At 58.4% G+C, this 57,671-nt stretch carries 47 protein-coding genes (1 of these 47 running past the window's edge); 15 read left to right on the top strand and 32 right to left on the bottom strand.

Features of this window, described 5'->3' with window-relative positions:
* From DXY16_RS05285 to DXY16_RS05270, 4 genes are all read left to right on the top strand, one after another.
* Positions 1 to 1,204, top strand: the 3' portion of a protein-coding gene (locus tag DXY16_RS05285; protein ID WP_115120181.1) for a methionine gamma-lyase family protein. It extends 101 nt beyond the left edge of the window; 1,204 of the gene's 1,305 nt are visible here — the last part of the coding sequence; its start codon lies beyond the left edge, outside the window; its stop codon occupies positions 1,202 to 1,204.
* A gap of 23 nt (positions 1,205 to 1,227) precedes the next feature.
* Complete coding sequence (gene gcvH, locus DXY16_RS05280; RefSeq protein WP_115120179.1) at positions 1,228 to 1,617, top strand: glycine cleavage system protein GcvH; 390 nt, start codon at positions 1,228 to 1,230, stop codon at positions 1,615 to 1,617.
* A 46-nt stretch (positions 1,618 to 1,663) separates the two neighbouring features.
* Positions 1,664 to 4,627, top strand: coding sequence for an aminomethyl-transferring glycine dehydrogenase (gcvP, locus tag DXY16_RS05275; RefSeq protein WP_115120231.1), 2,964 nt, complete (start codon positions 1,664 to 1,666; stop codon positions 4,625 to 4,627).
* 95 nt (positions 4,628 to 4,722) lie between these two features.
* Positions 4,723 to 4,941, top strand: coding sequence for a hypothetical protein (locus tag DXY16_RS05270; RefSeq protein ID WP_115019798.1), 219 nt, complete (start codon positions 4,723 to 4,725; stop codon positions 4,939 to 4,941).
* A gap of 27 nt (positions 4,942 to 4,968) precedes the next feature.
* Here the strand turns inward: DXY16_RS05270 and DXY16_RS05265 are convergent, their stop codons facing one another.
* The 15 genes from DXY16_RS05265 to DXY16_RS05195 form a co-directional block, all read right to left on the bottom strand.
* Positions 4,969 to 5,172, bottom strand: a complete 204-nt coding sequence (locus DXY16_RS05265) for a hypothetical protein (RefSeq protein ID WP_115120177.1) — start codon at positions 5,170 to 5,172, stop codon at positions 4,969 to 4,971.
* Between the two features lie 247 nt (positions 5,173 to 5,419).
* Positions 5,420 to 6,169 (bottom strand): pirin family protein, encoded by a 750-nt coding sequence (locus DXY16_RS05260; RefSeq protein ID WP_115120175.1) that lies wholly within the window; start codon positions 6,167 to 6,169, stop codon positions 5,420 to 5,422.
* A 37-nt stretch (positions 6,170 to 6,206) separates the two neighbouring features.
* Positions 6,207 to 6,731, bottom strand: coding sequence for an NADPH-dependent FMN reductase (locus DXY16_RS05255; RefSeq protein WP_115120173.1), 525 nt, complete (start codon positions 6,729 to 6,731; stop codon positions 6,207 to 6,209).
* A 51-nt stretch (positions 6,732 to 6,782) separates the two neighbouring features.
* A complete protein-coding gene (locus DXY16_RS15315; protein ID WP_115120171.1) occupies positions 6,783 to 7,496 on the bottom strand; it encodes a rubrerythrin family protein in 714 nt (237 codons plus the stop codon).
* 92 nt (positions 7,497 to 7,588) lie between these two features.
* Complete coding sequence (locus DXY16_RS05245; protein ID WP_244281564.1) at positions 7,589 to 9,430, bottom strand: diflavin flavoprotein; 1,842 nt, start codon at positions 9,428 to 9,430, stop codon at positions 7,589 to 7,591.
* Between the two features lie 3 nt (positions 9,431 to 9,433).
* A complete protein-coding gene (locus tag DXY16_RS05240) occupies positions 9,434 to 9,871 on the bottom strand; it encodes a hypothetical protein (protein ID WP_115120169.1) in 438 nt (145 codons plus the stop codon).
* A gap of 66 nt (positions 9,872 to 9,937) precedes the next feature.
* Positions 9,938 to 11,710, bottom strand: a complete 1,773-nt coding sequence (locus tag DXY16_RS05235; RefSeq protein WP_115120167.1) for a diflavin flavoprotein — start codon at positions 11,708 to 11,710, stop codon at positions 9,938 to 9,940.
* Positions 11,711 to 11,747: 37 nt separating this feature from the next.
* Complete coding sequence (locus DXY16_RS05230; RefSeq protein WP_115120165.1) at positions 11,748 to 13,139, bottom strand: TRAP transporter large permease subunit; 1,392 nt, start codon at positions 13,137 to 13,139, stop codon at positions 11,748 to 11,750.
* Positions 13,136 to 13,708, bottom strand: a complete 573-nt coding sequence (locus DXY16_RS05225) for a TRAP transporter small permease subunit (protein WP_115120163.1) — start codon at positions 13,706 to 13,708, stop codon at positions 13,136 to 13,138. Before DXY16_RS05225 ends, DXY16_RS05230 begins: the two co-directional genes overlap by 4 nt.
* Positions 13,705 to 14,829, bottom strand: a complete 1,125-nt coding sequence (locus tag DXY16_RS05220) for a TRAP transporter substrate-binding protein (protein WP_115120161.1) — start codon at positions 14,827 to 14,829, stop codon at positions 13,705 to 13,707. Before DXY16_RS05220 ends, DXY16_RS05225 begins: the two co-directional genes overlap by 4 nt.
* A 174-nt stretch (positions 14,830 to 15,003) precedes the next feature.
* A complete protein-coding gene (locus DXY16_RS05215) occupies positions 15,004 to 15,405 on the bottom strand; it encodes an Hsp20/alpha crystallin family protein (RefSeq protein ID WP_115120159.1) in 402 nt (133 codons plus the stop codon).
* 232 nt (positions 15,406 to 15,637) lie between these two features.
* Positions 15,638 to 16,123, bottom strand: coding sequence for an MEKHLA domain-containing protein (locus tag DXY16_RS05210; protein WP_115120157.1), 486 nt, complete (start codon positions 16,121 to 16,123; stop codon positions 15,638 to 15,640).
* Positions 16,116 to 17,030, bottom strand: a complete 915-nt coding sequence (locus tag DXY16_RS05205) for an SWIM zinc finger family protein (protein ID WP_115120155.1) — start codon at positions 17,028 to 17,030, stop codon at positions 16,116 to 16,118. Before DXY16_RS05205 ends, DXY16_RS05210 begins: the two co-directional genes overlap by 8 nt.
* Before the next feature lie 3 nt (positions 17,031 to 17,033).
* Positions 17,034 to 20,219: a DEAD/DEAH box helicase gene (locus DXY16_RS05200; RefSeq protein ID WP_115120153.1), complete on the bottom strand. Its 3,186-nt coding sequence runs from the start codon at positions 20,217 to 20,219 to the stop codon at positions 17,034 to 17,036.
* Positions 20,216 to 20,659, bottom strand: a complete 444-nt coding sequence (locus tag DXY16_RS05195; protein WP_115120151.1) for a hypothetical protein — start codon at positions 20,657 to 20,659, stop codon at positions 20,216 to 20,218. Before DXY16_RS05195 ends, DXY16_RS05200 begins: the two co-directional genes overlap by 4 nt.
* Before the next feature lie 35 nt (positions 20,660 to 20,694).
* Between DXY16_RS05195 and alaS the strand changes: the two genes are divergently transcribed.
* The gene (alaS, locus tag DXY16_RS05190; RefSeq protein ID WP_115120148.1) at positions 20,695 to 23,373 is read left to right on the top strand and encodes an alanine--tRNA ligase; all 2,679 of its coding nucleotides are present in this window, start codon (positions 20,695 to 20,697) and stop codon (positions 23,371 to 23,373) included.
* A 68-nt stretch (positions 23,374 to 23,441) separates the two neighbouring features.
* Here alaS and DXY16_RS05185 read toward each other — a convergent pair whose 3' ends face one another.
* Positions 23,442 to 24,020 carry a cyclic nucleotide-binding domain-containing protein gene (locus DXY16_RS05185; protein ID WP_115120146.1) on the bottom strand — a complete coding sequence of 193 codons (579 nt, stop codon included), beginning with the start codon at positions 24,018 to 24,020 and terminating at the stop codon, positions 23,442 to 23,444.
* 100 nt (positions 24,021 to 24,120) lie between these two features.
* Between DXY16_RS05185 and DXY16_RS05180 the strand changes: the two genes are divergently transcribed.
* Together DXY16_RS05180 and DXY16_RS05175 are read left to right on the top strand one after the other, a co-directional pair.
* Positions 24,121 to 24,450, top strand: a complete 330-nt coding sequence (locus tag DXY16_RS05180; RefSeq protein ID WP_115120144.1) for a DUF3307 domain-containing protein — start codon at positions 24,121 to 24,123, stop codon at positions 24,448 to 24,450.
* 5 nt (positions 24,451 to 24,455) lie between these two features.
* Positions 24,456 to 25,136, top strand: coding sequence for a Crp/Fnr family transcriptional regulator (locus DXY16_RS05175; protein WP_115120228.1), 681 nt, complete (start codon positions 24,456 to 24,458; stop codon positions 25,134 to 25,136).
* A 7-nt stretch (positions 25,137 to 25,143) separates the two neighbouring features.
* Here the strand turns inward: DXY16_RS05175 and DXY16_RS05170 are convergent, their stop codons facing one another.
* Positions 25,144 to 26,844, bottom strand: a complete 1,701-nt coding sequence (locus tag DXY16_RS05170) for a ShlB/FhaC/HecB family hemolysin secretion/activation protein (RefSeq protein ID WP_115120142.1) — start codon at positions 26,842 to 26,844, stop codon at positions 25,144 to 25,146.
* A 110-nt stretch (positions 26,845 to 26,954) separates the two neighbouring features.
* On the opposite strand from DXY16_RS05170, the gene DXY16_RS05165 reads away from it, so the two are divergent.
* Positions 26,955 to 30,944, top strand: a complete 3,990-nt coding sequence (locus DXY16_RS05165; protein ID WP_115120140.1) for a CHAT domain-containing protein — start codon at positions 26,955 to 26,957, stop codon at positions 30,942 to 30,944.
* Between the two features lie 126 nt (positions 30,945 to 31,070).
* Positions 31,071 to 31,715 carry a hypothetical protein gene (locus DXY16_RS05160; RefSeq protein WP_115120138.1) on the top strand — a complete coding sequence of 215 codons (645 nt, stop codon included), beginning with the start codon at positions 31,071 to 31,073 and terminating at the stop codon, positions 31,713 to 31,715.
* Here the strand turns inward: DXY16_RS05160 and DXY16_RS05155 are convergent.
* From DXY16_RS05155 to speA, 3 genes are read right to left on the bottom strand one after another with little or no spacing between them, the layout of a single operon-like run.
* Positions 31,696 to 33,504 carry a CHASE2 domain-containing protein gene (locus DXY16_RS05155; RefSeq protein WP_244281562.1) on the bottom strand — a complete coding sequence of 603 codons (1,809 nt, stop codon included), beginning with the start codon at positions 33,502 to 33,504 and terminating at the stop codon, positions 31,696 to 31,698. The genes DXY16_RS05160 and DXY16_RS05155 overlap by 20 nt on opposite strands.
* A gap of 38 nt (positions 33,505 to 33,542) precedes the next feature.
* A complete protein-coding gene (locus DXY16_RS05150) occupies positions 33,543 to 35,036 on the bottom strand; it encodes a mechanosensitive ion channel family protein (protein WP_115120134.1) in 1,494 nt (497 codons plus the stop codon).
* A gap of 6 nt (positions 35,037 to 35,042) precedes the next feature.
* Positions 35,043 to 36,965 (bottom strand): biosynthetic arginine decarboxylase, encoded by a 1,923-nt coding sequence (speA, locus tag DXY16_RS05145; protein ID WP_115120226.1) that lies wholly within the window; start codon positions 36,963 to 36,965, stop codon positions 35,043 to 35,045.
* Between the two features lie 197 nt (positions 36,966 to 37,162).
* Here speA and ndk point away from each other — a divergent pair, with 197 nt between their 5' ends.
* The 4 genes from ndk to DXY16_RS14330 all read left to right on the top strand — a co-directional run bounded on the left by ndk (position 37,163) and on the right by DXY16_RS14330 (position 39,409).
* Entirely contained in the window at positions 37,163 to 37,621 is a 459-nt protein-coding gene (gene ndk, locus DXY16_RS05140; RefSeq protein WP_115120224.1) for a nucleoside-diphosphate kinase, read from the top strand.
* Positions 37,622 to 37,680: 59 nt separating this feature from the next.
* Positions 37,681 to 38,529 carry a cyclic nucleotide-binding domain-containing protein gene (locus tag DXY16_RS15115; protein ID WP_244281561.1) on the top strand — a complete coding sequence of 283 codons (849 nt, stop codon included), beginning with the start codon at positions 37,681 to 37,683 and terminating at the stop codon, positions 38,527 to 38,529.
* A 4-nt stretch (positions 38,530 to 38,533) separates the two neighbouring features.
* On the top strand, positions 38,534 to 39,067 hold the full coding sequence (locus DXY16_RS15110) for a class I SAM-dependent methyltransferase (protein ID WP_244281560.1): 534 nt from the start codon (positions 38,534 to 38,536) through the stop codon (positions 39,065 to 39,067).
* Between the two features lie 126 nt (positions 39,068 to 39,193).
* Entirely contained in the window at positions 39,194 to 39,409 is a 216-nt protein-coding gene (locus DXY16_RS14330) for a hypothetical protein (RefSeq protein WP_137007027.1), read from the top strand.
* Between the two features lie 207 nt (positions 39,410 to 39,616).
* On the opposite strand, the gene DXY16_RS05125 is transcribed toward DXY16_RS14330, so the two are convergent.
* Positions 39,617 to 40,003 (bottom strand): hypothetical protein, encoded by a 387-nt coding sequence (locus tag DXY16_RS05125; RefSeq protein WP_115120132.1) that lies wholly within the window; start codon positions 40,001 to 40,003, stop codon positions 39,617 to 39,619.
* Positions 40,004 to 40,024: 21 nt separating this feature from the next.
* Positions 40,025 to 41,197, bottom strand: coding sequence for a radical SAM/SPASM domain-containing protein (locus tag DXY16_RS05120; protein ID WP_115120130.1), 1,173 nt, complete (start codon positions 41,195 to 41,197; stop codon positions 40,025 to 40,027).
* A gap of 81 nt (positions 41,198 to 41,278) precedes the next feature.
* On the opposite strand from DXY16_RS05120, the gene DXY16_RS14325 reads away from it, so the two are divergent.
* Complete coding sequence (locus tag DXY16_RS14325) at positions 41,279 to 41,527, top strand: hypothetical protein (RefSeq protein WP_137007026.1); 249 nt, start codon at positions 41,279 to 41,281, stop codon at positions 41,525 to 41,527.
* Here DXY16_RS14325 and DXY16_RS05115 read toward each other — a convergent pair.
* From DXY16_RS05115 to DXY16_RS05075, 9 genes are all read right to left on the bottom strand, one after another.
* Positions 41,507 to 42,940: a radical SAM/SPASM domain-containing protein gene (locus DXY16_RS05115; protein WP_115120128.1), complete on the bottom strand. Its 1,434-nt coding sequence runs from the start codon at positions 42,938 to 42,940 to the stop codon at positions 41,507 to 41,509. The two genes, DXY16_RS14325 and DXY16_RS05115, sit on opposite strands and share 21 nt — an antisense overlap.
* A gap of 66 nt (positions 42,941 to 43,006) precedes the next feature.
* Positions 43,007 to 44,350: a radical SAM family RiPP maturation amino acid epimerase gene (locus tag DXY16_RS05110; RefSeq protein ID WP_115120126.1), complete on the bottom strand. Its 1,344-nt coding sequence runs from the start codon at positions 44,348 to 44,350 to the stop codon at positions 43,007 to 43,009.
* Positions 44,351 to 44,413: 63 nt separating this feature from the next.
* Entirely contained in the window at positions 44,414 to 44,794 is a 381-nt protein-coding gene (locus tag DXY16_RS05105; protein WP_137007025.1) for a hypothetical protein, read from the bottom strand.
* Positions 44,795 to 45,023: 229 nt separating this feature from the next.
* Complete coding sequence (locus DXY16_RS05100; protein WP_115120121.1) at positions 45,024 to 47,171, bottom strand: NHLP family bacteriocin export ABC transporter peptidase/permease/ATPase subunit; 2,148 nt, start codon at positions 47,169 to 47,171, stop codon at positions 45,024 to 45,026.
* A complete protein-coding gene (locus DXY16_RS05095) occupies positions 47,171 to 48,292 on the bottom strand; it encodes an HlyD family efflux transporter periplasmic adaptor subunit (protein ID WP_115120119.1) in 1,122 nt (373 codons plus the stop codon). The genes DXY16_RS05100 and DXY16_RS05095 overlap by 1 nt, the downstream gene beginning before the upstream one ends.
* Complete coding sequence (locus DXY16_RS05090) at positions 48,289 to 51,033, bottom strand: ATP-binding cassette domain-containing protein (RefSeq protein WP_115120117.1); 2,745 nt, start codon at positions 51,031 to 51,033, stop codon at positions 48,289 to 48,291. The genes DXY16_RS05095 and DXY16_RS05090 overlap by 4 nt, the downstream gene beginning before the upstream one ends.
* Positions 51,030 to 52,037, bottom strand: coding sequence for a cyclic nucleotide-binding domain-containing protein (locus tag DXY16_RS05085; protein WP_170953850.1), 1,008 nt, complete (start codon positions 52,035 to 52,037; stop codon positions 51,030 to 51,032). Before DXY16_RS05085 ends, DXY16_RS05090 begins: the two co-directional genes overlap by 4 nt.
* Positions 52,038 to 52,150: 113 nt before the next feature.
* Entirely contained in the window at positions 52,151 to 53,242 is a 1,092-nt protein-coding gene (gene thiO, locus DXY16_RS05080) for a glycine oxidase ThiO (RefSeq protein ID WP_115120222.1), read from the bottom strand.
* Between the two features lie 44 nt (positions 53,243 to 53,286).
* Entirely contained in the window at positions 53,287 to 55,077 is a 1,791-nt protein-coding gene (locus DXY16_RS05075) for an ABC transporter substrate-binding protein (RefSeq protein WP_137007024.1), read from the bottom strand.
* 11 nt (positions 55,078 to 55,088) lie between these two features.
* On the opposite strand from DXY16_RS05075, the gene gatB reads away from it, so the two are divergent.
* Positions 55,089 to 56,561, top strand: coding sequence for an Asp-tRNA(Asn)/Glu-tRNA(Gln) amidotransferase subunit GatB (gene gatB / locus DXY16_RS05070; protein ID WP_115120111.1), 1,473 nt, complete (start codon positions 55,089 to 55,091; stop codon positions 56,559 to 56,561).
* Between the two features lie 27 nt (positions 56,562 to 56,588).
* On the opposite strand, the gene DXY16_RS14950 is transcribed toward gatB, so the two are convergent.
* Entirely contained in the window at positions 56,589 to 57,344 is a 756-nt protein-coding gene (locus DXY16_RS14950; protein WP_179949732.1) for a hypothetical protein, read from the bottom strand.
* Between the last annotated feature and the right edge of the window lie 327 nt (positions 57,345 to 57,671).

Below are 57,671 nucleotides of genomic sequence, written 5' to 3'. Positions count from 1 at the left end.
AGCCGCGGTGATGCCCCGATTGGAGCGGGTGCTTGCGGCCTTTGCTGCCGAACGCGTCGGCACCCAGCATTTCGCTTCGCTCACGGGCTATGGCCATGGTGATCAGGGCCGGCAGGTGCTGGATCGGGTGTTCGCCCGGGTGCTCGGTGCAGAGACCGCGGCTGTGCGACTGCAGTTTGTGAGCGGCACCCATGCCATCGCCGCTGCTCTGTTCGGTGTGCTTCGCCCCGGTGACCGGATGCTGGCAATTACCGGTCGGCCTTACGACACGCTGGAAGAGGTGATTGGCCTGCGTGGGTCTGGCCAGGGGTCACTGGCGGAATTTGGGGTGGCTTATGACCAGCTTGAGCTCACCTCTTCAGCAGAGGCCGCTGGAGAGGTGGATGAACAGGCTCTGGATCGAGCGCTTGAGATCCCCCGGCGCTTGATCCTGATCCAACGCAGCTGCGGCTACAGCTGGCGCCCTTCGCTGTCGGTGGAGACGATCGGCCGCCTGTGCGAACGGATTCATCGCCGTCAGCCCGATTGCGTTTGTTTCGTCGACAACTGTTATGGCGAGCTGGTTGAAGATCAGGAGCCCCCAGCCGTGGGAGCGGATCTGGTGGCCGGTTCGCTGATTAAGAATCTGGGCGGCACCATCGCCCCAGGCGGTGGCTATGTAGCCGGCCGGGCCGATCTGGTGGAGCAGGCTTGTTGCCGTCTGACCGCTCCCGGGATCGGCAGCGAGGGTGGCACGGGCTTTGATCTACATCGTTTGCTTCTGCAGGGACTGTTTCTTGCTCCGCAGATGGTGGCAGAGGCGCTCATCGGTGCCGATCTGGTGGCCGAGACCTTTTCTGCGCTTGGCTATGCGGTGCAACCCCAGGCCGGTGCTGCTCGCAGCGATCTCATCCAGGCGGTGCAGCTGGGTGATCCCGAGGCCCTGAAGGTGGTGTGCCGGGCCTTTCAAGCCTGTTCGCCGATCGGTTCGTATCTCGACCCTGTGCCGGCGGCGATGCCTGGCTACGCCAGTGATTTGGTGATGGCCGGTGGAACGTTCATCGATGGCAGTACCAGTGAGTTCTCCGCTGATGCTCCGCTGCGCGAGCCTTTCAACCTTTACGTGCAAGGCGGTACCCATCGCACCCATGTGGAACTGGCCCTGGTGCGGGCGCTCACGGCCCTGCATACGGCAGGACTCGTCGATCTGTTCCACACTGGGTGAGGTTTTTGCCCGCTCCCGGCCCCATGGCCTTTGATTTTCCTGAGCAGTTTCGCTACGCCGATAGCCACGAATACGCCCATGCCGATGGCGATCTGGTGCGTATCGGGCTGAGTGCTTTCGCTGTGGATCAGTTGGGGGACATCGTCTTTGTGGATTTGCCCGAGGTGGGGTCCAGTCTCAGCCGCGGTAGCAGTTTTGGCACCGTGGAATCGGTGAAGGCGGTGGAGGAGATGTATGCCCCTGTCAGTGGTGAGGTTGTGGAGCGCAACGAATCAGTGCTCGCTAGCCCAGAAGAACTGCAGAACAACCCTCATGGCCAGGGCTGGTTGCTGGCGGTGCGTCCCTCTGATCTGGCTCAGCTGCAGGAGCTGATGGATTCGGTCACATATGCGTCCAAAGTGGCCGCTGCCTGAGCCGCTTTTTTTTACAGTCGATCGTTCACGAATCGGCGAGAGCGATTTGACGCAGCTTGAACAGCGCCCGTCTTCTGCCGCAGAAACGGTTTCCTCGCTTTCGCCATTTGTGCAACGGCATGTCGGCCCGAGTGAGGCGGACCAGCAAACGATGCTGGAGTCGCTTGGCTTTGCCGATCTCGACGCCTTTGTTAGCGCAGTCGTTCCTGGGGCGATTCTTGATGCCGCTCCGCCTGTGGAGAGCATGCCGCTGGGCTGTGGTGAGGCCGAAGCCTTGGCTGAATTGCGGGTGATTGGATCCCGCAATCGGGTGCGGCGCTCATTGATTGGTCTTGGCTATCACGACACAGCCACGCCATCACTGATCAAGCGCCATGTGCTGGAGAACCCCGCTTGGTACACCGCTTACACCCCTTATCAGGCGGAGATTGCTCAGGGACGGTTGGAGGCCCTGCTCAATTTTCAGACGCTGATCAGCGAACTGACCGGACTTCCGATCGCCAATGCTTCGCTGTTAGACGAGGCCACCGCATGCGCTGAGGCGATGGGCCTCAGCCTCGCTGTGTGCACAAGGCCTGAGGCCAAGCGATTCCTGGTGGATGCTGCCGTGCTTCCCCAAACCTTGGCGGTGTTGCAGACCCGGGCAGAACCGCTTGGGGTGGTGATCGACGTGGCGGAGCCCGAGGCCTTCCGCTGGGATCAAGATGTGTTCGGCATGTTGCTGCAGCTTCCCGGTCGTTGCGGCCGGCTGTGGGATCCAACCGCAGTCATCGCCCAGGCCCATGCCCATCAGGCTCTGGCGACGGTTGCGGTCGATCCCTTTGCCCAGGTGCTGCTGGCCCCGGTGGGTCAGCTGGGGGCCGACATCGCCGTGGGCAGTGCCCAGCGTTTCGGTGTTCCCATGGGGGGCGGTGGTCCCCATGCTGCTTTTTTCGCAACCCGTGAAGCCTTCAAGCGTCAGGTGCCGGGACGGATCGTCGGTCAGTCCCGCGATGCGGAAGGGCGGCCAGCGTTGCGGCTCGCCCTTCAGACCCGTGAGCAGCACATCCGACGGGACAAGGCCACGAGCAACATTTGCACCGCCCAGGTGTTGTTGGCGGTGATGGCGTCCTTCTATGCGGTTCACCATGGACCGGATGGCTTGGAGGCGATCGCTCGACAGCTTGTCGATCTCCGCCTTCGATTGGAAGCAGGGCTGCGCCAATTGGGTTATCCCTTGGCCGCGGGCTGTCGTTTTGACGGTGTGGATGTGCGGTGTGTGCAGGCTCCTGCCGTGCATCGTCTGGCGACGGAACAGGGATACAACCTGCGGGTCCTCCCCGATGGTGCTGCTCCAGATCAAGCCGAGGGCTTCGGGATCAGCCTGGATGAATGCAGCGATGCTGCGGAGGTTGATGCCCTGCTGGCGATTCTGGCCCAGGCGGCCGGCGCTGCCCCGCTGCCGCCGGCTGGCGATGCGCTGCCGGTGTTGCTTGGAGATGCGGCGCTACAAGCGGCTCTCCCCGGTGTTCCCCTACGCGAGGACACCTGGCTTCAGCAACCGGTCTTTCATCACCATCGCAGCGAAACGGAGCTGCTTCGCTACATCCAGAAGCTGGTGAGTAGGGATCTGTCGCTGGTGCACAGCATGATTCCCCTGGGCAGCTGCACGATGAAGCTCAATGCTGCTGCTGAGCTCGCTCCAGTCAGTTGGCATGGATTCGCTGCCCTGCATCCATTTGCTCCGCCGGAACAGCTGGCTGGTCTGAGCCAGATGGTGGCCGATCTGGAAACTTGGTTGGCTGCTCTTACTGGCTTTGCAGGCGTGTCGCTGCAGCCCAATGCCGGTTCTCAGGGGGAATACGCCGGCTTGTTGGTGATCCGAGCCTGGCATCTCTCCCGCGGTGACGTGGGCAGGGATGTTTGTTTGATTCCTACCAGCGCCCACGGCACCAACCCGGCCAGTGCAGTGATGGCAGGTTTGCGGGTGGTACCGGTCGCTTGCGACCAGCACGGCAATATTGATCTCGTCGATCTGCAGGCCAAGGCCGAGCAGCACGGCGAGCGTCTGGCGGCCTTGATGGTCACCTACCCCTCCACCCACGGTGTCTTCGAACCGGGGATCCGCGAGATCTGTGCCTGTGTGCATGCCCACGGTGGTCAGGTGTATCTCGACGGCGCCAATCTCAATGCCCAGGTGGGCTTGTGCCGGCCCGGAGCCTATGGAGCCGATGTCTGTCATCTGAACTTGCATAAGACCTTCTGCATTCCCCACGGCGGCGGCGGGCCCGGTGTTGGACCGATTGGTGTGGCGGAGCATCTGCTCCCCTTCCTGCCTGGGCACCCCCTGGCTGCATGTGGTGGCAACGAGGCAATCAGTGCGGTGTCGGCCGCGCCCTGGGGCAGTGCCGGCATCCTGCCGATTAGTTGGATGTACCTGCGTCTGATGGGTCCGCATGGCCTGCGCAAGGCCACCGCGATCGCTCTTCTTGCCGCGAATTACATGGCCCGGCGGCTTGATCCGCATTTCCCGGTGCTCTTCCGTGGTGAAGGCGGCTTAGTGGCCCATGAATGCATCCTTGATCTGCGCGAGCTCAAGCGCACAGCAGGCCTTGAGGTGGATGACATCGCCAAGCGCCTGATGGACTACGGCTTCCATGCCCCAACCGTGAGCTGGCCTGTGGCCGGCACCGTGATGGTGGAGCCGACTGAAAGTGAAAGCCTGCCTGAACTGGATCGGTTCTGTGAAGCAATGATCGCGATCCGGGCCGAAGCGGCGGCGATCGAAACCGGCGCCAGTGATCCAACCGATAACCCGCTGAAGCGGGCTCCCCATACTCTTGCGGCCGTGACTGCTGAGAGCTGGGATCGGCCATACAGCCGAGCCCAGGCCGCCTTTCCCTTGGCGGATCAGCGTGAGTACAAATTCTGGCCCCATGTTGCCCGCATCGATAACGCTTACGGCGATCGCAACCTTGTCTGCACCTGTCCTTCAGTGGCAGATCTGGCGGATCAGCAGCTGTCAGGTTAAATTTTCATCGAAATCGAAAAAATACCTTTCGGTTTTCTCTGTAGAACGAAAAGTGTTTGCACACTGTTCGGCATCTGCTTCATCGCAGGGGGACCATGACCATCAAATCCACCACACCGGCGTTGCCTGATTGTTTGGAGTCGGCTCTTGAGCGGGGTCACACCCTGCAAATGGAAGGCACCAACGTCGTGCGCGTTCCTTTCGGCGTGCGTCAAGCGCGTCGTCAGCGTCCTGAACGGCCTGAGCGCTGGGCCACCCTGGTGCTTCCATTCCAGCTGCAGGATTCGCCAACCCCGCCTCCTCAGGCTGCCTGAACTGTTTGAAGGAGGAGCTGCAGGGTGTCAGGCGACCCTGATCAGCTGCTCCTCCTGAGACAGTTTCCAGTCGATGAGTGCTTTCACATCCTCCAGCGAGCAGGTGGGTGTCCGAAAAGGAAGAACAGTCATCGGGCTGCGTTCCGGCCTCACTTGCCATGAGTGGTTGGCCTGCTCCACCAGCACGAAGCCGCTGTACCGAATCGTTTTGAGAGCGATGTCAGATCTCATCGAGGTCCGCGGGGCTTGAGCACCTTGCTATTTCAGGGCACAAGATGTGGTGTGCAAGAGAATTTTTCAATCTCTTTGGGATCAACTGATTGATTGCAATCAGGCTGCCACGAAAAGTCTGCTTTCCTTTTCTGGAGAGGGTATCTGGCTAGGAAATGTTGTTACTTACGCTACCTATGTCATCAACGTTGATGCTGGTCGGCTTGTTGCTGGGCGCTAGGGATGGTGTGTGCCCCTGTCGGACCCATCAGCTCAGGAGAAACAGCAGGGCATCGCAACGATCACTGCTGCTGCCACTGCTGCTGCGCAGGCTGCAGTGGGTGGTGCTTTTGAGCAGGCCGATGCCGTCGCCCCGCCCCAGCTGGATGGGTGCGTTTGCTGCTTCGCCTGTGAGCTCGGCGTTGCCGTCGATCATTTGGATCCAGGCGTTCTCGTCACCAAACGCAGGCAGGGGCAGCTCTGCGCCGACTGGGGGCTGGGCACGCCAGATCTGCACGGGTCTGGCGATCGCCATCACCTCTGGCTGGTTCGGAGCGATCAGCGGTGTCCAGTCGGTGCCGATGGCGATTTGGCGTTGTTCGTAGCTCGGCGAGAGGCCAAGTTCGTCTGGTTCGATCCAAACCTGCAGCAGCCTGCAGGGCACGTCTCCTTCGTTCACTTCGCTGTGCACGATGCCCGTGCCGGCGCTCATGCGCTGCACATCGCCAGCGTGAATCACCCCGCTGTGACCCATCGAGTCGCGATGGTTGAGTTGGCCTTCCACCATCACGGTGATGATTTCCATGTCGCGGTGGGGATGCATGCCAAAGCCCTGGCCTGCCGCGATCACGTCGTCGTTGATCACCTGCAGCGGTCCGAAGCCCATCCAATCGGGATGGTGATGACCTGCAAAGGAAAAGCTGTGCCAAGAGTTGAGCCAGCCTCGCTCGCTGTGGAAGCGTTCTCCGGCAGGGCGGAGCACCAGGTCGGAATCACTGATCGATGCTGGTTCGGTCATGGCTTCGCCGTTGGGGAGGTGATGCCGCGTGATCGGCTCAGAGTTGGAGAGGTGTCATTTGCAGAAGACGCTGCAGCAGGTCGGCGATGCTGTCGTCTTTCGGGGGTTTGGCATGGTTGCTGAGCAACTGGCGGCCCACCACTTGGGCGCCGAGGTGGGTGAGCTGGATGCGCAGCGACAGCAGCAGTTCCATGCCGCCACCGCCTGAGAAGGTCGCCATCGCGATTGGCCGGCCATTGAATAGGGCCCTGAAGTCGTCCCCTTGCACCGATAACCAGGCGATCGCGTTGGTTAGGCAGGGCGGAATCGAGCCGTTGTATTCCGGAGCGCAGATCACCCATCGTGGTGCTGCTAACAGTTGTGCCTGGAGAGCTGCGATGGCGGCCGGTGTTTCTCCTTGTTGGGCCCGGGGGGTGAAGAGGGGAAGGTCGATCGTGGTGAGATCAAGCAGGTCTGCGGTGGTGTCGAGCTTTTGGGTGGCTTCAACGAATCGCTGTGCCAGCTTGAGGTTCTCACCGTTGCTGGCAGCGATCACCAGTAGGCCTGGGGCAGAAGAGAGCATCACTTCAAGGCAGGGCGCGCAGGTCTGAAGTCTGAACGCCCTAGCCCTTGTTCAGTTTGTTTTCAGCTCTGCTTCCCGGTAGGGCACAAAGCTGGCTTTGCGGGCGCCGCAGATCGGACACTGCCAGTCGTCAGGAATGGCTTCGAAGGGAGTACCAGCTGCGATGCCGGAATCTGGGTCGCCTACGGCGGGGTCGTAAATCATCGAGCACAGCTTGCAGATCCATTGGCCTGGCACGGGCTCGGAGGCTTCGCCTGCAGTTCCTTTGCCCTGAAATGCCTGTAGGGCCACCCCATAGCGCTCGGCGTGGTGCTGCTCGATCGGAGCCAGTAGGCCGAAATTTTTGGCGGCGGTGTGGAAGATGCCGGCGTGCTCCTTGGATTCATCGATCTGGTCGTTGAATTCCGCTGCGGCGCCACCATCCCGATCGCTGCGCGCTTGGGCGGCGAACTCTGGATACATGGTGGTGAATTCATAGGTTTCACCTTCGATCGCCAACTCCAGGCAGCGGCTGAGTAGGGCCTGCTTGTCGGCGTCGCTGAGCGTGGCGGGATCATTCACCACCAGCTCGGGGTGGAGCAGGCGGAAGTGGGCGAAGGCGTGTTCGGTTTCCTGGGCGGCGGTGTCGCGAAAGAGTTTGGCCAGTTCGCTGTGCCCCAGCTTCTTGGCCACATCGGCAAAGAAGAGGTATTTGCGGTTGGCCATGCTCTCGCCCCCGAAGGCGGCTTCGAGGTTGGCGTGGGTCGTGGGTTTGGAGAGGTCCATGGAGAGAGGGTGGGAGTCGATGCCCTCATCGTAGCCCTAAGTCATAACGACTATGAGTTAGCTCCTCTCGGGGTGCTCCGCGTCTTGATGTCTCAGTAGTTGGCACCGCTGCGTCGTTGGTGCACCGCCGTCGTCGCCTCGCTGTCGAGCAGGCTGCCGTGGCTCACCTCGGCGTAGATCAGCCAATGGTCACCACATTCCATCCGCTGTTTCACTTCGCCGTCAAGCCAGGCAAGGGCTTCGGGGAGCAGTGGTTGGTCATAAGGACTGCTGGAGAGTTCCAGGCCTGCGAAGCGATCGGCCCCTGGGGAAAAGGGCTGCAGGAACTGTTTCATCGTGCTGGTTTCGCGACCCTCTGCCAGCACGTTCAGGGCAAAGCGATCCCCCTTGTGCAGCAGGGCTTCCACAGCACGGTCCTTGGCGACAGCCACGGTGATTCCAGGTGGTGTGAAGCTGGCCTGACTCACCCAGCTGGCCACCATGGCTCCCGTTAGGGCTGTGTTTTCCTGACCTTTTCTGGCGGTGAGCACGCAGAGTGAGCCGACCACCCGGCCCAGGGCAAGCACGGCGGGATCACTGCGGCTTTCGCTCAGGCCACCGGCGCTGCGGCGCTGTTGTTTGCGTTGCTCCTGCTGCAGGCCACGGGCGAAACGGGTGCCGGTTTCTTCCAGGGTGTGCACCGTGGCGGCATCGGGGCTGAATTTGATTCGGATCGGTTCGAAGCCGAAACTGAAGCCGCCATCGCGCAGCTTGCTCTCCAGCAGATCGAGGGCTTCACCGCTCCAGCCGAAGCTGCCGAACACCCCCACGGGTTTGTTGCGATCCCCCTCTGCCAGCACCGTCCCCAGCGCCGAAACGATGGGCGTAGGGGCGTGTCCCCCCAGCGTCGGCGAGCCGATCAGAATTGCATCGGCGGAACGGATGGTGGCCACTAGCTCATCAGCAGGAGTGAATTCGCAGTTGAGGCTGGTCACACGAACACCGGTGCGGCTGACGCCACGGGCCAGAGCATCGGCGATCGCAGCGGTGTTGCCGTAAGCGCTGGCGAACAGCAGGGCCACATTCAGGGCAGCTTTTTGCTGGCTTTCACCCCAACGTCGGTAGTCGCTGAGCAAACTGCGCCAGCTGTCTTCAATGGCGGGGCCATGGCCTGGCGCGATCGTGCGGATGTCGAGCTCCTCAAGCCGTTCGATCACCGCGTCCACTTGGGTGGCCATCGGTGCCATCAGAGAGTCGTAGAAGTGCCGTCGCTCTTCTTCGGTGGCGTTGCGGCTGCTCTCTGCCCACTCCGATGTGCACACATGGGCTGACAAGAGCTTGTCGCTCATCAGCAGGCCTTCGCTCTCTTCAAAGGCGAGCAGGCCACCTGGCCAGCGAGGGGTGGGGGCTGGCAGCAGTTGCAGGCTGTGGCCGTGGCTGAGCGGAATGCGCTGCTCCTGACGGACGACCTGCAGCGTCGGCAGAGACGGCAGAGGCGGCCGGTTGTCTGGTTCTCCTGGCGAGAGCGGTTTCCGTTGCTGCCAAAGCTCTTGCAGCAATTTGGCCCCCGGGTTGGAGCAGATCAGGCTCAGCTGGGCATAGGTGTCGGCCAGGGCACGCAGCAGGGCAACCCGGTTGGGGTTGACGTGACCAACCACCACCTGCAGCGTGTCGCAATCCTCAGGCAGTGCTTCGGCCAGGGCAGGTAGGAACACATCGGCATAGGCCCCACCTGGTGGGTGGACCAGCACCGCGGGCTGTTCCGTGCCGTGGCTGTCGACACCAGCGTCGAACAGGAAACTATTGGCGGTGCTCCCCCGCTCCAGGGCGTATTCCAGCTCGAAACGTAGACGCTGGGGGCTCAGCGCACGCAGGCTGATCAGTCCATTCGTGATCGGTAGGTTCAGCACCTGACACTGGTCTGAGGCCCGGTTCTCCATCGTTGCTGCCGTCATCGTTCACGATCCTCGTTCATGTTCTGGCAGTGGTCTGAGCCCCAGAGCTAATTCCATCTGTTTGATGTCCTTGTCGTGGTGCTGGGAGAGGCAGACATTGATCAGTCCGAGCTTGCGGAGGGTGCTGATCCGTGACTCGACCGCCTGGTTGATGGCTCTGTCTTTTTTGCGTCTGCTGAGCAGCAACAGGATGACGATCAGGAACAGGCTGAGATAGACGAGCGCCATGCTTTTGCCCGAGAGGGCACCGAGCGTGAGCCCGATGCAATACACGGCCAGTGCCCTGATCTTGTTGCTGCGAATGATGCGCTGATTGGCTTTCAGCAGCAGGCCAAACCGTTTGGATTCGCGCCCATCAATGGCGCGAGCGAGCGCGTGTGGGCTCTCACAGCTGTCGAGAAACAGCTCGGCTTCAGGTGAAAACTTGTCTGGTGTGCTCAAAGCTGTTTCAGATCCTGTCGGATGGTCTGAGGACCGGAGCTGGTCGAGGCCAATGCTGCATGGCTCTCAGTAGTGATTGCCAACTTTGCGGTGGTGCACTGCCGTGCTGGCGTCACTGTCGGACACATTGCCCTGCTCCACGACGGCATAGATGATCCAGTGGTCGGGACCTTCCATGCGCTGTTCCACACGGCAACCCAGGTAGGCCAGGGCCTCACTGAGTACTGGACCGCCATCGGCCGCGTTGTCCAGCACATTCACCCCGGAGAAGCGATCGGCGCCGGGAGGAAAACGCTTGAGGAAATGACGCAGCAGTTGTTGGTGGTTGTCCTGACGCAGCACGTTGAGAACAAAGCGATCTCCCACTTGCATCAGGGCTTCGATGGCTCGGTCCTTGGCGACGGCGACCGTGAGGCCCGGTGGCTTGAAGCTGGCCTGGCTCACCCAACTGGCGACCATGGCGCTTCGGCGGCTTGATTCACCCTCTCCTTGGCTGGCAGTGACGACATACAGCCCACCACTGATGCGGCCGAGGGCCTTGTCCAGCTCGCCGTCCAGGCTTTTCATCGCTGCGATCGTTTTGGCCTTGGTCAAGAGTTGGCCGAGGTCGGTTCCCGATTCCTCGCAGCGCTGGTAGTCATTGCCTTGGGGCAGCTGGCGAATCCGTAGCGGTGCAAACGCTTGCTTCTGGCCCTGACTGCGCAGCTGGTCGGCGACCGCATCGATCGGTTCGTCGTTACCGCCGAAGGCGTCATAGACCCCTACCAGCTGCTTGGGATGAAGGGCGGCCAGAAGAGTGCCGATCGATGCTTGCAGCTCGCTATCCGGTTGCGCCGGCCAGGTGGGTGCCACGACGGCTTTGGCATCGCCGATCAGTGCTGTTAATTCCTGTGGATCAGTGGCCCTTAGATCCACGAGCTGAACCTGGGCGTCTGCCTTGCCGATGCCATGCGCAATCGCCTGACTGATCCGGTCTGAAAAGCCGTATTGGCTGAGATAACAAACCGCCGCGTAGCTCTCCCCCTTGCTGCGCTGGCCGCTCCACTCGCGGTAGTCGCTCACCCAGTGGCTGAGGTGATGACGCAGCAGCGGTCCGTGACCGACGGCAATGGTGTTGATCTCAGGTAGACCATCCATCCGCTTCAGTGCCTGCAGCACGCTGCGGGCATTCGGCCCCATCAGGCAGTCGTAATAGAAGCGAAAGTCTGGGGCGATGGCGCCGGGATCACGATCGAAGACGTCGTCGGAGCAGTAATGCAGGCCGAAGGCGTCACAGGTGTAGAGGATTCCAGTGCCGTGGTCGAACGAGAAGATCGTGTCTGGCCAGTGCAGATTCGGGGCACTGAGGAACTCGATGCAGTGGTGCATGCCACTGTCGGCATTCGTGCCGAGATCAAGCGTCTCGCCACTCTTGACTGCGCGGGAGCTGAAGGGCCTGTGCACCTGATCTTTGAGGAACTGGAGCGCCACCTTTGAACCGACAATCTCGATGTCGGGATTGAGATCGATCAGATCACCGATCAGACCGGAGTGGTCCGGTTCGGTGTGGCTCACGATCAGGACATCAATGGCCTTGGGATCGATCTGCTCTTGAAGGAGGGGAATCCAGGTGTCGCGAAATTTGGCGTGGCTGGTGTCGATCAGGGCGGTGCGTTCACCTCGCACCAGAAAGCTGTTGTACGTGGTGCCGTTGCGCAGCCCGAATTCGATGTCGAAGCGACTGCGCTCCCAGTCGAGCGAGCGGATCGTGCTGGTGTCGGTTGCGATCGCTTCGCATTGCAGAGACAGTCGCGGAGCCACAGCAGAAGGGTCTGGACTGCTGAGACTTGCCGTCACCATGGTCGAATCCTGTTCTGATCGAACTCTACGGAGCTCCTTAGGTGAGCGGCGTTGGGGTCAGAGCAGCGGCAAGGCGGGGTAGCCAGTCGACCAGGCCCGGCACGGCGATGATGAACGCCAGTACGGCCACCTGCAGGCCAACGAAGGGAAGCGCCCCCCGATAAATGTCGCGTGTGCTCACTCCCTCGGGTGCCACGCCGCGCAGGTAGAACAAGGCGAAGCCGAATGGAGGTGTGAGGAAGGAGGTTTGCAGGTTGGCGCCGATCATGACGCCAAACCACACCAGGGCCTCCGGCCCCAGCAGCTGCCGGGCTGCTGGTAGCAGGAGCGGTACGGCGATGAAGGCGATCTCGAAGAAATCGATAAAGAAGCCGAGCAGAAAGATGATCAGCATGCTGAACACCAGAAAGCCCACCCTGCCGCCAGGGAGGTTGAGCAGCAGATCGGAAATGAGTTGATCACCGCCGACGCCACGGAAGACCAGGCTGAAGGCGGTGGAGCCCATCAGGATCGCCATCACCATGGCGGTGGTGCGCATGGTGCTCTCACACACATTGGAGAGTTGCTGTCGGCTGAAGCCGCCATTGAGGGCGGCCAGCAGCATGGCGCCAACGGCGCCGATCACCCCTGCTTCGGTGGGGGTGGCGATACCAAAGAAGATGCTGCCCAGGACGGCGAAGATCAGGGCAATGGGAGGAAACACCGACTGAATCAGTTGAAGCGGATGGCTAGGCCCGGCGGTGTTGGGGGGCAGTTGGGGTGCCAGTTCCGGTTTCAGGGCACTGATGACCAAGACATAGATGGCAAAGACAGCCGCCATCAGCAGACCGGGCAGCAGAGCGCCGATGAACAGATCGCCAACGGAGATTCCCAGTTGGTCTCCGAGCACCACCAACACGATGCTGGGCGGGATGATCTGACCGAGGGTGCCGGAGGCCACGATCACACCGGTAGCGAGGCTTTTGTCGTAACCAGCTCGCAGCATGGCCGGAAGGGAGATCAGGCCCATGGTTGTGACGGTGGCCGCCACAACGCCCGTGGTTGCTGCCAATAACGAGCCCACCAGCACCACGGCTAGGGCGAGGCCACCGCGCAGCCGTCCCAGCAGACGACCCATGGTTTCCAGCAGCCGTTCGGCGATGCCCGAACTTTCGAGCATGGAGCCCATGAACACGAACGCAGGGATGGCGAGCAGCGTGAAGTTCGCCATGATCCCCAGGATTCGCTGAGGCAGGGCGGTGACGAACTGAGGTTCGATTTCGCCGCTCAGCACCCCCAGCAAGGCGAAGATCACCCCGATGCCCCCAAGGCAGAAGGCCACCGGGAAGCCACTCAGCAGGGCCACGATCAACGCCAGGAACATGCCGGGGGCGAGCACGGCGGAAGGGTCGAAGCTGATGACCCAGCCGAGAGCTTCGATCTCAATCACAGTGTTGCGCCTCCGTTTTGGTTCGTCTCGTCCACTTGGGTGGTGGCGTTGGGGTTCCGCAGAGCCCAACGCAGGCGCAACGCTTCGGCAATGCCTTGAAGTCCCAGCAGCAGAAAGCCAATGGGCACAAGGGATTTCACCCAGGTGCGCGGCAGACCTCCTGGGTCAGGCGACATCTCGCCGATGCTCCAGGAACGGAGGGCCGGATCGATGGAGATCGCCATCACCCCAAAGGCGAAGGGCAGGAGCAACAGCAGGATTCCATTCAGTTCCTGGCGGTTACGGCGCCGTGTTGACCAGCGGCTTTGCAGCACATCCACGCGCACATGGCCCCCCTTCTGAAGGGTCCAGCCAAGGCCCAGCAGAAAGATCAGGTCGAAGAGATACCACTGGGCCTCGATCAGACCATTCGAGCTGAGATTGAGGCCGATGGCGGATCCCACATAGCGGCCAATCACATTCCAGATGCCAATGGCGAGCATCAGCAGAACGGCCCAGCGCGCCAGCCAAGCGGCCGCGGCATTGAGGCGATCGAAGCACCGCACCAAACCTGCTGAGAGGCCGCTCATGGGCTCACCTCGTCGGTGTTGGTGTTGAACTGCGCCAGCGGCAGTTCATTGATCCGGTTCCAGTTCAGAGTTTCGCGTCGGAAGAGACGCCAGCGTTCGAGCAGATCCCGGAAGCCAGGATCGTCTGAAGCCAGTTCCGCGAACATTTCACCAGTGGCTTCATGGGCCGCCTTGAGGATGTCATCGCTATAAACCTCGAGCTTGATGCCCTGACGGCGGAGCCGCAGCAGCGCTTCGCTATTGCGCTGCTCATATTTGCTCAGCATGCCCAGATTCGCCTCGTAGCAGGCGGTGCTGAACATCGCTTTGTATTCCTCGGGAAGATCAGCCCAGGCTTTGCGGTTCACCAGAGCTGTGAGGCTGGGCCCCGGTTCCCACCAACCCGGGTAGTAGTAGTACTTCGCTGCTTTGGGCAGGCCCAGCTTCTCGTCGTCGTAGGGGCCGGTGAATTCGGCGGCATCAATGGCTCCCCGTTCCAGGGCCAGGTAAATCTCACCTCCTGGCAGCACCTGCACGTTCACCCCCAGGCGGGCCATCACTTTGCCCCCCAGGCCAGGGATGCGCATTTTCAACCCTTTGAGGGAGGTGAGGCCTTCAACCGGTCGTTTGAACCATCCGCCTAGCTGGCCGCCGGTGTTGCCGGCCGGAAAGCTCTTGGCCCCGAAATCGGCGAAGAGGGCGTCCATCGCTTCGTTGCCGCCCCCTTGATAAAGCCAGGCATTTTGTTGCTGGGCTGAGAGGCCGAAGGGCACCGCTGTGCCGAAGGCGAAGGCAGGGTTCTTGCCTATGAAGTAGTAACTGGCGGTGTGGCCGCATTCCACTGAGCCGGCCTGCACCGCATCCAACACCTCCAGTCCTGGAACGATCTCGCCGGCTGCAAAGGGTTCAATCTGGAAGCCACCGCCACTCATCACCTCCACCCGTTTGCAGATGGTTTCGGCGCCTCCATAAATCGTGTCGAGGGACACGGGCCAGCTGGTGGCCATGCGCCAGCGCACCTGTGGCAGGCCGCTGCTGCGGTTGTGTTCGGCACGACGGATCGTGCAGGCACTCAAGGCTCCGGCTCCAGCTGCAGCGGCAAGCGCTTTCCCACTGGTCCGGAGCAGCTGCCGACGTTGCATGGCGTGCTCCTGCGTTGGTCGCCAGTGGCGGCGACGGTTGCTTGCTCAGAAGCTTATCGATCACCAACGAATCGGTTTTCTTTGTATCAAACAAAAACCCTCCGCCGAAGCGGAGGGCCGGATCGTTCTCCTGTCACCTGGGTGAGATCTCTTGGTGTTCTCATGCCTTGGCGTTCAGCTCTCCACCGTCACCGACACGGTGGTGCGGTTGTCGGCTTTGGCGGCCTGAATCTCGAGAATGCCATCGCGGTAGCTGGCCCGTAGTTGGTCTCGATCCAGTGGCTGGCTGAACCGGAAGCTGCGGCTCCAGTTGCCAGGGCGGAACTCGCTCAAGAGTTGTTGAGGGTTGTTTTCGAGGGCGGGATCCAGGCTGGCGTGGCGCTCGGCGCTAATCACAAGGCTGCGATCGGTGGCTTTCACGTCGATGGAGTCGCGATCGACACCGGGCAATTCGAGTCGCACGGTGTAACCGTCGGCATGCTCCAGCACTTCAGCTGCAGGCACACGTTCGGCCTGGGCCACCTGTTGCTCAAGACGCTCAAGTAGATCGAAAGGTGATTGACGAAGGGTGATCATGGATAGTCTCCAATGGTTGAAACAAACGGGGTGGTTCGTGTCACCCGCAACGTCAATCTGCGCAATTTGAATGAACCTGAGGAGTCGGAGAACCGTCCATTTCGGTTCGGCCTCGACGACAGAGTTCGGTTGGTACGACAAGGTTGGTGTGAAAACCGAAACTCATTTTGAGCAGGGCATTGGCCAATCACGCTGCAATCACGAATGCAGTCAGGCTTGTTGTTGTTATTGCTTAAAGCCAATGCCAGCTGGCAAAGGTTGCGGCTTGACCGCAGCGTTGTCCATTCAGATCCCAAAGGGTCCAGATACGGGCGTTGTTGATCACAAAGCGGTGCCCCTGGCTGTCGATGCGGATGCCGCTATAGCCCTGGTAGGCATCCTGCTGGCGAGCATTGCCCAGGGCTTGGGCCCGTTCGCGGCGTTCCTTCTCGGGTGCGGTGAGCCGCGAGGGCATCCCCACCATCTGCGCCCAGCGCCTCTGCCACAGCTTGAGGGCCGCAGCATTGGCATACACGAGTGCAGGGTCGCTGCTGTCGTTATGGGCTAGCACCGGCCACGGTGCAGCAAACAGCTCTTGGCAGCTCACCCTCGCGTTAGGGCTGCAGTTGTGCCGATTCGCCAGTAGCGGCCGCCTGAAGGCATGGCTGTGGGAGCGCCGAATGCGCGCAGCCCAGGCCCGACTGTCTGGGCTAAGCCAGGGTGCGTGCTGTTCAGCCACCGCCTGCAGTCATGGCGGCGATCAGTGCCTGTTGGCCGAGGGCCTGGCCCTGTGAGCGCAGATGGTTGAGGAACTGCTGTTTGGAGTTTGGGAAACGGGGTTCCTCTGCCAGCGGCAGCTCACCGGCGGCATCGAGACCGGTGTCGCCTTCCATCGCCGGAGTGATCACCACCAAATCGGCATCGAGGCTGGCGTCGTATCGCCACCAGAGGGTGGGATCGAGCACCGCGGGGTGGGGTGGTGTCGGCTGCTCGTTGTCTGTGCTGACGGTGCTTTCGCTGGGATCAGAGGGGGCGTCTGCATGCTTTGCCGCTTCTGCAGCCAGGGTTTCCAGGGCCTTGCGGCGGTATTCAGCCAGGTCTTCCAGCAGTTTCGTGCGGGTACGACCTCGCAGTTGGAAGAGCACAAATGGGTCTTCGCTGAAGCGTTCCCCCATCAGGAAATAGACCGCACTGATGTGTTTGCAGGGATTGGCCTTGTCTGGACAGCTGCATTCGCTTCGCACTTCTTGCAACTTGAAGGGGAAGAGACGCCGGCCGCTGGCGGCGAAGGCTCGCTCAATGTCGGCTGGCATGATCCCCGCCAGCAGCTGGGCAGACCACCGCGCTTTTTGGGTGAGCGCTTCGAGCACATAGCGCCAGTCCTCATCGTTGAGAACATCCAGCCAGAGTTTCACCTTGTAGGGATCTTCACCAGTGCCTTGCACCCGGGCATGCACGCGTCTGCCTTCGAATCGGATCGAGGTGACGTTGCCTTCGCGTGCATAGGTCCAGGCACGTTCCAACCGTTTCTTGTAGCGGTAGGAGTTGATCAGCTCCATCCACTGCTCCACCCACCAGGGCTGTTGCCCCAGCCCCTCATCGCCAAGGGAGGTGTTGATGCCGTGATTCGACGGTGTGATGGTCATGGGTCAGGAGTCCTCCAGGCTTACGAGTTCCTTCAGCTGGCCCATGTCCAGGCCGCCGAGCCAGTCTTCGCCGGAGCCAATGATGTCTTCGGCGAGCCGTGATTTCTCGCGGATCATGCGATCTATCTTCTCCTCCACTGAGCCGCTGGTGATGAATTTGTGCACCATCACCCGGTTGGTTTGGCCGATGCGGTAGGCCCTATCGGTGGCCTGATTTTCAACGGCTGGGTTCCACCAGCGGTCGATATGAAACACGTGACTAGCCCGGGTGAGGTTGAGGCCCACGCCTCCGGCCTTGAGCGAGAGCAGGAACAGTTGCGGTCCTCGGGGGTCTTCTTGGAAGCGATCCACCATGGCCTGCCGTTCGCTTTTGCTTGTACTGCCGCTCAGGAAGGGAACATCACTGCGCCAGCGCCGTTGCAGGTAGCCCTGGAGCAGATGGCCCCATTCGGCGAACTGGGTAAATAACAGGGCCCGATCCCCTGCTTCGATCACCTCTTCCAGGATCTCTTCCAGCCGTTGCAGCTTGGCTGAACGCTTGAGGAAATCCTCGTCGGGCTGCTTTTCCTTTAAAGCCAGGGCCGGGTGATTGCAGACCTGCTTCAGTTTGGTGAGCAGCCCCAGCACCTGGCCATGACGTTGGCCGCGTGGTGCTCGTGCGATCGCGTCGAGCGTGTCTTCAACGGTTTTGGCATAGAGCGATTTCTGCTCCTTGCTGAGCCCCACCCATTCGCTCAGTTCCACTTTTTCGGGCAGGTCGGAAATGATCGCTTTGTCGGTCTTGAGTCGACGCAGGATGAAGGGTCCCACCCGGGATTTGAGATCGCGCAGTGATGACATGTCGCCATAGCGCTCGATCGGCATGCGATAGCGCTGGCGGAAGAAGTCTTCCTCCCCCAACACCCGTGGGTTGAGGAAATCCATCAGGGCCCAGAGTTCACTTACTCGGTTTTCCACTGGTGTGCCGGTGAGGGCGATGCGGAAACGGCTGCTGCGGCCGGGGCGGCCTAGATCCCTGGCAGCCATGCTCTGCTTCGCACTGGGATTCTTGATGGCCTGGGCTTCATCGATCACGACTCCTTGCCAGTCGATGCTTTCCAGCAGCTCGCTATCGCGTTGGAGCAGGCCGTAGCTGGTGAGCACCATGTCAATGTCCTTCAAGGATTTCTTGAGGGCCGCCGGGGTGGAAGGCCGGCGTGGCCCGTAGTGCTCCTTCACCATCAGTTCTGGTGTGAACGCGGCCGCTTCCCGTTTCCAGTTGGTTAGCACTGAGGTGGGGGCGACAAGCAGCACCGGCCGTTTCAGTTCCTGTTCGGCTTTGAGGTGTTGCAGAAACGCCAGCAGCTGGATCGTTTTGCCGAGGCCCATGTCGTCGGCCAGGCAGGCCCCTTGATCAAAGCGGTGTAGGAAGGCCAGCCAGCCCAGCCCGCGCTCTTGATAGGGCCTTAGCTGGCCACAGAACCCTTCCGGAGCCGGGAGCGGGTCTGGCGCTTTTTGCTGGTGGTATTGCTCGAGAACTGCCTGCAGACGAGGGCCGGCTTCAAGGCGATGCACCGGCAGCCGCATCAGAGTGTCGCCTTCTGTCGCCGTTAGGCGCAGGGCGTCATCGAGGCTGAGTTCTGGGTTGGCTGCACAGAACCGCTCGGCATTTTTGAGGTCGTTGGGACGCAGCTCGATCCAGGCGCCTTTGTGCCGCACCAAGGGGCTGCGTTTACCCGCTAACCGCTCGAGTTCCCGCAGCGTCAGGGTGACGCCACCGATCATCAGCTCCCACTGCCAGTCGAGGGTTTCTCCGAGCGTGAAGCCTCGGGATCGTTCGGGAAGTTCGGCTTTGATCGCCAAGCCGAGGCGGCTTGCTAGGCCACCGGAGAGGCTTGGAGGCAGCTCCACTCCCACACCCACATCGCGCAATTGGCGGGCAGCGGTGCGCACCAGCACAAAGGCTTCCGCTGGCGTGAGTTGCATGGCCTCGGGGGTGGCACTGTCGAGCCCTCGCTCGATCGGCGCGAACACGGTGAGGGCACGGCCCATGCCCTCCAGCAGCAACTCGCCGGGATGTTCCACCGCAATTTCACCCAGTTGCAGGCCCTGGGGTCCTGCCGCCCAGGCCACCCCTGCCGGCAGCTTCAGGGTTGGATCAGCTTCGGCCTGCAGAGCGAAGCGCAGTGTCCAAAGGTCCTCCCCGTCTTCAGGGGTTTCGAGTTCAAGACATGCCCTGGCGGCTGCCACATTGCCGGCCACGCCTTCGCGCCAATGGTTGCTGGCGGTGGCGAGTCGTTCAGCTTCTTCATCGTCCAGATGAATCACGCCCGTGTCAGAACCCAGGGCGTCCTGCCAGGCGCTCAGTAGAGGATCCAGTCCTTCTGTGTCAGGAGTGAATCCTGTACGCAGTTGGGCATCCACCAGGTCTTCCAGCAGGGTGGCGACCCGTAGGCGACCACTGCGGGGCCGGCAGCTGGCAACCGGGTTGGCGGCGCGCATGGCCTCCGGTCTTAAGCGTGTGGTGCGGTTGCTGCGCCGACCTGTCGGTTCTCGCCAGGGCAGGGCACAGGTGGCGACCAGAGGTAGACGGGCGGCAAGATCCTCCAGCCGGCGGCGGTCGTCTTCGCGGTTGAGCAGGGGCACCCAACGCGCCCTGTGGGGGTAGCCCTCACCTCTGCTTAATTCGACCTGGGGAATCCAGCGTCCCCTAGCGATCAGGCTGAGGGCCCAGCGCTGCATGTGGCTCCACCAGCGCAGTTCGTCGGCGAGGTCGGGGTGTCGACCCGAGAGGGGTAGGCGCGCGAGCCAGGCCGTGGCTGCTCCGGGTTCAATCGCCAGACCCTGCACCTGCCAGGGCCACCATTCGGTTTGCTTGGGGATTGGCTCACCAGCCTGAAGAGGAAGTCCGGTCCAACCGCTGTCGTCTGTAGCCGCTGCTTCGCCGCGTTTTCTGCGCGGCTTCACCGTGCGGCTCGGCAGGGTGAGGCAGGCCGTGGCATCAATGATGCCGTCGGGTAGGAGGTCGCGTTCGCTCAGCCAGGCCCGTAGGTCGTCGGGGCTGAGGCTGAAGGGATGGATTGCCGGCGTCGCCCCTGGGCCTGCTGGCTCGGCCACGCGCCAGGTATCCGCCCACACGAGTAGGGCAGGCCTCCCAGAGCTGGAGGGGGTTCGAATGGCGGGAAGCCAGGTGGCGTGCAGCAGGCTCATGGCCGCGACGCGGACAGCATGCGTTGGGTTCCGTGAAGCAGGAGTGCGCTACCGATCAACGGCAACCACGCCAATAGGAGTTCCACCACTAATGATGCCAGGGCATCTGCCCCGGCGAAAGGAGAAGGCAAGGTCATCCCCAGACTTCGGACGCCGCAGATCGCTCCCACAAGCCCTGCCTGGAGATGGGAGTCCTCGGGATCGACCCGTTCAAGATGAAAGGCCAACAACCCATAAAAGAGGCCGCAGCCGCTGGATCGCACAGCCATCTCGACACCAAAGGGCAGACCGATCAGTCCTGCTGCTAGGCCTGCGGTCAGGGCCCAACTGATCGACCGCCAGCGCAGGGCGGCACGGTTCAGACCCGGCGCGTCGGTGGGGCTCTGAGTGGTGTCAGGAAGCGGGGCGGCCAACGTCTGCGGCGGCTCAGGGGTGATCATGGCTGCTGGACCCGACTTTCCTGCCTGAATTCGCCATGGCTGTTGCACGATCGTCGCGCTCTGGTGCAGCGCGTCCCCGCAGCGGTGCCGAGATTCGAGCGGCGTTTCTCGATTTCTTTGAGCAGCGGGGTCACAAGCGGATGCCCAGTGCCTCTTTGGTGCCTGAGGACCCAACGGTGCTGCTCACCATTGCGGGCATGCTGCCGTTCAAGCCGATTTTTCTCGGCCAGCAGGAGCGACCTGCCCCTTGTGCCACGAGCAGTCAGAAGTGCATCCGCACCAATGACATTGAAAACGTGGGGCGAACCGCACGCCATCACACGTTTTTCGAGATGCTCGGGAACTTCTCCTTTGGCGATTATTTCAAGGAGCAGGCGATCCAGTGGGCGTGGGAGCTGAGTACCGGTGTCTTCGGTCTTGATCCGAGCAATCTGGTGGTCAGTGTCTTCCGTGAAGACGATGAGGCAGAGGTGATCTGGCGGGATGTGGTCGGTGTCAGTCCGAAGCGGATCATCCGCATGGATGAAGCCGACAACTTCTGGGCTTCCGGTCCAACCGGGCCCTGTGGACCATGTTCGGAGATGTATTACGACTTCAATCCCGAATTGGGTGATGACGGCATCGACCTGGAGGACGACGACCGTTTCATCGAGTTCTACAACCTCGTGTTTATGCAATACAACCGCGACGCTGAGGGAACGCTCACGCCGCTGGCGAATCGCAACATCGACACTGGCATGGGCCTGGAGCGCATGGCCCAGATCCTTCAGGGCGTGCCGAACAACTACGAAACGGATCTGATCTATCCCCTGATTGAAACGGCTGCAGATTTAGCCGGGGTTGATTACACGGCGCTTGATGGGAAGGGGCAAACCTCTTTGAAGGTGATCGGTGACCACAGCCGTTCTGTGGTGCAGTTGATCTGTGATGGAGTCACCGCCAGTAATCTCGGTCGCGGCTACATCCTGCGGCGGCTGCTCCGTCGGGTGGTGCGCCATGGCCGCTTGGTCGGCATTGGCAAGCCTTTCCTGACCACGATGGGGGAAGCCTCGATCGCCTTGATGCAGGAGGCCTATCCCCAGCTCGTGGAGCGTCGGGATGTGATCCTTGCCGAGTTGCAGAGAGAAGAGGCCCGTTTCCTTGAAACCTTGGAGCGAGGGGAGAAGCTGCTGGCGGAGCTGATCGCTGCTCATCCCAGCCAGATCAAAGGGGCACAGGCCTTTGAGCTCTACGACACCTACGGCTTTCCGCTCGAGCTCACGCAGGAGATCGCCGAGGAGCATGGGCTGGAGGTTGATCTGGCCGGATTTGAAACGGCGATGGAGGAGCAGCGCCAGCGTGCAAAATCCGCCGCGGTGAGTATCGACCTCACCTTGCAGGACGCCATTGATCAGGTGGCCGCCGAGCTGGAGGCCACGACGTTCCAGGGCTATGAGCTACTGGAGCAGAGCAGCAGCGTGCAGGCGCTGGTGGTGAACGGAGCTCCGGCTCAGAAGGCCGCTGCTGGTGATGCTGTGCAGCTGGTGCTTGATACCACCCCCTTTTATGGCGAGGGCGGCGGTCAAGTTGGTGATCGCGGTGTGCTGGTGGGCGATGGCCCAGATGGCAATGGCCTGATCGTTGAGATCGATGGCGTCAGTCGCAATCGCAGTGTGTTTGTCCACAGCGGACGGGTGGCCAGGGGCACCCTTGCGATTGGTGACGTGGTGCATGGTCAGGTGGATCGTGCCTGTCGTCGCCGTGCGCAGGCCAATCACACCGCCACCCATCTGCTTCAAGCGGCTCTCAAGCAAGTCGTCGACCCCGGCATCGGTCAAGCCGGTTCGCTGGTGGATTTTGAGCGTCTTCGCTTCGATTTCCACTGTCCTCGAGCAGTGAAGCCAGCGGAGCTTGAGCAGATTGAAGCGCTGATCAATGGCTGGATCAGCGAGGCCCATGCGTTGCAGGTAGAGGAGATGGCCATTGAGCGGGCCAAGGCGGCTGGGGCCGTGGCCATGTTTGGTGAGAAGTACGCCGATGTGGTTCGCGTGGTGAATGTTCCCGGAGTCTCGATGGAGCTTTGCGGCGGCACCCATGTGGCGAATACCGCAGAAATCGGTCTGTTCAAGATCGTGGCCGAGAGCGGTGTGGCTGCAGGGATCCGCCGGATTGAAGCAGTGGCCGGAGCTGCCGTACTCGCTTACCTGAATGAGCGGGATGCGGTGGTGAAGCAGCTAGGGGATCGGTTCAAGGCGCAACCCGGCGAGATCGTTGAGCGGGTGACAGCGCTTCAGGAGGAGCTCAAAACCACCGCTAAAGCGCTCGCCTCTGCTCAAGCAGAGCTTGCGGTGGCCAAATCCGCTGCTCTAGCTGCGCAAGCGGTGGCTGTTGGAGATGCCCAGCTCCTTGTGGAGCGGCTGGATGGGGTCGATGGCACCGGCCTGCAAGGGGCGGCCCAAAGCTTGGCGGATCAGTTGGGGGATGGTGCTGCGGTGGTGATCGGTGGCCTCCCCGATCCGGCTGATCTTGGCAAGGTCATTTTGGTGGCTGCCTTCGGCAAGGTGGTGATCGCGAAGGGGCAGCAGGCCGGCAAGTTCATCGGAGCGATTGCCAAGCAATGCGGCGGTGGCGGCGGCGGTCGCCCGAACCTGGCCCAGGCCGGTGGTCGCGACGGGGCGGCCTTGGATGGGGCCCTTGAGGCAGCCCGGGAGCAACTGACCACGGCGTTGACCTGAATCTGGATGGCAACAGACGACCCATCGGACACCGTCTGTTCGTGGCTGGTCTGCTGCAGGCCTTGTCATCAGGGCTGCGGTGTCATCGTCCTTTGCTGGATCAGCTCCAACTGCTTGGCGGCGCTGGCCAGGCTGCCGGAGCTTTCGCCCAGGATGCAGCAGCAGCGTTGCAGTTCGGCACTGTCGTTGGTGCTCAGGGCCTGAATGGCATCGAGTAGCAGGGCCTGGTTGTGGTTGGCCTGGCGACAGCGCGCCCCGCTGAGGGCCAGCATTTCCAGCACCAATTCCGTATCGAACAACAGAGCCTGGAGCAGGTCGTCACTGCGGGCTGCCAGCAGGCTGGCGGGACCCTCCTCAACCCGGACTTGAGCGCTGTAACGGTTGTCGCCGAATAATCCCATTTCTCCAAGGATGTCGCCCTCTCGAACCAGAGCGAGCACGCGCGCTGGTTTGCCTGCTTCGATGTGCTCCACCGCCAGCACGCCACTGCTCACAAGAAACACCCGTTCGGCGGGTGCTCCTTGTTTGATCACAATGTCGTCTGTTGCGTGGGTGTGAGTTTCCGGTTGCAGCTGGCTGTGGTGCGTGCTCAGCAGTTGCCTCAGCCGGGCGCGGATCTCTTCGAGTTGTGGCTCAATGCCCCCCATGGTTGGGTGTGCGGTCCCTTCCCATGCTGGGCGACATTGCTGATCCAGGCCGCAAGAACTGACCTAGCGTCATTGAAGTCGAGGTGTTGAGGCGAACGTCATCGCAGCACTCAACCTGCTGATCCTTCTGGGTATGGGCCACTTCGTCTGCGACTTTGTGCTGCAGACCGATCGCATGGCTCGCGAAAAGATTGCCGGTGGTGACGTCACCCTGAACTGGCGCTGGTGGCTCACTGCCCATGCCGCAACCCATGGGCTAGCGGTTGCACTACTCACAGGAGTTGCGGTTCTTGGGTTGGCGGAAATGGTTCTGCACGCGATCATCGATTGGTGCAAGGGGAGATTTCGTTTTTCCCTCGCTCTTGATCAGGGTCTTCACCTCGCCTGCAAGCTGCTCTGGGTGGTCCTGATGGTTTCGATCCAAACATGACGACCATGCTTAGCCGCGACGATCTGCAGGCCATCTCCCTGTTTGAAAGCTTGGAGCCCGATCAGCTTGATCAGATCCTTGATCGACACAGGGAATCCTCCCATCAGGCCGATCAGGTGATCGTGATGGAACAGGACTGGGGAGAGTCGCTTTTTCTGCTTTGTGATGGCTTGGCGAAGGTGCGCACCTACACCTCCGATGGTGATGAAGTGGTGATGTCGCTCCTGGGTGCCGGAGACGTGTTTGGCGAGATGGCAGCGCTCGATGGTGATGCCCGTTCGGCTGATGTGGTGGCGCTCACACCGCTTCGGCTGGTGAAGTTGAGAGTTCCCCCTTTTGCAGCTTTGCTTGATAAGCAGGCTGGTTTTGCGCTGGCTCTCGCCAAGCTGGAAGCCTCCAGGCTGCGGGATCTCAACCGACGTTTTGCTCTCCAGACAGCCGATGCGACCACCCGGCTGCTGGATGCGCTGGCCTATCTGGCACGCAAGAGTTCTGCGGATAACGATCCTCAAGCGCCGATTCCTGATCTGGCGCAGCTGGAAATTGCTCTGATTGCCGGCCTGGCTCGGGAAACCGCCTCTCGCACCCTGAGCAAGCTGCGCAGCCGCGGAACCGTGAGTGAGGAGTCCGGTCGCCTACGCCTGGCCGACCTACAGCCCTTGGAGAAGCGCGGGTTGCTGCTTTGACTCAGGCTCAGAAGCGGTAGCGGACCTTGCCATAGGCGCCACTGCCAAGTAGCCAGTCTTTCCAGAAGCCTGCGTTGTTGTCGGCGTGGAACTGGTCGTTCCATCCAAGCTCCACAGACCAGTGCTGCCCATGCAGCCAACGCAGCAGGATGCCCCCTGTCCCGATCGTGTCGTGGATGCTCACCTTGGCCCGGGTGGTCTGGATCCCCCCCACACCGATAAATGGCACCAGCTGCAGGGCATTGTCGTTCTGCTGCCAGAAGGTCCAGTTCAGCTCGCCGGTGCTGAGCCAGCCATTGTCTCCGCTGATCAGTGTTCCGGGTAAGCCTTTCAGGCCCACATCACTGCCGAGGGCAAAACCCATGTCGCTGGTGAGTTCGTTGAAGGCCACCTGGCCAGCGGCGCGCACATTGAGCTGCAGCTTGGGATCAATCCGCCAGCCAGCGGAGACGATTCCTCCCAGTGCGCGTGATTCACCCGGGGTGACGCCATAAAAGGAGAGCTCATGCAGCTCTTCCGAACTGCTGAAGCCGGCGATGCCTTGTAGCCCATAGATCTGACCTGACCAACCGAGGTTGGCGTTGCTGCCCGCATGGCCGAGGCCGATGCGTAGATAGCCCGTGCTCAGGTCACCGTCCGGGCCGCCACCGATGATCAGGGGAAAGGACTGGCCATCGAGGTAGCTGTCGTTGCGGTTGGCACTGAGTCCGGCCAGGGCATACCAGGTTTGATCCCCAGAATCGGCGAAGGTCCATTGCAGTTGTGCCAGACCCTGGTATTGACGGAAGCTGAGCCCGTGGGCGGGTTGACGGGCCTCCACGAGATTGCGGCGACTGGCTCCGAAGGATCCGGTGAGACTGACGGACTCCCCCAAAGGGATGGTGTAGCTGAGGGAGCCGATGCTCGCCCCTAGTTCTGGATCACCATCAGCATTCAGTTCGCCGTAAATCTGCAGCAGGTCTCCTTCCCCGAGTAGTTCCGGCTTCTGGAGCACGGCTAGCGCTCGCCATTCACCGCTGCCGGCGTTGCCATCGTTGCGCAGGCTCAGATCGCCACGCCAGGGATGGCTGGCGGGGGTGACGGTGAGGGTGAGCACCGCCTGGGTGGGGTCGCTACCCAGTTTGCCGAGGCTGCCTGAGACACTGCTGACAACAGAGCGTTGCTTCAACTGACGCAGCTGGCGTTGAAGGCTGGGCAGGTGGAGGGTTTGGCCTACCAAGTTGCTGAGACGCCGACGCACTCTTTGCTCGAGGCGTTGGTCGTCGCTGTTGATCTGCAATTCGACCAGACGGCCCATCACCACCGTCAGTTGTCCGGGGGCAGGCTCGCGCTCGATGTACACCCGCGAATTCACATAGCCGTCTTGTTGGAGCCCTCCAGTCAGGCTTTCTGCGCAGCGTTTGAGCTGGTCGTTGGCACTGGCCGATTGACTGCACTCCCGCAGCAGTTGATTCAGTTCAGTGGAGGTGTAGGGAGTCTCGCCATTGATCAGAGGTAAGGGAGAGGTCAGTGAACCCGAGCTTGCTTCTGGCGGAACCACCTCCTCTTGGCCCTGCGGCATCGCATCTGGGCTGATGGTGATCCCTTCGTCATCAGTGCTGCTATCTGGTGTGCTCTGGCGTGGTCGTTCGTGGGGGGCCGGATCGGGCACTCTGGCGGGACCTGGTTGCAGTGGAGGGGCCACCAGTTGCGCCAGCAGAAGCAGCATTGATTCGGCGCTTGTTACTCGCGCAAACTTTAAAGTTGTCTGAGAAAAATTCATCTAGCGTTCTCATGCAGCAACACAAGCGCTGCCTGTAGGTGCTGAGGGCGAATCAAATGAGACGACTGGCGCTGTTGCCGCTGTTGATCGCTTTAGGTGCCTTTGTACCGGCTGATGCTGATGTGGCGTCGTCGCGATCAGGGGGGCTAGGCACCCGCGTCAACGGAGCGCTGGGTGGGAGATGCAGCAGTGGTGTCTGCCGGATTGATGGGGGCAGTGCTGGCGGCGGCAACCGCTTTCATCGGCTCAGTGAGTTCGATACCCGCGGAGCGATTCAAGGAGTCTCGATCGATAGCGATGGCGTGCGCAATCTTGTGCTGGGGGTGACGGCAGCGGATGGGAGTTTCATCGACAAGAGCGTGTCGCTGACATCGCCGGCCCATTTGTTTGTGCTCTCTCCCGGTGGCATTCAATTGATGCCAGGGGCTTCGTTTCAGCAGATTCCCCAGCTGACATTGAGCACTGCCTCGCAATTGCGTTTCAACGGAGGGGTGTTCGACGTGTTCAGCACGCCGGCAACCGGCGTGGCTGGGTTGGCTGGTGATCCCTTGCCTGGTGCGTTGGGCTTGCTCCCTGGGGCCTTGGGGGAGAAACGTCCCTGGATCCGCATGGATGGGATCTCGATTGATGTGGATGAAGCCTTGTTGGTGGATGCGCCCGGGGGCCGTATCGATGTGGAGGGAAGCCGGCTGTCGGTGAGCAATGCCGCTGGTGATGGCGGCACGCTGACGCTCACGGGTGAGCTGATCCGTGTTGGCGAGGGAACTGAGCTTTTGGCCACCGGTTCTGGCAAGGGCGGTTTGGTGCAGGTGGGCGGTAGTTGGCAGAACAGTGACGCCTCGGTGCGCCAGGCCAGTCAGACCTGGATGCAGGCGGGTTCGCTGGTGGATGCCTCCTCAACAGGACACGGAGCCGGCGGCACCGTGGTGATCTGGAGTGATCTCAACAACCTCGATGGCGGCACGGTGGTGGAAGGATCGCTGTTGGCGAGAGGAGGCCCCTTGGGCGGGGATGGGGGACGGATTGAAACGTCTGGCCCTTTCTTGTTGGCTAATCCCGAGAAGATTGATGTGTCGTCGATCGATGGTCTAGGCGGGGAATGGTTACTTGACCCTTACAACATCACGATTGGTGGGTCTGGTTCAATCACTGATACCACTGACCCGAATGGTAATGGTCGGTTATTCGAATCTTCCCAAAGTGCATCAACTGTAGATGTTGATGATATTGCGAAGAATTTGAGGAGTGGTGATGTTCGAATCTTGACGGGCTCTGGAAACACGAGTGAGGGTGGAAACATTGTTTGGCAATCTGGTTATAATCTTGATTACTCGTCTTCCGCCTATAAGTTGACTTTGGATGCGGTTGGGTATATTCAGCTGAATTCCAGCATCACGACTGGTGGCGGGGGGCTTTCTCTGAAGGCAAGCTCCGGTTATGTGCAGGGTGCAGAGGCAATCACTCTCAGTCTCTCGGGACCGCTCGACATTGCGACGGGTGACAACACAATTGGTACGGCTGGATTTACATCACCAGCTCTCGCCTCCACGTTGAAAGGTACTGGTGGGCTGACCAAAAGTGGCTCCGGTCGTCTCATCCTCTCTGGCAATAACGTCGATTGGACGGGCACCACTATTGTCCAGACTGGTTCGTTGCGTGCTGTCGGTGCCAATGCGCTTGGTGGCGCGAGTGCAGGCACAGAGGTGCAATCCGGTGGCACTCTCGAGATCAGTGGCGGTCTCACGATCCCTGAGCCAATCACTTTGGCTGGCGGTAAGTTAATGAATCTTTCGAGTCAGAATATTCTCACGAATAAAATTCTTCTGAATGGTAGTTCGACTATCGATCTGCTTCAGGGGAGCACTCTTGAGCTCAAGCCATCAAGTGGTAATGCTTTGGCTGTTGATTCGTCCAGCACGGCATTCAATTCGAATCTGACGGTCTCCGGTGACGGTGATCTTGTCGTACACGCTCCAATCACCCTGAAGGATGGACAGACTGCTGCTACATATGGTGATTTTGTTCAGACTGGGGAAGGCATTCTTCGTTTCCTCGATGCCATCTATGTGGAAGAAGTGGCGTCCACTGGTGGAGGAACGCTTTGGATGGATCAGGCTGCTGGAGCCGATACAATTGAGGGCCCCGATAAATCATCAATTTTTCTTGATAATGGCGCTCTGTTGCGTCGAGATGCCAACGAAACTGTGAAATCTGCCACTCTCAAACTTGGCTCCGGTGGTGGTGGAATCAGCGTTGGTGATGGCTTTACTTTGATTTGGGATGCGGAGATTAAAGGAAGCGGAAACTTCAGTAAAGAGGGTGCAGGAACGCTTCGCTTTCCTGTCACATCCGAGATCTCGTATACCGGAGAGACGCTGGTGAAAGCTGGCACTTTGGATGTGTTGTCCAACTCGCCTGCTACGGCCACATGTAGTGGCACAGGTACATCGAACCGTTGTAAGACGACCGACACCGACACCGACACCGACACCGACGCAGTTGTTCAGTCGACCAAAAAGAAGTCCACGCTCAAGGCGGTGTTGACCGAAGCCGTTGCAGAGGTGCCGATCTTGCCTCCTTCTCAGCAGAACGCGAATCCTTCAACCGATCTGAATTCCGCCGAGACAGACTTGGGTGGTTCGCCTAGTGCTCAGGCCCAGAGCAGCGATCCCACCCTGGTCGTTGAGCTCGATAGCAGTCGTGACAGTGGCGATACCAGCGTTGCAACGAGCCCGACGACATCGACCTCAGCAAGCGTTCAAACCGTGACGCCTGACCAGGCGGCTGATCAGCTTCGCAGTTCCGATCAAGTCGCCACTCTGCGAACGGCATCAGCACTTGGCCTTGACCAGGCCGAACAGGCCCTGATTCCCCCCACGCCAACGGTTGAAGAACTGCAGACGGTGTTGGAGCAGGTGGAAAGCCAGCGGTTGGCCGAGAGGCCTGCCGTGTTGCAGGTGCGATTCACCAAGGCGACGGATGACCAGCAGGGGCAAAAGGATGGCTTCCTTGATCTCACCCTCATCAGTGCCAAGGCACCTGTTGAAGCACGACGGGTGGAGGTGGATCGCAAACGCTTCGCCGGCTTACTCAAGGCTCTCTATCGCCAATTGTCACGGCAGGAGCCGATGGCGGTGGATAATCCCGCATCCCCTACCCGCCAGCTGCATTCTCTGTTGGTTGCACCTCTGACTGAGGCCCTACAAGCCCAGGGAATTCAGACCCTTTTGATCGCTGCTGACCAAGGTCTGCAGGCGGTCCCCTTTGCTGCCCTCAACGATGGCTCTGGTTATTTCGGTGATCGCTATGCCTTTGCTCTGACGCCGTCACTGGCACTGACGCCCTTGTCTCCCTCAGTGGATGCTCCTCAGGGTCAGCTCGCTCTCGGTGCTTCACAGTTCGAAGGTTTGGCGCCGTTGCCGCTGGTGCCCCAGGAGTTGGAACGCATTGATGCCTCAACCGGCGCCGATCGCTATCTCAACAGCGAATTCTCTCCCCAGGCGCTGCTTGATCGTGCCGCCGATCAGCGCTACTCCCGCGTGCATGTGGCCACCCATGCCGATTTCCGCCCCGGTGGTCCGGAACGTTCGGTGTTGCACACCGGTACGGGGCCGATGTCGATGGCCCAGTTCGCTCGCTTGCGCAAAGAGCGCAGCGATCAGCCTCTTGATCTCGTGGTGCTCAGCGCTTGCCGCACGCTGCTTGGTGACAAGGACAGTGAGCTTGGCTTCGCAGGGCTGGCTCTGCAGGCTGGTGCACGCAGTGCCATCGGCACTCTTTGGTATGTCGATGACGTAGTGACTTCGGCGTTCTTTGTGCAGTTTTATCGGTTGCTCGATCAGGGAGTGCCCAAGGCCCAAGCGCTTCAGCGCACCCGTCAATTGTTCTCGTCGGGTCTTGTCCGACTCTCTGGTGATGAAGTGATCGGTGGGGGCGGAACCCCTTTGCTCAATGAGCTCAGTGCTTCTCAGCGCCGCCGCATCGTTTCCGGGGTGAGCAATCCCTTCTTTTGGGCAGGGATTGAGCTGATTGGTTCACCTTGGTGAATTGAGCTGATGGCCTGATTGCTGTGATCGAGATCACAGCAATCAGTGACCTACCTCAAGCCTTTTGTTGATTGAGGGCGTCAAGCTGGAGCCACTCAACCCCCCCGTGCAGGAGCACAGTCTTCGATGGCACGCTTTGATCCCTCCTCTCTTCTGGCCACATCGTTGCTGAGCATTGTGATGGTGGCCGCTTCGATGCCGGCGCTGCAAGCTGCATCCCGAAACTCCTTTCCGGGACGGCGAATCGGCGGAGGTACCCGTGGTGAGTGTGCAGCTCGGCCACTTGTGCATTTGGTGCCTGCTTCCAGTGTCTTTGCTCCTGGCGATTCGTCTCTGATCGCTTTGCTGGAGGGTCCGTCGCCCGATCCCCAGCCCCTGGAGGTGACTCTGCGTTCCGCTCGTGCAGACGGCAGCGTCGATGCAGCTGCGCCTCCGGTGCTTGAACGGGAACTGCCTGCTGCTGTCAACCGCTTAGTTCTGATCAGTCTCCCGGCTTCCTCGAGGCCATTGCTGTGGGAGTCGTCCTATCGCTGCGGCGCTGACAGTGGTGATGATGAATTCGGTTTCATTACTGCATCTGCCCCACCGGCCTTGAGTTTGCTGGTGCAGGAGGGGGAACAGCAGGATCAGAGCATTCGCCAATATTTAACCGCTCTCCAATCCGCTTGTGGAGGTTCCACAACCTTGTCTCGGTTGCAGGCAGCTCTCAATTTTGGCGATGAGGTGATTGATGCTTCATGGCCCCAAACCGTTACGGTGCAGTGCTTTTGAGTTCAATCACTTCGAGTGGTTCTTGTCGGCCTTTGACGCTGATGGCTCCCCAGGGCTCAGCTTTGGTCTGATCAGGCAGACCATGCAGAAGCGAGTGTGTTTCGGCCGAGAGCAACACCCGCACAACGCCGTCTTGCCGCTCTTTTTGAAGGCTCTCCAGGCGCGAAGCGCAGTTCACCGTGTCGCCGATCACGGCATATTCCAGCCGCTCACTGCTGCCGAGCGAGCCTGTCAGCACTGGGCCTGAATGGATGCCGATCCGCATCCGCAGGCATGGGCATCCTTCCTTTTTCAGGGCTGTGTTGAGGGCGGTGATCCGCTGCTGGATGTCGATGGCTGCGGCAACGGCGTGGTCAGCATCGATCACCATGCCGTTTGAAACGGGTGCGCCGAACACTGCAAGCATGCCGTCACCGGTGAATTTATTCACCATGCCGCTGCGACTGGTGACCGCATTGACGCTGATGCCGATGCCTCGGTTGAGCCATTGCATGAGCGCTGATGGACTGAGCTGTTCGCTCACACCGGTGAAGTTGCAGGTATCGGTGAAGAGCACCGTGACGTATTGCTCACGTCCTTCAAAGCGTCCGTCTTTGATCAGATCTTCACGGTGATCCCACAGTTGTTGTGCCACTGCAGGTGAACTGGTCTGGCCGAGTAGGCGTCGCATTTCCTGTTGATGGCGTTGACTCTGTACACCGCGTCCAAGGATGCCGCTGCCGCCGATCAGGACCAGGCCAGAGAGGGGCATGGTCAGTCCGATCCAGATGCCCTCCAGTGTCAAGACAAACACGCCTGCGCTGAGCAGGGCTGCTGTCGCTGACAGCAGCAAAACGCTGCGGCGGATCCGTGTCGGTCGTTCGGCGATCAGAATTCCCACAACCCCCATCGCCAGCATCAGCATCAGCCTTTGCCAGCCTGTGGCGGCAGTGATCTGTGGGGCTTGGTTCTGCAGTAGACGCTGCAGCGCCTCCAATCGTTGGCCATGGAGCTCAACGCCAGGCACCTCAAAGAACTGTGAGCTGTGGTCGAAGCGGCTGTGGGGGATTTCGAACAGATCGCGCAGCGAACGAGCCACGTAGCCGATCAGCACGACTCTGCCGCGGATCATGTCTTCTTCAACGGTGTTCTCCATCACGTCCCGCAGCGCCAGGCTGGGATAACGGCCGGGGGGATAGATCGGAAGCATGGTCTGGTAGCCGTCTGTGTCGTTGTTCTGATAGCCGCCTGACTGCTCAGTCAGCCAGTGGTGGTCAGCCATTTGCTCGAGACGTTGATCCAGACCGGGCATCTGCTGCGCCGTTTCCAGGAGGCGGAGGGGAAGAGAGCGGATCGCCTCCTCTTGCTTGCCGACATGCATCAGATCGCGGCGGACCACCCGATCCGAATCCATGAGGAGATCGTTGAAGGCTTGTTGCTGCGCAGGGGCTCTCGGGATTGCGGCGATGTTGGCGGCCTCATTGCGAATCGAGATCAGACGGGGATTGCGTTTGATCTCCTCCTGGAGGCAAGGTTTGGCCTGATCCCGATAGAGATCCAGGCCGATGGCCGCCGCCCCAAGACCATCAAGGCGTTGCAACGCGGTGCAGAGGAGGTTGTCATCGAGGGGCCAGCCGTAGTCCTTGAGGTCGTCTTCGTTGATCCCAACGATGGTGATTGGCCATGGCAGGTCTTCGGCTGCTTGTTCGTTGTTTTGATGCCGCCAGCTGATGGCCAGGTCATAGATCAGCAGGTTGGCCGTTTCCACCACCGGTGACTGTTGCAGTGCCATGAGGAGAGCTGAGGCCAACAAGTAGGGAAATCCACGGCGCAATGATCGCTGCCAGTTCATTTCGGCCACAGATCCTGTCCGGAGAGCCTGAAGAGGCGTTGCATGCGGGAGATCAGAGCCAGACGCCTGCTCTCGGCACGGTTTTCTTTGATGGCTTTGAGTTGCTCACGGCGGCCAGCGATGATCGTGCCCATCCGTTCGAGAATTTCTGGATGTTCCTCCAGCAGCGGCAGGAGGTGTTTGCGTTCGATTTCGAGCAGCACACATTCGTCTTTGCAGATCACGCTCGCGGATCGGGCTTCACCCGTGCACAGCGCCATCTCGCCGAAGATATCTGCCGCTTCCAGGCTGGCGACGCGTTGTCCAGGTAAACCACTGGAGGGGTTGGTTCCCGTGGCCTGGAACACCTCCAGCATTCCACTGACGACGATGTACAGGGTGTCGCCACGTTCTTTCTGGCGCACGACCGTTTCCCCAGGCGCGAAGCTTTGGCAAGTGGCGCTCTGGGCCAGCGTGATGAGTTGATTCTCATTCAAATGGCCGAAGATTTCCGTGGAGGCGAGCAGTCGCTGTTTTTGTTTGAGATTGACATCGCGTGAAGGTAGTCGTGCTGGGCTGGGTTGGGTGCGGATGTCGCGAATTGGGTAGGGGATCGACTGATCGATGCGGTGGAGGGCATACCAGATCTGCTCAAGTAGATCGCTTTTGAGGGGTTGCAGCTCAAGGGCAGAGCTTTGCCAGGTGAGCAACCTGTAGGTGATTGAGCTATCAGCGAAGGCTGACACCCATACTTTTGGAGTCGGATGCCGCAGCACCTTCCGGTTGTGTTGCAACGTGCGCTGCAGGAGTTGGATGGCTTGACGCGGTGGCAGGCCGTAGTCGAGCCCCAGATCGATCATCTGCCCCACTGGCTCATCCGGTTTGAAGCGGCGTAGTCCTTCCATCGTGATTCGGCTATTGGGCACCACCGTGATGGAGCCGTCGAGCACTCGTATTCGCGTGGTCATCAACCGCAGGGAGGTGACGACCCCTCGGGTGAAGCCCAGATCGATCCAGTCGCCTTCCTCAAATGGCGAGTCGACTTGAAGGGAGATGCCTGCGAACAGATTCTTGAGGGTCTCCTGGGCTGCAAGACCCAGCACAGCGGTGACGACTGCGGATGTGGCTGCAAGACCTACAAGATTGACCTTAAAATCGCGGTGAATCACCACCAGGGTGACGGTGGTGATGATTGCCAGGGTGATCAGATCGCGCAGGATCTTCGCCGTTGGCTTCCACCAGCCCAGCTCTGCAGGCAGTTGCAAGATCGCCCAGCTCAGGAGGCGAATGATGCTGAAAGCCCACAGCAGGGTGATGGCGGTGGTCAGTGATCCCACCAAGACTGGTAAGCCGCCGTAGCTCACGATCTTTCCCAAGAGCGTCAGCAACGGGATGGTGACGGCCGCAATGAACGGCATTCGCAATGGCGGAGGCGAGAGCTGTTGGAGCTTGCAAATTCGATGCAGCCCGAGCAGCGCCAGGATTGCCAGAAGACTGAGAACCAGGGTCATCGTGGATCAGCTCTGCAGGTAGGTGCTCTGGCGGAGGCTGCTTTCAAGGTGATCCATCAGTCGTCGTGCCTCGGAGATCTTGAGCTGATTGGCGCGGATCGATTGCTCACTGGCGACTCTCAGGCGCTCTAGTAACGACTCCGGGTTGTGTTCCATGGCAGTCAGCACCTCAGCATTCGTGTCGCCGCGCACGACGTGGTCAACCTGGTAGTTCCCGCCGGGTGCCAGGCGGATGTGCACGGCATCGGTGGTGCCAAACAGGTTGTGAAGGTTGCCCATCACCTCTTGATAGGCACCGCCTAAGAACATGCCGATGAGATAGGGCTCATCGGGTTGCAGGGGATGGAGCTCCAGCAGGGGTTTGCTGGTGCCATCGGCGATGAAGCGGTTAAGACGTCCGTCGGAATCGCATGTGAGGTCAGCGAAGTGTCCGAGCTCTGTGGGCTTCTCTCCCAGACGATGCAGCGGCATCAGCGGGAAGAGCTGCTGGATGGCCCAGGTGTCCGGAGCAGAGCGGAAGATCGAGAGGTTGGCGTAATAGGTGCGGGCCAGCACCGCCGCCAATGTCTGCAGTTCTTCCGGCAGGTTCGAGTGCTCTGGCAGGCGCTCCAACAGAGCCTTGGCACAGGCCCAGGTGAGTTGTTCCGACAGGCTGCGATCAGTGAGGCTGAGGTAGCCGAGCCGGAAGGCGGCAAGAGCATCGTCCTTAAACTTGCGCGCGTCATTCCAGGCTTCCTGCAGGCGCGAGACATCAGCGTTGCCGTCGTCGGCGAGGCCGTTGATGCCATCGAGTGTGTCGCGCAGATTGCGCACGATGAGTGGTTCCTCCTCCTTCTCAGCAGGGGTCTCCTGAGGCAGGCCACCGGTGCCGAGCACGTTGAACACCAGCACTGAAAAATGACTAGCGATTGCTCGGCCGCTTTCGCTTACCAGGGTCGGTACGGCCACTCCATGGGGCTCGCAACCCTCTTGCACCGTGGCCACTACATCGTTGGCGTAGTTCTGTAGTGAGTAATTGGTTGAGGCCGCAGTGGCTGTGCGACTGCCGTCGTAGTCAATCCCTAGGCCGCCTCCCACATCGAGATAGCCCATCGGTGCCCCGAGCTTGTGCAGCTCCACATAGATACGAGAGGCTTCTTGCAGAGCATCTTTGACGACGGCAATGTCGTTGATCTGACTGCCAACGTGGAAGTGCAGCAGACGCAGTTCGTTCAGCAGACCTGCGTCCCTTAGTGCTTCCACGGTGGAAAGGATCTCTGGCACTGGTAGCCCGAACTTCGCTTTTTCGCCCACGGAGTTCCCCCAGCGACCCGTGCTGCGGCTGGAGAGCCGGGCACGGATGCCGATCAGGGGTGCGGCTCCGAGCTCTTGGCTTGCATCGATGATCCGCTGCACTTCATCAGCTTGTTCGATCACCACCACCGGTCGTCTGCCTAGCCGCCTGGCCAGAATTGCCGTTTCGATATATCGCTGATCCTTGTAGCCGTTGCAGATCAGCAGGGCTTCTGGGTCGTCGATCAGGGAGAGCGCGATGAGCAGCTCTGCCTTGCTGCCGGCCTCAAGGCCGAAGTGCCAGCGTTTGCCGCAGCTCACCAGCTCCTCCACCACGTGGCGTTGCTGGTTGCATTTCACTGGGAATACACCCTGATAACGGCCGCTGTAGCCGTAGCGAGTGATCGCCCGTTCGAAAGCGGCATGAAGGCTTTCAATCCTGTCTTCAAGGATGTCGTCGAAACGAATCAGCAACGGCAGGTTCAGGTTGCGTCCCTGCAGACCCTGAACCAACTCCATTAAGTCGAGGCTGCCGCCCCGTTCGCCTCGAGGCTGCACACTCACATGGCCGCGCAGGTTGATCGAAAAGTAGGGATCTCCCCAGCGCTCTAGGCCATAAAGCTCGGCACTGTCCTGCACGGTCCAGGCTGTGCTCATTGGCCCGTCGCTGGAGCTCGACTCACTGCCCGGTGGGTTGGGGTCGGCGAGCACCATGCGATTCGAGAGCACTGGGGATGTTGAGGCAAATCTAAGGAGGGTGATTCCGTCAGGCAGAAATGCGCCGGTGCAGCAGTTGCTTGCCAAGGGGCAGCTTCAGAACGGAACATGGGCGGTTCTGTCTGACTGGTTTCTTCATGGCCACCGAACGCACGTTCATCGCCATCAAGCCCGATGGTGTCCAGCGCGGGCTGGTGGGCGAAATCCTCGGCCGCTTTGAGAGCAAGGGTTTCAAGCTGGTGGGCTTGAAGCAGATCACCCCCAGCCGGGCACTTGCTGAGCAGCATTACGGCGTGCACAAGGAGCGTCCTTTCTTCGCTGGCTTGGTCGACTTCATCACTTCGGGCCCTGTGGTGGCCATGGTGTGGGAAGGCGACGGTGTGATCGCCAGCGCCCGCAAGCTGATCGGTGCCACCAAGCCCCTAGAGGCTGAACCCGGCACCATTCGCGGTGACATGGCGGTCAATATCGGTCGCAACGTCATTCACGGGTCTGATGCTGCCGAAACCGCCCAGTTCGAAATCGGCCTCTGGTTTCAAGCTTCCGAGCTGAACGACTGGACCCCTTCCGACCAGGGCTGGCGCGTCGAAGGCTGATCGCCTGACGGTTCGTTCTGCTCTGCATACCCTCGGGACGAAGTCCCGGGGGGTTTGTTTTGAATGCTGAATCGCTGCTGTTGTTGCAGGCCCTGGACGGGGCGGTGGATCAGGCATTCGCGGATGTCGAGCCCTGTACCTTTGCTCCCGGAGAATGCCTGGTGCAGGAAGGCGAGGCAGTCGATGGCTTGCTCCTGATTTCGTCGGGTGTGGTGCAGGCCCAATGGGCCGATTTGGTTGATGCCCAGGGGCCGCTGTTGGGTCCAGGCAGCGCGCTCGGTGACATCTCGTATCTGCTCGGCGGTGTGGCGCGGGCCAGTGTGATTGCCCTGGAGTCTGTCGATGCTCTGCGGTTGTCTCGCCAGGGTCTCGACACCTTGATGGAGGGAGACCCTGCCCAGGGGCAGAGGCTATTTCGAGCTCTGGCAGCCATCAATGCTCAGCGCTTGTTGCTCCAGACCCACGCTCAAATGGGCGACGGCGTGGCCGGACACGGGGCTGCTTCGTTGATGCCCGAACCTTTGGCTGCGGCCGTGCAGCGCTTTAAGCAATGTGCGGCTGCGGTGGAGGTGGATCTACGCCGCAGCAGCCCCGATCCAGTACTGAGAAGGGATTTGATGACTGCCTTCGACACCTTGGTGCGTCTGACCGGCAGTCTGTTTCCGCCACTCTCGGGAGAGACTCCGGCGCCTGACATTGCTGCCCTCCAGGCGTTGCGCCTTGAACTGCTGCCCTATCTGCTGCTGACCCGCTCCGCAGAACGGATGTACCGCAAGCCGAGGGGCTATGCGGGGGATTGCCTCACGATTGCCTGGATGTATGCCGATGAGCCGGGTGGAGCAGGGGAACTGGGCATCCTGCTGGACCGATGCTTTCTGAATCAGCCGGCAGCGAGGGCTGTTGCGTGAGGAGTTGCAGCGTGCTCTCACCCTCACGGATCAGAGGCCCTTACGGGTGACAAGCTTGGCTTGCGGCCCGGCTGCGGAGGTGTTCGACATCCTCTTGCACAATCACGATTTGGCTGCCCAGGTGCGCTTCACCCTGGTGGATGTGGATCAGCAGGCCCTGGAGTTCGTCCGTGAGCGATTGATTCGCGAGGGGCTGGAGTCGGTGGTGCGCTTGGAACGCCGCAACTTGCTGCATCTCTGTATCGGCCGTCAGCCGCTGGAGCTGGAACCCCAGCACCTGATCTATTCCATCGGCTTGATTGATTACTTCGATGATCGAATTGTCACGCGTTTGCAGACCTGGATGCGTGGCTGCCTCGCCCCAGGAGGGCGCTCGATCCTGGGCAATTTCCACACCAGCAATCCCACGCGCGGATTAATGGATCATCTGCTCGATTGGCGACTGATCCATCGGGATGAAGGCGACATGGTGCGCTGGCGGAGGCGGCTGGTTTCGCACCTGGGTCCACACGGTGTCGGTTTGAAGCGGCGGGAGTGAATTTGTTTTCGATTTCGACCCGGTAAACCATGGCCTGTATGTGAGTCGATCGTTGTACCCCGCTAGTTAGCTTACTTCGCTGGGCAATTGGGCGTAGGTCCCGTACTGTTCTCTCAGAAGGCTGTCATGGGTGCCTTGTTGTATCACCCCGCCCTGATTCATCACCAGGATGAGATCGGCATCTCGGATCGTGCTCGATGGGTGGGCCACGATTGCCTGGGTGCAGTTTTAGACACTTTGATTCGTTTGATCGAGGTTTTTCCAGATCCGCAGGCTTTACGTCTGGTGCTGATGCCCTATCGCCAGCTCATGCGCTCGGTTAAGAGCAAGGCCCTTATTTAGGCGGGGATTTCCTTATGACTGCCATGAAGCAGCTCGATGCGCTGGGGCAGGTTGGGCGAGCTGGTCAGTCTTCTTGATTGTTTCTTGTTTAATCAAAAGGGTGCATAGACGGTGTGCAATAGGTGATTTTTATTGAAAAATTAGATAGTAGGCTCCATGTATTGCATGAAAGAATCCCTTGAGATGGAATTTTCCTTATCGTCAGCCTTATGACTCTTCATTTAAAAAGGCTTTTCGCTCAGCAGGGCTCACATGCTCACCACTGTCATTCAGTAGTTGATTGCATCCGGCAAGGCCACAACGCAATGGGGCAATCATGCATCTATGAATTCCTGATGCAAGCCGAGAAAGGTCTTCTTCTTTCTGTTTGTTAATTGTGCCTTCTACTAGTTTTGTATTCTCAGGAGCCAGGTCAAGCCTTGAGATGCTGTAACCTCGTTTCTGTGCAAGATCACGGATGGAGTCTATATACGCAAAGTCAATTCCACCTAGGCATCTTTTTGCTGCTTCTTCACGAAGTTGAAGGAGCTCTTCCTGTATTTTCTTGTCCTCGCAAACGGCAGAAAGGAAAATGTCTAGTTGAGAAGCGGTCATGAGAGTAATTGGTTTTAAGGATTAGAAATGATGATGCCGAGCTGGCATTTTTGTTCCTGAATAGAAGGGAGGTTTGCCATTGTTGTGGATGAGTTTTTTCTTCGCTGCTTGTATGTCTTTAGGAAGAAGAGGTAGAATATATTTTTCCCATCTAGGCATCGTTAGGCATTTCATCGGGTCTGGGCTCATCTGTGTTTGATATAGGCTGGCATGAGCTCTACATCCACCACCACATAATGAAAAGTACTTGCACTGATGGCAGTGGCTGAGCTCACCTGATCGGATTGAATAGAAATCTTCTTCTGATTCTACTTTTGCACAAGCATGGCTGAGGTGGCCGTATGCATCTGTATTAACTAATGGCTTTGTCAGTAAAGGGCATATAGTCAGTTCTCCTTTGGGGTTAATATTGATTGTCCCTTTTCTGTAGTCACATGGATGGGACACCTCTGTAAATTCATGCATATCAAGAGCTGTTTTTTCGTAATTATGGTGAATTCCTCCTATGTCTAGCCCTATGATTTGCCCATCATTGAAATGCCGCTTCAATAGGTCTCGATAGGCTTTGAATAGATTGTCATAATTTTGGATCGACTGTTGCTCTCCAATCTCAAGCGAATCTGGTGTTTGCATGTGAGTATTTATTTTCCATTCGAGCTTATTGGCCTTAGCAAAATTGTACATTGCGTCAAGGTGCGCAATGTTGTGCTCATTGACGACGCTTATGATGATTGTGCGCAGATATTTTTTGGCTTTGATTGCAACGTTGGCTAGTTTGTGATTAACTGCTCCTAGCCTTATAGGATCGTGTCCTTCAATCCCATCTAGGCTTATAGCGATATAGCGTAACCCTGCAGCTGCTAGATCTTGAATCATCTGCTCACCCTTATTGCCCATAAGAAGTGACCCATTGGTCACCAGGCTGCTATAGCCTCTCTTGTCTGTGATATATGAGATGATGTCCAGAATATCAGGATGCATTAATGGTTCTCCGCCAATAAGTATGAATCTCCTTACTCCCATTTCAGACGCTTGATCGATAAGTTTTTTTGCTTTTTGCGTCTCCAGATAGGTGCCATTTTTTTCGCTAATCTGTTCTGCACAGAAGCAGTACGAGCATTTAAAGTTGCACTGATTCGTAAGCTCAAGACGAAGGATCGAGTGTGTATTTTTACTAACTGACAGCGTCTTCATGGCCCTTTGATTCTGCCTATCTCTATTCTGAGCAAACTTCCTATAGTACGCAGCTGCGCTGGTTAAATTCTTTCTTAAGCCATGTCTCTGACCGCCGTTATTGATTTTATGAGAGCAGTCAAAACTATCCCTCTACTCGGTGAACAAGTGAAAGCCGAGCGTGAGCTGGCCTCTCAGCGTTGTGGTGGTGGGTTTGACGATGAGTATCTTGATCAGTTGGTCGTGCTAGCTCATCACGCTGGATATCGAATTTCAGTAAAAGAGCTGAGGCAAGTTCCTGGATTTTTGCCAGTTGATAACCAGAATAAATTACCTAATGATGGTTGTTAGCTTGTCTCCCTGAGTGCCCTTTGGAATACGATCAGTATAGTAGTTATCGTCCAAAATGGATGAAATTAAGTCAGGTCTTCCTATTGCCTCTAGCAGTAAAGAAGCTGTTATTAATCTTGTTCCAATGCAGAAGTCGTCATATTTATATTCTGCACCTTTATGTGTGTGAGTGACGTGGCAGCCACCAGCACAGGAGTATCTGCAAAAACAATCTTCGCATTTGTCTTTTTTTGCAACTAGTTCGCGTATCTCATTTATGTTTGATTGCTCGATTGAGATTTTACCATTGGCATTCACTTCCCCTATCTTTAGGTTCATTTCGTGTTTTTCCCAGTCACTGGGAGATAAATAGCATGCATTTAGAGATCCATCTGGGTGGACCACAATTGCATCATCTCCGACTAAGCATGAAGTTAATCGTGGTTCACCTGGATTAATTGGAGTGTAAGCAAAGTCAACACCAGTGCCTCTAAGATGCAAAAAAGTATGATACCAATTCTTGGCAAAATCAGTTGGGTTGGGAGGGTATAGTGATGCTAGTATAGTTAATGTATTTTCAGTTAGTGGCTCAAACTTTATGCTTGCTGGTTGCCACCTTTTTACCATGTTAGAAGCGATTGATTTCATATTATGAACTGTCTCTGATGTGATACAGCCTCGGATGTGCAGCTCTAGCTTGCTCTTAGAGAAGTAATCTGCACTTCTGGCTACTGCCTGATAACTTCCGTGATCTTTATTGATTGGTCTATGTCGGTCATGTTCGTCTTGCTCTCCATCAATGGAGAGGATGATTTTATGGAAATTTTCTGATATCCATACCCGCATAGATTCAGATAAAACTCCATTTGTGGTGGCCATATAAAATGGTTGAATACAATTTTTCAAACACTCTTTGTTTGTAAATTCAACGATCTCTTTGATGAGCTCAAATGTTGTAAATGGCTCGCCCCCGAAGAAGTGGATCCTTAATGGCTGCTCTTCTTTTGTCTTCTGCTGACGCTGTGATCGCCTTTTTGCTGTCCATTTGATGATTTCTTTGGCTCTTTGAATGTCTAGACTATTTTGTGGGGAAGTTGGTCCGTCAAAGTGGCAATAAGTACATTGAAGGTTGCAGCCCCTTGTTGTTACAAAAACCAAAAATTCGTCACTCAGCTCTCCTTGTTTCTGCTTCGGTTTGAGGTGAGGCTCTTGCTGTATTAATTGGTTGATAATCGCCAGTTCGGTATCTTGCATGTTGACTTTGTTGCTTCTAATTTCTTGTATGTCTTCTTCTGTGAGTAGTGCATTAAAGTTATGAAGTGGAGCATGAATAAGCCAGCTTGATCCAGCTGGTATTGCAAAAACTTTGCTTGGATAAGGTATTTTTCCTTCGGCTGGGAAATTCTTTTTTTGTGTTTTCAGTTTTGCAGTCATGAGCCTACTTCTTGAAGATGCAAGTTAGAAATGTGTTGGCAGATTTGTTTACGCATAGTATCTATTTCATGCATACTGTAAAAGTGGTGGGTCAGGTAGCTTTTCAAAGATGCCTTTCTCGTAAAGCATGTTTGCTGCATGTAGAACAAGTCCTGGATTGACCTTAGTTTTCTTGCAGACATCTGAAACTATTTCTGATACTGTCGATTTTCCATTGATGCTTGATATCACTGCCTTTTCGATTTCGTCTTCTACGATTATTTTCGCGTATTGTGTTGTTAGGTTGAGTTGTCCTTTGGACTGGCTGATGTCGATCTCTCCTCTAACGGATAAGATCTTTTCGGCATCAAGACTTTCGTTGAAAATTTTACTCTCACAATGCTCAAAAAATTCTTCTATTTGTTTGCTTGAATCCTGAAAATTTGTTTCAGCATAAATGGCATATCCTTGCGGCCATTTTTCAAAGTCTATGCATGGGCTAATAAGCTTGATGCTTTTTTGTGTGAGGTTGATCAAAAAACCTGACACACAGGCGATAGAGCCTAGTTGGGTTCTTGTTGCTAAATCTTTTGCCCTCCCAGCACAGCTTTTTATTTTTAGTGATTCTGGATTTTGTAGTACAAGGTCGATATCTTTCAGCTGTAATGGGCTAAACTCCTTCATGATTATGTGAAGGTCTTCGAGGCTATTGATTGAGAAGCGGTCCCAGGTTCCCCCCATTGTTTCTCTTAGTTTTAAAAAATCCCTGGTGCGATTTAAATTCTTGCGCCACGCAGCAGTCGTTGTTTGAGGGGGGATGCCAAACTCTTTGTTGAACTCTTGAATGTACTTTTCGTAATCGGGATTGTCAAATGGATCTGTTGCCCAATATAAAAATCCTGTCGCTCCTGCTTCGCCTACATAGTTTTTAAGGCTGGCTGTAATCGCATTGAAAGTTGTCCCATTGTTGTTGCTGTCGTATCGTGCGACTGATTTCAGCTTGGGAGCTGAAAGGCCACAATATTGACAGCCGATGGAGCAACCTTCTGACAGTTCAATTGCGAATGGAAGCAGTCTTTTTCTTCTCGCAAACCCATCAGCTGCTTGTGCGGCATAACGATTTGCTTGTCTGTTTCGCCAGTGGTGAAACGACGAGGGGATTTCTGTATCTAATTTCTGTAGCCAATGGTGAGCCTTTTGCCGTCGCTTGGTGCACCAGCTTGTGTAAGTGATAGAGGCATTCGTCCTTCTGTCAAAGAGTCTATTTTCAGATTCCTGCCAAAGGTCTTGGATCTCTGATGGCAGCATCTTTATGCCATGGCAGCTTATTATTTGGTTGGGTCGCTTTATCGCTTCTTCCCTAAACTCGGGATCGGCGGTGAAAAGCTCCAAAAACCTTTTTACATCCCAGGGCTGTAACTTAGAGGCCATTGATTCGGTGATAGAAGGTTTGTAGGATTGAAGCTTTTCTCCGCCATTTACAAATACAAGGAATTACCAGCAGCAATTCAGTGCTCTTGTGTGCTGATTATTAACTCTCATCCAGTTGCCAACTTTGAAGTGTCTTGTATTGGCAGCTTTGCCAAGAGAAAGCTTTGCGAACATCTGTCCCCCAACAACTGCGGTAAGGTCTTCGGAGCCCAGAGGTTCGTCGATTTCATCAACGGAAGGCGGTTCTGAGGGTAGAGGGAAGTGAACCTCTTTTTCTCCGATAAAGTAGGGCAAGCCACTTTCTCCCTCTTTGATGACGACCTCCACATCATCTCTAATGATGTAGCCCTCTTCTGTTAGTACCTTCCGAGCATTTGCTTTTAGGCTTTCTTTGTATTCTGGTTCTTCCCAGCATTTTGAGATCACCCGGCCGAGAATCAGCAAGTCTTCGTTAGTCATTGGGTGTAAGCCTTTGGACTCTGTACTCTTTTTATGATGGCGACCTGCTGATCTCTGCACAGATTTTTTTATATTTTGTTTGGCCTCATTTGTTCTTTTGTTGCGAAAGAATGCGATTGTGTTGCGTTAAGGGCTTGCTAGGGATTCTTCTCTGGTCTCCTGCTTGTCGCCTCGGCTTCCCCTCAATGTCTTTGACGCACCTGCGGCATTTGGATTAGTTCACGACGTTCAGTAACTGCATGTATGCGCCTGCTGATTCCTCCACTAGTTGCTTATGTGTACCTTGCTGAATCACCTGGCCTTGCTCCATGACCAGAATCAGATCGGCATCACGGATCGTGCTCAGGCGGTGAGCCACAATCACCTGTGTGCAACCCCGCCGTGTGAGGTTGTTGATGACCTTCTGCTCAGTGTCGGCATCCAGTGCTGACGTTGCCTCATCCATAATCAGAATGCTGGGGTTGCCTACTAAGGCCCGTGCCAGCTCAAGTCGTTGACGTTGCCCTCCTGAGAGGTTGCGGCCGCCTTCGCTGAGCACAGTGTCGAGTCCATCGGGTAGGCCCATAATCACGTCGAGGATTTCAGCATCCCGGCATGCCGTTAGCAGTTCACGTTCATTGATCTCTGGATTCCAGAGGCTGAGGTTGTCGCGCACGCTGCATCCGAACAGCTGGATGTCCTGTTGCACCATGGCCAGTGAGCTGATGGCTACCGCACGGGGGATGGAGAGCAACGAGCGACCATCGAAGAGCAGCTCGCCTGCACTGGGCTGATGCAGGCCTCCCAGTAGTTTTGCCAGCGTGCTTTTACCGCTGCCGCTACTGCCGACAAGGGCAACCCGCATCCCGGCCTCAATTGTCAGAGAAAGGTCGTTGATTAGCGGGTCTTGAATTGTGGTGAAGCCGAAGCTCAGTTGCAGGAGTTCGATTCGCCCACTCAAGCGAGTTGGCGCCGTGGCCTGATCCTGGTCTGAAGGATTGGTGATTAACGGATCACGTGGTTGTTCGAGAACATCCTCGAGGCGGAGTACGCCTGCTTCAAATCCAGGTAGCTCCTGCACGAACCCGATCAAACTCTCGATTTGCCCTTTCAAGCTGAAGGCAATGGTTTGGGCGGCCAGCAGCATCCCCAGAGTGAGGTCGCCCCGGATGACGAGCAGAAAGCCCAGCAGGAGAACGGCAACCTCATTAAATGTGGTTAGACCATTGGGAATCAGTCGCAATTTGGCATTGCGAAGTTGCAGGGCCTGAAGGGTGTTGAGCAGTCGACTCTGGTATCCCGCAAAGCGGCGGAATACGTCGTGTTCGATCGCTGCGGCCTTGATCGTTTCGATGTCGCGCATGGCACTCACCACCACGGCACCGCTTTTGGCTGCATCCTTCTCCAGCGTGAGGCTGGCATCCTTTTGGGTGCGAAGGTTGAGTTGCACCACGATCGCGTTGATGGAGGTTGTGCTGAGAATCAGCACACCCAGCCATGGGCTGTAGAGAAAGGTGAGGATGAGATAGAACACCAGCAGCAACAGGCCAGTGATCATCGGGATGAGACGTCCTCCGATGAATTCGGCGATGCTGGCGTTGATCCCCATCCGATCAGCGATATCCGATGCATGGCGCTGGCTGTAGAAGCGTTCTGGTAGGGCGAGGATTTGATGCTCGAAGCCAATGGCGAATCGCCGGGTCAGGCGCTTTTCCAGCCGGCGGGTCCCCACCAGTTGCAAGTGCTGGAGCACGACCTGCACCCCAATGCTCAGGGCCATCGCCCAGAGCATTGGTTTGAGCCATTGGCTCATGTTGTTGCCGATCACCTCGTCCAGATAGATCTGGGCGAAGACCGGCATCACCAGCTGCGGCAGGATCAGCAGCAGCCCGGCGATCAGGATGAACAGAGCCGCGCCCGGTTCGCTACCGAGGCGCCGCAGCACGATCGGCCAGACGGATGGAGCCTTCCCGCCGCGCTTGAAATCGGGACCAGGTTCCATCGTCAGGACGATGCCCGTATAGCTGCGGTCGAATTCCTCTCGACTGACGCTGCGGGGGCCTAGGGCGGGATCGTTGAGGGCGACGCGATCGCCACGAAATCCCTCGAACACCAGAAAATGATTGAACTCCCAGAAGAGGATCGCCGGCGGATTCAACTGTTCCAGAGCCGTCAGCCCTTTTTTGAATCCCCGGGCCTCCATCCCTAGGCCGCGGGCCGCAAGGATGAGATTGGCGGCATCGCTTCCGTCTCGCGAGACGCCACACATCTCGCGCAGTTGGGTGAGGGGAACGTAGCGCCCATGGTGCTGCAACATGATGCTCAGGGAGGCAGCACCGCACTCGGTGTTCTCCATTTGCAGAACCGTGGGCGTGCGCACCATCAGTAGATCCCCGTGAGATCCCGCAGGATTGGGATCACGTAGCTGATCGGGCGCCGTTCTTCCACGAGAACCCGAACCTCTGTCGGTGTTCCCGTGGTGAGTTGCATGGCTGGTCCTGGGCCACCGCCCCAGTCGTAGCCGCTGATGGTGGATGGATCTCTCTGCAGAGTGGTTTGGACTTCAATCAGCGGTCCCTTTGGATCGATCCGTATCGCTTCGAGCAGGGACTCGAGCCCCAGACGTTTGATCAGGGCGTTGTCACTCACTGGTAGTCGTCGGATATTGAGGACCTTGCCTTCGATTCCACCGTGGCGTTGTTGTTTGGTGCTGGTCGGGCTGATGCGCACCCGTTGGCCCACGGTCAGGCGTTTGCCATCTCCGGCAGGGAAGAAAGCCAGACTCTCCAGCGGGGCTTGCGCTGGATTGGCCTCGATGGTGAACAGAGTGGTGCCGGGTTGTAGCACCTCGCCTCTGTGAACGTTGCGATCGATCACACAGCCGTCGATTGGAGCGCGGATCTGGGCGATCCGTGCGATTTCCTCATTGCGCGCTTCGATCCTGGCTCGTTGTTGCAGGATCTGTTGCTCCCGCTGACCATCGCGGGCTTCGAGGGAATCCACCAGGCTGCTGAGTTCCTTTTCGCGTTGGCTGAGTTGATCGATCGAGATCGCTCCTGATTCGGTCAGGTTTTTGATGCGCGCGATCTCTGACTTTTGTTGCTGGATTCGAATCGCTCCCAATTGGTCTTCGTGTTGGTCCTGAGTGATCAGTTGTGCCAGTTGCCGTTCGGCTTCCTGTTTGGTGACCTCCTGGCTGACAGGGTCAACCCTTGCCATCAATTGGCCGCGTTGCACACAATCTCCGATCGCCTGATTCAGCTCAAGAATGCGTCCAGCTAATTCGCTCTGAACCACGGTGAGGCTGTTGGTGCGGATCAGCACTCCCTTGCCGCTGATCCGCACGGGAAGGCGGCCGAAGATGGACCAGATTGCGATCGTGAGACAGAACCCACCCAGGGAAAGGAGAAGCAACCACTGACCTGGACGAAGCAGTCGCAGCGGTTGATCGAGTTGTTCCGGACTGGACAGTGAATCCAGTGCGTTTTTGCGGAAGAGGCTCATGTGATCTGACGTTCCATCATCCGGAAAAACAGCCCTTTGGCTTGCATCAGGGTGTCGCAGCTGCCCTGCTCCTGCACCTGGCCCTGCGCGAGGACAACGATCTGATCAGCCTGGCGGATCGTGCTCAGGCGATGGGCGATCACAATCCGGGTGATGGACAGTGAAGCAAGGCTGCGCGTGACGATCGCCTGAGTGCGGTTGTCGAGGGCGCTGGTGGCTTCATCAAAAATGAGGATTCTGGGTTGACGTACGAGGGCTCGCGCGATCGCGACCCGTTGTCGCTGGCCGCCTGAAAGAGTGCCGCCTCCTTCGGGCACCATGGTTTGCATTCCCATTGGCATGGCTCTGATTTCATCGGCTAGGCCGGCCAGCTCGGCCGCGTGCCAGGCCTCCTGTTCATCGATCACGCTGCCGCCTGCGATTGCTTCCATCAGGGTGCCGTTGAACAGGGTGTTCGTTTGGAGCACCGTTCCGATTTGTCGGCGCACGCTGTCGATCCTTAGACCGTTGAGCGGTTGGCGATCGAAACGGATTTCACCGTCTTCCGGAGCGGCGAAGCCCAGCAGCAGACGAACCAAGGTGGATTTACCTGACCCCGAAGGGCCAACAATGGCGAGTTGCTCCCCCGCTTTGGCCTCGAGACTGACGCCATCCAGCACGAGCGGTAGCTCTGGTGCATAGCGATAGCTCACACGATCAAGCTGAACGTGACCTTGCAGAACACCAGCTTCCTCACGTAATTCGGCAGTTTCTGGTTCGGTTTCGAGGATCGGTCGGGCCCGTTCATAGATCACAGGCATGTCGAAGGCGCCAATCAACAGTCCGGCGAAGCCAGCGGCGGCACCGATGAAGGTGCCGAATGCCGAGAAGAAGCCGAGTAGTTGCCCCACGTTCGGCGCATTCAGGCTCGGAGTATTGGCGGCCTCAGCGATTAATCGCGTGACCACGATGTACACCAGCAAGGTGCCGAGGTTGGGCATGACCGTCTTCAGCAAGGCGGCACTGGCTTCCTTGGCATCAAGCGCATTCTCAAGATTGACGATCTTCTGGAATTCCTGACCCCACCATCGGGCTGCAGCCTGTTCAGCGCCGGCCAGCCGCAGCTTCGATACAGCACCGAGCAGTTCCAGATTCCGGCTTTGTGCTTGACCTTCCGCTTCTTCCTGATGTCGTTGCAAGGGCCTCGACTGCAGACCAATCAGTGCAGTGGGCAGGAGGATCAACGCGGCGACCACTAGCGCTAAGGCTGTCAACTTCACGCTGATGCGCAGCATGAACAGGATGTAGATGCTGGTCAGCACCAGCCGCAGTAGCCCTCCTTCCAGAAGTTGTTGGATCTCACCGCGCAGTTCGTCGAGAGCACCAAAGCGCAGCTGTAAGTCACCAACATTTCGCGTCCTAAAAAAGTCGGTGGGTAGGCGCAGCAGGCGATGCATGCCGGCCAGTTGCGAGCGAGCGGCACCCCGTTGCTGGCTGAGTTGAACGGCCCTGGTTTGCACCCATTCGAAGCAGACGCGGGCAATGCCTGCTGCCACCAGGATCAGGCTGATCTGGAGCAGCAGGCCCAGGTCTCGATCGGGAAGAGCCTGGTTGGTGATCACCGTATTGAACGTTGGGGTGAGAAGGGAAAGCAGGGTGGAGAGCAGCATCACGCCAACTCCCAAGCGGAAGCCCCCACTGAGGAAGCCCAGAGTGGTGCCGGTGAGCAGTCCAGCAATCCCCATGCCGAAAATCCAACGGGCGGCTCCAACGTCTCTGCCGATTGCCAGAAGGAAGCCGATGATCACTCCAAGCAGGAGTCCGCCGATCACGAACGCTGTGGTGTGGCGTGGCTTGCCATAGGCAAACCGCAGTAATCCAAGAGTGCTCAGATCCTTTGAGCCGAAGGCTGGGCTAACCGAGAGCATGCGGGGTGACAGGTCCTCGAGCCATTGGCTGCACTGGTTCAGCGGTAATGACCTGGGCATCTGTCCAGGCAGCCAGGCGCGATACCCCTTGGCTGTGGACTTGAGCACCACGATGTTGCCGGGTGTGTCGGCTTGTTCGTCGACAAAACCGATCAGGTCTCCACAGTCCTGAGTTAGATCGCTCGCATTGATCACCACCTCCCTGGCGAATAGATCTGTGCGATTGAGCAGTTGTTGCAGCCGACGTCTCAGGTTCGGATCGGCCAGGTGAGAGGGAAGCGGTAGCAGCTTGCCTTGATCCCTGCAGACCAGGGAGAGTGCACTAAAGACCGGATCGCTAAGGTGCTTCCCCGGTTGCGTTGCAGCATCGGTGGATTCGAGATCGTCCGTGCCGCTGATCTCCATTTCCACGAACAGCTCCTGTTCGCTTCCATGGCTCAGAGGTTGATAGCTCTGCAGCAAGGTCTGATGACGCTGGTCGGAGACGCCATGCAGTGCGATCAGCTTCTCGATTAACTGTTCCTTGCTGGGGGGAAGTGAGATGCCGTCAACTAGCTCTTCATCAAGCTCTTCGCTTAGGCGTTGTCCTAACCACTGACGGCCCTCTGAGTCGTCGCCATCGGCTAGCAGCTCCACCCGGCTTGTTTGGATGGCCTGTAGTTTGAGTGTGATTGCGCTGGCGATCGGCTCTGGTAGGCCGGGATAGATGCGATCAGCTTCCAGACGCAGTAGTGCGAAGTCGCGGTCGCCAGAGGAGACGAGCAGCATCTCCCCTTCCTTGATCCGAAAGGGCAAGCCAGGCCATGGCTCCTGTCTGCCTGCATCCCAGCTCATGGCTCTGTGGCCTCCTTGGTCTGAAAGTGATTGCAGAGCCAGTCGAAGTGGCGAGCGGCTCGACTGATGCCTGTGAGCTGATCGAGATCGATTGTCTCGATCAGCTCAGATTGTTGGCTGTTCGTTCCACCTCGATGGCGTTGGAGTTGATCCCGACTGCGTTGGGAGAGCATGCAGGCCAAGCCTCGGTAAAACCGGCAGGAGAGGGAGAGGTCGCTCTCCAGTTCGGCCAAGAGCCGTGTTCGATTGATCGTCAACAGAGCCATGCCATCGGGACAATGCACGCCTGCTGAGGCCCCATCTTGCTCCTCCAGCAACAAACTCATTTCCCCTAATAACTCTCCACGGCGGGTGCTCCCCACGACTTGGGTGACCTCAGACAGGGTGAACAGGATGTCCGCGTTTCCGCTCAGAATGAGATAAAGAGCTTGCACGGGCTCGCCCTGTTGGAGCAGAAGGGTCCCAGGCTGAATCGATTGCAACTCTCCAAGACGGGCCAGCTGGTAGACATCCTGTTCCTGCAGATGGGCGAATAGCACCAGCACCTTGCGCAAGGGCTCAATCGAGTCGTGGTCGTTTGGATGGCGGTGAATCCAGGCGTTTTGCTCTTGGATCTGTGCAGCGAGTTTCTGGGCGATCAACCGATGCAGCTCCGACGCCAAGTGCAGGTCGTGCGTTTGCAGTGTCTCTAGCTCTGTGACTGAAATTTCCAGAACGCTGCTATCGACAGCGGCTGTGATGCATGCCACAGCAGGGCGCTGTTCTAGCCAGCTCATCTCGCCGACCAAGCTCCCAGGGGGCAGAGTTGCCAGCTGCTCCTGCCTCTGTTGGGGACCTGTGATGGTCGCTCTGAGGCTTCCCTCCATGAGCAACAAGAGCCTTTGCGGCTGCTCTCCTTCCCGAATTAGTTGCGTGGAAGCTGTGATTGTGCGCCTCACTCCTGTGGACTTCAGCCAGTTCAGAAGTTCCGGACTGCTGCGCTCGAAGACGCTGAAGGGCGACATGGCTTGGAGTGATGGCTGCCTTGGGCGGTTCAGTGCCAGGTTCTTTTCAGGATGGCTGTGGGCTGGCATTGATGCAGCCCTTGCGGCGGAAAGAAAAACTCCAGCAATGCTTCTTAGGGTTCAGAGCGCCAGCGATCCCAGCGAAAACTGGGCAACAGAGCCGCGAGATCCTTGCGGGGGGCACTACCACTGGCCAGATCGGTGATCAGCTCCGCGGTTGCTCCTGCCATCAGCACACCATTGCGGTGGTGGCCGCAGGCCAGCCACAGTCCAGCGATCGGACTCTGACCCAGTAAGGGGCCTTCGTCGGGTGTGCAGGGACGAAAGCCCCACCAGCGTTCCATCGGCGGCCAGTTGATGGCCTCTGGCAGCAACGCGGCAATGCCCTGTTGGAGGGTGGTTTGGCCCTGAGGTGTGAGTCCTTCGTTGAAGCCTGCATTCCGTTCCGATGTGGCTCCCACCACCACCAGGCCATCTTCTCGCGGCACGAAATAGGTCCCCGGACCGAAGAGCACCCGCCGCAGAGCACCGCGAGGAGTCTGCAACGACAACATCTGCCCCTTCACCGGAAACACCCGAAGTTCCGGTAGAAGTTGGGCACTCCAGGCGCCGCTACAAAGCATGGCTTGGCTGCAAGAGAGGGTGGACAAGGTTCCTTCCGAGTCCCTCGTGCGGACACCTTTCAGTTGGCCGTGGTCTTGCAGTAACTCCTGCACCTCCACTCCTTCTTGGAATTGCACACCTCGGTCGACACAGGCGCTCTCCAGAGCTCGCATTAGCTGGCGTCGGTTGTCGATTTGTCCGTCTTGGGAGAAGAGCAGACCCGCCGTCCAGCTTGCGGCCAGGCCTGGTAACTCTTGATGAAGTTGCTCTCGATCGAGCGATTCTCCAAATGCGGCCGTCGGGTACTGATCCCGTTCTTCAGTGCTCTGGAAGGGAACCACGATGCCGGTGGAGCGAAGTCCACAGGGAAGGCCACTGTCGGCTTCGATCTGTGCCACCCAGCTGGGAACTCGTCTCAGGCTCAACTGTCCGAGCTTGAGCAGGGCTCCGCTCAGGCCTTCTGCATGGGGTGCGAGCATGCCAGCGGCGACAAAGCCGGCCGCTTCGCTCCGTCGCCGACTGAGGACCGTGACGCCGATGCCCCGGCGCGCCAGTTGGTGGGCGATCGCCAGGCCCATCAATCCTCCGCCTAGGATCAGCATCGAAGTGGGTTGGTTCAGGCCTGAGAGCGTTTGGTGCTTGTTCCTCATAGGCCTGGACGCCATGAGCGCAGATTGTGGCGGACCACCAATTGACGACAGGTGAAGACCATTCCCCAACTCACAACCATGGCGGCGAAAACCGGCCACTGCAGGGTCTCGAAGTGGTCTGCTATCAACAGGCCTATGGTCAGCACCAAGGCACCGAGTACGGCAATCTCCTCATACGGCTCGCCTTGAAACGTGCGCGGTTCACGGCCTGTCACCACATCCAGCAACATGCCGCCGCCTGCGCAGGTGAGTGCGGCACAGATGGCCATCCACCACCAGTTCAGTTCAGCGTCTAAGGCGACCTGAGCTCCGATGATGGTGAATGTGGCCAAGCCAATGCTGTCGCAGAGCCCCAAGATCTTGTTGAACCCCTCGCTATCTGCGGCACCTTCGCTTAAGAAGCTCGTCAGGATCGATCCAGTGATCACCACGACCACGACGACCAGCAAGTAGGTGCTGTCTTGGAAGATGAACGGTGGAGAGCGCATGCCACCAATGAGCAGGTCGCGGAGGGTGCCGCCTCCCACGGCGGGAAGCAGAGTGAGGATGAAACAACCCCAGAGGTCGTAACGACGTTTAAGCGCCCTGATGAAACCTGACAGCGCAAAGGCTGTGGTTCCGATCAGATCGAGGCCATAGAACCAGGGGGATGCCACCAACGTCGCGAATGTCTGGCGTCCTGCCGGTCCTAGAGGACCTTTCTGGGGCCCATTGAGTTCGGCGGCTCGCCAAATTTTCAGGCTCCATGCACCCTTGGCCGCACGGCTGATGGCAGCTGTTTCATCGCTACCCTCTCCAACGATTTCCGCACTGCGCGCAAAAGCCCGCGGATCCAGAAGGCCGAAGCCCTGATTCAGATCCATCAGCTGGAGGACTTCCTCGAGCATGGCCTGTTGGTGCCGACTGTCACTGGCTTCCATGTAGCGCTCGGTGATGGCCACCGCTTCTTCGGGATGGCGCGCGGCATAGCGCCATCCATCAGCCAGGCTCCGCAGCAAGCGCACGAGGCGGTCGCGTTTCACGGGATCGTTGAGATCAGCCGCCCGTACGTAGAGACCATCCTCAAGAAAACCGCTGCTTTCTTGGGCGAAGCGCACGGTGAATAGATCCTTTTTGAGCTGACCCTCTTTGAGGATTGTTTGAAATTCGTTGTAGCTCATGGCCGTGGCGCAATTGACTTCGCCGCTGAGCAGGTCTTGCGCTGCTGGGCGTTGTTGGATCAGTTCAACAGCCTGTAAATCGAGCCCATGGCGTTGCAGCCAGTACCCGAAATCAAATTGATCTCCCACCAGCCAGGATCCAATTCGCTTTCCACGCAGATCAGCTGGCTGCGTGACCCCTGAGTCTGCGTTGCAGACCAGCATCGTTCCAGGCCGTTGAAGCAACTGCGCGATGTTCACTACGTCGGCACCCTGACGACGCAAATCCAGTGCGTCGGATGACCAAGCGACGGCCACGTCCACCTCGCCGTCACGCAGTCGCTGCAGGCCATTCACGGCAGGCCCTCCTGGCTCGAGGGAGACCTCAAGGCCTTCTCGGTGAAACAGCTCGTGGTCTTTGGCCACGTAAAACCCGGCAAACTGGGCCTGCGGCAGCCAGCGAAGCTGAACGCTGATATGAGCTCGATTCTGTTTGGTTTTTGCAGCGACCGGCAGTCCGATCAAGGCGATGGCCAGCATCAGGGCCAGCAGGATGCTCTTCAGACGCCGTCGCCAGCAATAACTGCCCATGACCGACGGCCAGTGAACCTGCATTGTGAGTTGCTTCCATAGGATCAGCCCACGCATGGAGAACACTGATGGCTGCTGAAAGCGCCTGGGAAGCCGTGATCGGTCTGGAGACCCACGTGCAGCTGGGAACCGACAGCAAAATCTTCACGGCTGCCTCCACCACCTTCGGTGATGAACCCAACACCCATATCGATCCAGTGGTGTGCGGTTTGCCTGGCACGCTGCCGGTGCTGAATCAGAAGGTGCTCGAGTACGCCGTGAAGGCAGCGATGGCGCTGAATCTAAACATCGCTGAACACAGCAAGTTCGACCGCAAGCAATATTTCTATCCCGATCTGCCCAAGAACTACCAGATCTCTCAGTACGACGAACCGATCGCTGAAGAGGGATGGATCGAGGTGGAAGTGGCCGAAAAGGGCAAGGACACCTATCTGAAAACGATCGGCATCGAGCGCCTGCATATGGAGGAGGACGCCGGCAAACTTGTTCACGCCGGTAGTGACCGTTTGGCTGGATCCACCCACTCCCTGGTGGACTACAACCGCGCCGGTGTGGCTCTGGCAGAGATTGTCAGCAAACCGGATCTGCGTACTGGTCGTGAAGCGGCGGAATATGCCTCAGAGATCCGCAGGATTATGCGTTACCTCGCCGTTAGCGACGGAAATATGCAAGAGGGTTCTCTTCGTTGCGATGTGAATATCTCCGTGCGACGGGGCCCTGATGCACCCTTTGGCACGAAGGTGGAGATCAAGAATATGAACTCCTTCTCGGCCATTCAGAAGGCGTGCGACTACGAGATTCAGCGCCAGATCAAGGCTTACGAGAGCGGTGAAGCCATCATTCAAGAGACCCGTCTTTGGGACGAAGGCAAGCAGCTCACCAAGAGCATGCGTAGCAAGGAGGGAGCGAGCGATTACCGCTATTTCCCTGACCCTGATTTGGGGCCGATTGAGGTGAGCGTTGATCAGCGGGAAGCGTGGCGGGCTGAATTGCCGGAACTGCCTGCTGCCAAGAGGCATCGTTATGCAGAAGATCTGGGATTGTCTCAGTACGACGCTCGCGTGCTCACCGATGAGCGGCCGATGGCGGACTACTACGAGGCGGTGGTGAATGCCGGTGCTGACGCCAAGCTTGCTGCCAACTGGATCTCTGGTGACATCGCTGCTCATGTGAACAGCAATCGGTTGAGTTATGCGGAATTGCCATTCCGTCCTGAGCAGTTGGCTGAGATGGTGCAGCTGATCGATGGCGGCAAGATCAGCGGCAAGATCGCCAAGGAGATTCTGCCCGAACTGCTGGAGAAGGGAGGTTCCCCGAAGGCGATCGTGGATGAGCGCGGGCTCGGAATGATTAGTGATCCAGCAGCGATCAGCGCCATTGTTGAAGAGCTGCTCGCAGCTCATCCCGACGAGGTTGAGGCTTTCCGTGGCGGCAAGACCAAGCTGCAGGGCTTCTTTGTCGGTCAGCTGATGAAGAAGACCGGTGGCAAAGCTGATCCCAAGCTGGCCAATCAGATCCTCAGCCAGAAGCTCAAGGGGTGAGCTTCTGGCGGTTTTGCTTCAAGGGGCTCAGATCGCTGGCCGTTGCTGAGGTGGGTACATGCCTGGCTGCTGCTGAGGTGGGTACATGCCTGGCTGCTGCTGAGGTGGGTACATGCCTGGCTGCTGCTGAGGTGGGTACATGCCTGGCTGCTGCTGAGGTGGGTACATGCCTGGCTGCTGCTGAGGTGGGTACATGCCTGGCTGCTGCTGAGGTGGGTACATGCCTGGCTGCTGCTGGGGTGGGTACATGCCTGGCTGCTGCTGGGGTTGTGCCTGCAGCGCACCGTTGGAGATTGTCTGCAACAGAGATCGTCCATCCGGCGAGACAAGAAGCACGGTCATCAAGCTGGGGGGCTGGCCCGCTTCCTCCCAGCCTGGAGGGCCACCGGGGATCTGAAAAACGATCCCTTGAGCATTCAGCTGCACGATGCATGGGTTGCGTTCGCTGCCCTTGAACATGCAGCGGGCCGGACGGTATTTGCTGAGACCTCCGTTCATCTTCACCGCCGCATTGCGTGCCAAGTTGACGCTGCGCTGGATCGAACGGGCATCGATCATTGCCGCCCCAGGCTGAGGTCTTCCTGGTTGAACTCCTTGTGGTCCCGGACCTCCGCCCTGCTGCATTTGCATCTGCTGCTTGAGGCGGTTGATCTCTTGCTGGTTCTGTTGCAGTTGCAGTTCAGCAGCGCTTTGCGCCTGAGCGGCCGGTCCGCCCCCGCTGATCAGGGTGATGCCCAGGGCGACTGTTGTTGTGGCGCAGGTCAGGTCTTTGAGTGAGGTCATTGGAGCAGATGGGTTCCTGTCGGGTTTGATCACAAGATCGCCTGAATCGGCAGGCCTCCTCATGATGCTGATGACTGCCAATGGTGAGCTTGATCAACTGGCGCAGAAGTCAAGACAAAACCCTGCGAATGGCAGGGTTAGCAGCGTGTTGTGTTGGATGTCGTGGTTCAGAGCCTGGGTGATCAGTAGCCGTAACGGGGCTGCTGCACATAACCGGAGTGCTGCTGGTAGCTGCTCTGCTGCTGATAGCCATAAGCAGGCTGGTGATACATAGGAGCCTGAGGAGCAGGGGCGTAGTTCACCGTCTGGTAGCCGTAGCCGGGCTGC

This window comes from Synechococcus sp. UW105, from assembly GCF_900473935.1.
In the GTDB taxonomy this organism is placed as follows: Bacteria; Cyanobacteriota; Cyanobacteriia; order PCC-6307; family Cyanobiaceae; genus Synechococcus_C.
The sequence above is the reverse complement of the archived record's forward strand: the minus strand, read 5'-3'. Positions and strand labels throughout refer to the sequence as shown.

What these genes read in the sequence shown, in the direction of transcription:
- gcvH (WP_115120179.1), top strand. Translation starts at nt 1,228, where the DNA reads ATGGCCTTTGATTTTCCTGAGCAGTTTCGCTACGCCGATAGCCACGAA.
- DXY16_RS05270 (WP_115019798.1), top strand. Translation starts at nt 4,723, where the DNA reads ATGACCATCAAATCCACCACACCGGCGTTGCCTGATTGTTTGGAGTCG.
- DXY16_RS05265 (WP_115120177.1), bottom strand. Translation starts at nt 5,172, where the DNA reads ATGAGATCTGACATCGCTCTCAAAACGATTCGGTACAGCGGCTTCGTG.
- DXY16_RS05260 (WP_115120175.1), bottom strand. Translation starts at nt 6,169, where the DNA reads ATGACCGAACCAGCATCGATCAGTGATTCCGACCTGGTGCTCCGCCCT.
- DXY16_RS05255 (WP_115120173.1), bottom strand. Translation starts at nt 6,731, where the DNA reads ATGCTCTCTTCTGCCCCAGGCCTACTGGTGATCGCTGCCAGCAACGGT.
- DXY16_RS15315 (WP_115120171.1), bottom strand. Translation starts at nt 7,496, where the DNA reads ATGGACCTCTCCAAACCCACGACCCACGCCAACCTCGAAGCCGCCTTC.
- DXY16_RS05245 (WP_244281564.1), bottom strand. Translation starts at nt 9,430, where the DNA reads ATGACGGCAGCAACGATGGAGAACCGGGCCTCAGACCAGTGTCAGGTG.
- DXY16_RS05235 (WP_115120167.1), bottom strand. Translation starts at nt 11,710, where the DNA reads ATGGTGACGGCAAGTCTCAGCAGTCCAGACCCTTCTGCTGTGGCTCCG.
- DXY16_RS05225 (WP_115120163.1), bottom strand. Translation starts at nt 13,708, where the DNA reads ATGAGCGGCCTCTCAGCAGGTTTGGTGCGGTGCTTCGATCGCCTCAAT.
- DXY16_RS05220 (WP_115120161.1), bottom strand. Translation starts at nt 14,829, where the DNA reads ATGCAACGTCGGCAGCTGCTCCGGACCAGTGGGAAAGCGCTTGCCGCT.
- DXY16_RS05215 (WP_115120159.1), bottom strand. Translation starts at nt 15,405, where the DNA reads ATGATCACCCTTCGTCAATCACCTTTCGATCTACTTGAGCGTCTTGAG.
- DXY16_RS05205 (WP_115120155.1), bottom strand. Translation starts at nt 17,030, where the DNA reads ATGACCATCACACCGTCGAATCACGGCATCAACACCTCCCTTGGCGAT.
- DXY16_RS05200 (WP_115120153.1), bottom strand. Translation starts at nt 20,219, where the DNA reads ATGAGCCTGCTGCACGCCACCTGGCTTCCCGCCATTCGAACCCCCTCC.
- DXY16_RS05195 (WP_115120151.1), bottom strand. Translation starts at nt 20,659, where the DNA reads ATGATCACCCCTGAGCCGCCGCAGACGTTGGCCGCCCCGCTTCCTGAC.
- alaS (WP_115120148.1), top strand. Translation starts at nt 20,695, where the DNA reads ATGGCTGTTGCACGATCGTCGCGCTCTGGTGCAGCGCGTCCCCGCAGC.
- DXY16_RS05185 (WP_115120146.1), bottom strand. Translation starts at nt 24,020, where the DNA reads ATGGGGGGCATTGAGCCACAACTCGAAGAGATCCGCGCCCGGCTGAGG.
- DXY16_RS05175 (WP_115120228.1), top strand. Translation starts at nt 24,456, where the DNA reads ATGCTTAGCCGCGACGATCTGCAGGCCATCTCCCTGTTTGAAAGCTTG.
- DXY16_RS05170 (WP_115120142.1), bottom strand. Translation starts at nt 26,844, where the DNA reads ATGCTGCTTCTGCTGGCGCAACTGGTGGCCCCTCCACTGCAACCAGGT.
- DXY16_RS05165 (WP_115120140.1), top strand. Translation starts at nt 26,955, where the DNA reads ATGAGACGACTGGCGCTGTTGCCGCTGTTGATCGCTTTAGGTGCCTTT.
- DXY16_RS05160 (WP_115120138.1), top strand. Translation starts at nt 31,071, where the DNA reads ATGGCACGCTTTGATCCCTCCTCTCTTCTGGCCACATCGTTGCTGAGC.
- DXY16_RS05150 (WP_115120134.1), bottom strand. Translation starts at nt 35,036, where the DNA reads ATGACCCTGGTTCTCAGTCTTCTGGCAATCCTGGCGCTGCTCGGGCTG.
- speA (WP_115120226.1), bottom strand. Translation starts at nt 36,965, where the DNA reads ATGAGCACAGCCTGGACCGTGCAGGACAGTGCCGAGCTTTATGGCCTA.
- ndk (WP_115120224.1), top strand. Translation starts at nt 37,163, where the DNA reads ATGGCCACCGAACGCACGTTCATCGCCATCAAGCCCGATGGTGTCCAG.
- DXY16_RS14330 (WP_137007027.1), top strand. Translation starts at nt 39,194, where the DNA reads ATGGGTGCCTTGTTGTATCACCCCGCCCTGATTCATCACCAGGATGAG.
- DXY16_RS05125 (WP_115120132.1), bottom strand. Translation starts at nt 40,003, where the DNA reads ATGACCGCTTCTCAACTAGACATTTTCCTTTCTGCCGTTTGCGAGGAC.
- DXY16_RS05120 (WP_115120130.1), bottom strand. Translation starts at nt 41,197, where the DNA reads ATGAAGACGCTGTCAGTTAGTAAAAATACACACTCGATCCTTCGTCTT.
- DXY16_RS14325 (WP_137007026.1), top strand. Translation starts at nt 41,279, where the DNA reads ATGTCTCTGACCGCCGTTATTGATTTTATGAGAGCAGTCAAAACTATC.
- DXY16_RS05115 (WP_115120128.1), bottom strand. Translation starts at nt 42,940, where the DNA reads ATGACTGCAAAACTGAAAACACAAAAAAAGAATTTCCCAGCCGAAGGA.
- DXY16_RS05110 (WP_115120126.1), bottom strand. Translation starts at nt 44,350, where the DNA reads ATGGCCTCTAAGTTACAGCCCTGGGATGTAAAAAGGTTTTTGGAGCTT.
- DXY16_RS05100 (WP_115120121.1), bottom strand. Translation starts at nt 47,171, where the DNA reads ATGGTGCGCACGCCCACGGTTCTGCAAATGGAGAACACCGAGTGCGGT.
- DXY16_RS05095 (WP_115120119.1), bottom strand. Translation starts at nt 48,292, where the DNA reads ATGAGCCTCTTCCGCAAAAACGCACTGGATTCACTGTCCAGTCCGGAA.
- DXY16_RS05090 (WP_115120117.1), bottom strand. Translation starts at nt 51,033, where the DNA reads ATGAGCTGGGATGCAGGCAGACAGGAGCCATGGCCTGGCTTGCCCTTT.
- DXY16_RS05085 (WP_170953850.1), bottom strand. Translation starts at nt 52,037, where the DNA reads ATGTCGCCCTTCAGCGTCTTCGAGCGCAGCAGTCCGGAACTTCTGAAC.
- thiO (WP_115120222.1), bottom strand. Translation starts at nt 53,242, where the DNA reads ATGCTGATCCTAGGCGGAGGATTGATGGGCCTGGCGATCGCCCACCAA.
- DXY16_RS05075 (WP_137007024.1), bottom strand. Translation starts at nt 55,077, where the DNA reads ATGCGTGGGCTGATCCTATGGAAGCAACTCACAATGCAGGTTCACTGG.
- gatB (WP_115120111.1), top strand. Translation starts at nt 55,089, where the DNA reads ATGGCTGCTGAAAGCGCCTGGGAAGCCGTGATCGGTCTGGAGACCCAC.
- DXY16_RS14950 (WP_179949732.1), bottom strand. Translation starts at nt 57,344, where the DNA reads ATGACCTCACTCAAAGACCTGACCTGCGCCACAACAACAGTCGCCCTG.